The organism is Bradyrhizobium sp. P3_C3, from assembly GCF_056402655.1.
In genome coordinates, this window is record NZ_JBFUGY010000007.1 from 165,814 (window position 1) to 223,484 (window position 57,671).

A 57,671-nucleotide genomic window follows, 5' to 3' on the forward strand; every position below is an offset into this window, starting at 1 on the left:
TTGCCGACGCGCACCACAGCCTCGAGGACGATGGTGAGCACGGCGGCCTTGAGCCCAAAGAACAGCGCCTCGACGAAGCTGACATTGCCGAAAGCCGCGTAGATGTAGCTGAGGCCCATGATCGCGATGATGCCGGGCAGGACGAAGAGCCCGCCCGCCATCAGCCCGCCGGCGGTGCGATGCATCAGCCAGCCGACATAGGTGGCCAGCTGCTGCGCCTCCGGTCCCGGCAAGAGCATGCAGTAGTTCAGCGCATGCAGGAATCGGCCTTCGGAGATCCAGTTCTTCTCCTCGACCAGGATGCGATGCATCACCGCGATCTGGCCCGCGGGGCCGCCGAAGCTCAGGCAGGCGACGCGGAGCCAGACACGGAAGGCTTCGCCGAAGCTGATGCCGTGACCGGCATCAGCTTCCGTTGGATTGGCGCGGGTGTCCATCACGCCTTCACCTTGTTGGTCGGCCAGTTGTGGGTCTCGGCCGTAGCGTCGCGGCACCAGCGGTAGAAGGCGTCGTAGAGCGTCATGCCGGCTTCGAGCTGCTCGAGATCGTCGTCGTACATCCGCGACAGCCCGAGCGAGGCCGCGAGCAGGCCGGGGGCTTCCGGCGCGAGGTCGGGCCGCGCGGTGTCTGCGCCACGGACCAGCGTGGCAAGCCGCAGCAGGGGCGGTGTTGCAATCCCGAACTCCTCGATCATCACGTCGAAGGTGCAGAGCTCGCCGCGGTGACTCCAGAACACGTTCTCGATGTCGAACGGCGCCGCGTTGAAACGCTCGCCCACGGCGACCACTTCAGAGGGCGCGACGAACAGGAACACCGCGTTGGGATCGACAAAGCGGCGGATCAGCCAGGGGCAGGCGATGCGATCGACCTTCGGCCGGGCCCGCGTCACCCAGACGGTGCGTCCCTTCGCGTCGCGTGGCGGCAGCTTGCGGGTGTCGAGCAGCGGCAGCTTTGCCGCCTTCCAGCCCTCGAACCCCCCCTCCAGCGTCTCGGCCGCCACGCCGAGCTGGCGAAGCCAGGCCGCCGTGCCCTGCGCGAGCTTTTCGCCCCGGAAGCACGAGACGATCGCGGAACGGCCCGCGAAGTCGCCGCCCCAGTCCGGAACATTCTCGTGGCTGAGCTTGATCGAACCGGGAATCAGCCGCCGGTCGGCGGCGAAATCCTCGTCCGTGCGCACGTCGATCAGGGCAGGGGCGTTCGCCGTGCCGATCAGCCGTGCCAATTTGTCAGCAGATATCGTTGTGTAGGAAGACATGATGCGCCCTCGTAAAGACAAACGGGACGCGATACTTGGGCTTGTCGCCTCGTGGGGAGATCGCTCAATCCCCATGAGCGTCATTACAACGAAACCGCGCCGGGCTGTCAATCGGCTCGTTGACTTGATTTTGCCCGGACATTCCGCAGGTCTATATTGCGGGTCAACGGACCGGACCTTTCGGAGACTTTTCGATGCATTCCCATTCGACCGAGCAATGGACCCATGACCACGCCTTTCTGGGCGAGAAGCACGACGAGAACGAGCGGCGCACCTGGCTCGTGGTCGTCCTGACCCTGGTCATGATGGTCGGCGAGATCGTTGCCGGCTCGCTGTTCGGCTCGATGGCGCTTTTGGCCGACGGCTGGCACATGGGCACGCATGCGGCCGCGCTTGGCATTGCCGCTTTCGCCTACCGTTTCGCGCGCCGGCACCTGGGGAATGCGCATTTCACCTTCGGCACGGGCAAGTTCGGCGATCTCGCCGCCTTCTCCAGCGCGATCATCCTGGGTCTGATCGCGGTCGAGATCGCCTATGAGAGCGTGCTGCGGCTGTTCACGCCGGTGCCGATCGTCTATGGCGAGGCCATCGCGGTCGCCGCCCTCGGCCTCTGCGTCAACCTCGCCAGCGCGTGGTTGCTGCGCGACAGCCATGATCATCATCATCACGGCCATGACCACGGCCATGACTACGGCCTTGGGCATGCGCATGATGATCACGACGACCACGGTCATCACCGCCATCATCACGACAACAATCTTCGCGCGGCCTATGTCCACGTCATGGCGGATGCGGCGACCTCGGTGCTGGCGATCGCAGCGCTGGTGGTCGCGATGTATTCGGGATGGGTCTGGGCCGATCCGGCCGTCGGCCTGATCGGCAGCGCCGTGATCGCGAGCTGGGCGTTCGGCCTGGTCAAGTCATCAGGCGCGGTGCTGCTCGACGTGCGCGCCGACGAGAAGCTCGAACGCACCATCCGCGCGCGGATGGAAGTCGGCGAGGACCGCGTCACCGACTTGCATCTCTGGCAGGTCGGCCCCGGCCATTGCGCCGTGCTGGTCTCGGTGGTGTCGGACAAGCCGAAGCAGCCGGCCGTCTATAAGAAGCGGCTCGCCGGGCTGAAGGGCCTGAGCCACGTCACGGTCGAGGTCGAGACCTGCCCGCATTGATGTGATCTGCCGAAACGGAATTCGGCGGCGCGGCCGGGGTTGATCCTCGGTCGCAGCCATACACGGCTCTGCAAGAGGGACCAAGGATGATGCCCAGGATCAAGTTTGCTCTCGCCGTTGCCGCGCTGGCTCTGTCCGGCCACGCGGCCGTTGCGCAGTCCGAGAAATCGGGCGTCGAAAAGCTCTACGTCCTCAATTGCGGGGAGGGCACCGCCGGGGACATCTCGCGCTGGACGCCCGGCCTGAACGAGGGCAAGTCGATGGACTTCGTCGACAGCTGCTATCTCATCAAGCACAGCAGCAAGGGCTGGTTCCTGTGGGACACCGGCATCGCCGATGCCGTCGCCGCCATGCCGAATGGCCTTGTCCCCACCGATCCCAAGGCCGTGACCTGGCGTCGGCCGAAGACGTTGGCCGCCCAGCTCGAACAGCTCGGCCTCAAGCCGGATGACGTCAAGGCGATGGCGGTGTCGCACACGCATCCTGATCATACCGGCAATGTCGAGCTGTTCCCGCAGGCCACGCTCTACGTGCAGAAGGCCGAATATGACTGGCCCGGCGCCAACAACGAACCGCGCTTCAAGCCCTCGCATCCGGTCGAGTTGCTCGCGGGTGACAAGGACGTGTTCGGCGACGGCAGCCTGACCATCCTGTCGACGCCCGGCCACACGCCGGGACACCAGTCGCTGCTGGTGAAACTGCCGAAAACCGGTGCGGTGGTGCTGTCGGGCGACGCCGTCCACTTCAAGGACAATTGGGACAACCGCCGCGTCCCCAGCATGAACGCCAACAAGGACCAGAGCGCGGCGTCGATGCAGAAGATCGCCGATACGCTCGACAAGGAGAAGGCGCAGCTCTGGATCAACCACGACAAGGCCCAGCGCGACGGCCAGAAGATGGCGCCTGAGTTTTACGACTAGCGTTTGCGCCGAGGTTGCTGCCATGACGCTGGCAGCAGCAGCGTGCTACGGCCCGGGCAAGCTCCGCGACAGGAGATGATCGTGGGAGAGTGGGCCGGGGTTGCGATCGCGCTGGCGTCGAGCAGCCTCGGCGGCACGGCCGCGGCGATCACCCGCTATCTCGTCGGTGGCGCCGATCCGGTTCTGCTGGCGATCCTGCGCTGGGGGATCGGCTTTCTCTGCCTGTTGCCTTGCGCGCTGCTGCTTGGCGTGCGCTGGCCGCAGCGGCCCGACTGGCCGGCGGTGGCCCTGCTCGGCATCTGCTTCTTCGGCCTGTTCTTCATCCTCTACAATATCGCGGTGTCCTACACGACCGCTGCGCGCGCCAGYCTCGCGCTGGCGACGCTGCCGCTCCACACCATGGTGGTCGGTGCGATCCTCGGCGTCGAGCGGTTGACGGCGCGCAAGGTCATTGGCGTTGGCATCGCCGTGCTCGGTGTGACAGCCGCGCTGGCAGCGGGGCTCGCCCAGAGCCCGCCCGGCGCCTGGCTCGGCGAACTGATCATGACCGGTGCCGTGTTCTGCATGGCGTTCTACAACGTGCTGTCGCGCCCGCTGATGCAGCGCTCAAGCGCATTGGGTTTTCTCACCGTCGGCATGGGCGCGGGCGCCGCCGTGCTGGTGCTGGCGGGGTTCGTGAAGGGCAGCTTTGCGGCGCTCGGTCACTTCACGACGGGGCAGTGGATCGCCGGCATCTATCTCGGCATCGGCGGCGGCGCGCTCGCCTTCATCCTCTGGGTGATGGCGCTGGCGCGGGCGACGCCGACCCGCGTTGCCAATACCATGACGGTCAATCCGATTGCCGCGACCTTGCTGGCGGCGCTGCTCGTGGGCGAGCCGATCACGGCAAACCTTCTGATCGGGCTGGTTGCTGTGTTCGCCGGCATCTGGATCGCGACCAGCCAGGCGAAGCCGGCCTAGTTGCGCGGTGCCGTGACCGGGGGCGGGCTGGAGTCCGGTGTCTTCTTCGGCTTGAGCGTGCCGGCGTAGAACGAGAGCAGCCAGACCAGGATGATGGCGAGGAGATAGACGCCCCAGGCCTGCGGCGGCGTGGTTGCCCAGCGCAGCAGGCCTTTGAAGGTGCGGGGCGGGCTGTTGTCTTCGCTCATGGCCCGCTTGTGCGCGAAAGGGGCTGCGCGGTCAATCCGGCCGCCGTTCGGCGCGGATCAGGAACAGCGCCGCCAGCGCCGAGAGGCTGAGCGCGGAGGAGACGATCAGCACCTTGGCGCCCATCACGTCGATGAGCAGGCCGAAGGCCAGCGGCGCCACCGCCTGCGCCATCCGTGCCGGCGCGCCGATGATGCCGAGACGGTAGCCGAAATCTTTCGGCCCGAAGATCGACAGCGGCAGCGTGCCGCGCGCGATCGTGAGAATGCCGTTGCCCGAGCCGTGGAGCAGTGCAAACGCGCTTGCGGCGGGGGCGCCGAAGATGGCGAGGATTGCGGCGCCGAGCGGGTGGGTGACGCAGGCAAGGCGCGTCGACCACAGCGGATGGAAGCGGCTCAGAAAGCCCGCTTCGAGAATGCGCGCGGCCACCTGTGCGGGACCGATCAGCGCGCCGGCGGCGATGGCCTCGACATGCGTCGCGCCCGTGGCTTCCAGCAGGCGCGGGAAATGGACGGCCATTGCGCCGGTGACGGTCCAGACCGCCGCGAAGACGAAGGCGAGCAGCACCATGGTGCGGTCGAGCGGCAGATGCGGCTTCTCGGTCGTCGCCGCAGCCTGCCTGGCGCCCTTGATGGCCGGCAGCATGAAGAAGTTCAGGGGCAGGCCGATCAGGAGATTGGCGGCCGCCCAGGCGAAACAGGTCTCGCGCCAGCCGATATGGGACAGGCCCCAGGCGGTGAGGGGCCAGCCGACGGTGGAGGCGAAGCCTGCCATCAGCGTGATGCCGGTGATGGGCCTGCGCGCCTCGGTGCCGTAGATGCGGCTCAGCGCGGCGAAGGCGGCGTCATAGAGCCCCATCGCCATGCCGATGCCGAGCACGAGCCAGGCGAACGCCATCACCGCCAATGATTGCGAGAGGCCGAGCAGAACGAGACCGGCCGCCATCGTCAGGTTCGAGACCGACAGCACCTGCCGGCCCCCGAACAGATCGATCTGCCGCCCGATGCGAGGGCCGAGCATAGCCGAGATCACGAGCGAGGCCGAGAACGCGCCAAAGATCCAGTTGGAGGAGACGCCGAGGTCGCGCGCCATGGGATCGGCGAGCAGCGCCGGCAGGTAGTAGCTGGAAGCCCAGGCCAGGGTCTGCGTGGTGCCGAGCGCCAGGATGATTGGAAGCTGGCGCTGGCTCATCTCGGTGCGATTCTGGTCTCGGTTTGCGGCGGTGCCATCGGCTGCATTTGCGGCCCGCGGCGAGAGCGCGTCAACAGCGTCCGCGGCATATTCGATCTGCTGCGGACGGGAGCCTTGGTTGCGCACGGTTCGCGCGTGGCCTTTCGCTCGTCACGAATGCACGCCATAATGGCGCATGCAATTGACCTCGCGCCTCGCGCTGATGAACTGGCTGACGGGCCAAGGGCTGACGGGCTTGCCCGAAAACGAGCTGCTCCGCGGCTTCTGCGAGCGCTGCCGCGCCGAAGGGCTGGAACTCTCGCGCGGGCTCGTCGTGATCGACACGCTGCATCCGATCTATGAGGGCCGCGGCTTCCGGTGGAGCGACCGGCAGAGCAACGAGAGTGATGTGTTCGAATATGGTTCGACCGCCGAAGGCGATGCCGCCAAGAGCTGGCGCCGCTCGGTGTTCTTCCACATGCTCGAGCACGGCGAGGACGAGAGGGTGATCGACCTTGCCGACGCGCCGTCGATGGATTTCTCACAGATCGGCGAGCTCGCGGAAAAAGGCCACAAGCACTATCTCGCCTTCGTGCATCGCTTCGGCGAGAACGGCGCGCTCGGCCTGATGGATTGCCTCTATTCCTGCTGGACCACGCGCCGCGACAGCGGCTTCTCCGAACCCGAGCTCGAAGCTCTGCGCGATCTCGTGCCGGTGCTGGGGCTCGCGATCAAGTCGGCGCAGCAGGTCGACATCGCGCGAACCCTCGGCCGCGTCTATCTCGGCCGCGATGCCTCCGCGCAGGTGCTGGGCGGGCGCATCACACGCGGCGTCACCGAGCGCATCAATGCCGTGCTGTGGTATTCGGATTTGCGCGGCTCGACCGGGATCAGCGAGAGCATCGGCCCCGACGAGATCATCCCGTTCCTCAACGACTATGCCCAGGCCGTGATCGACGCGATCCACGATGCCGGCGGCGACGTCCTGAAGCTGATCGGCGATGGCGTGCTCGCGATGTTCTGGGGGGAGGACATGTCGGACGCGCGGCGCGCTGCGCTACGCGCCGAGCATCTGTTCCGCAAGAACGTCGCTGCGCTGAACAAGCGGCGGGAGGCCGATGGCCGTCCCACGACGTCGGCCTATATCGGCCTGCATGTCGGCGAGGTCTTTTACGGCAATATCGGCAGCGCGGACCGGCTCGACTTCACCGTCGTCGGCCCCACCGTCAACGAGGTCAGTCGCATCGCCTCGATGAGCCGCTCGGTCGACCGCGAGCTGCTGGCCTCGGCCGAGTTCTACAAGGGCCTGGACGCCACCGGCCGTCGCTACCTCGTCTCCACCGGACGCTACGCGCTGCGCGGCATCGGCCGCGCGCAGGACCTCTACACGCTCGATCCTGAGGTCGATACGAGCGAGCCGGTGACCGGGAGCTACGAGCGGTATCTGGCGAATTAGCGGCGGATCGCAGGGGCCGAGACATTGGGCGTTTTCGTTCGATCCTTGGCGGGCCATTGTTCGGAAAGCGGCGGCATCGAAGTCTCCTTGCCGGTCATGCGCTCAATGGCGACGGCGTAGACGGTGATGATGTCGAGCCGCGGGAAGAACCCCTTCGGTCGCGTCGTATCCGGCTTGCCGTATTTGGCCATCAACGTTTCGCAGAACCGCTGCTTGATGCCCGTGTCGCCCACGACCCTGATACGGCCGAACAGGCATATGCTTCGATAGGCGAGACCAGAATCGCATTCGAACCGACCATAGTCGAAGACACCTTCGTGCTCATCGATCTCGATGCAGACGCGGGGATCTCGCTCGATGTTTGCGCGCAGATGTCCCCGGGCGGCTGTCGTGTGCAGATACACCTCACCGTCGAGCCAGAGATAGAGGAGCGGGATACAGTAGGGAAAGCCGTCCTCGCTGACTGTCGCAAGATGGCCAGCATATCCGCGTGCCAGCATCTCCAGGATCCGCTCCTGCGACATGGCGCGGTCCTCGCGACGGATTTGCGGTGAACTCATGGTGCAAGACGCTCCGCGCCGCCATCCGAATGAGCGGACATTTCAGGTTTCCTTGTTATCCGAAACAGGATAGAAAAATAGTGGTCTTGAGCAAAGGTCCACTTGGTCCCATTGCGGCATACCACTTCTCGACGTGCGACTCACCCTGTCGGACGAGGACCCGTGAAGAGCAGGCAGAGCTGGGCAGAACTCTATTCCTTCAGCGTCGACCGTACGGCGGAGGCGCCGGTATTTCGCCAAATCTACCTCGAACTACGATCGGCAATTCTGTCCGGAGCGCTTCGTCCGGCGGCCAAGTTGCCCTCGACGCGCGACCTTGCGGCGCAGCTCGGCGTCTCGCGTACCGCAGTTGTTTCGGCTTTCGAGCAGCTGCTGGCCGAAGGTTATGCCTTCGGCAGGAAGGGGGCGGGGACTTACGTTGCGTCCGATCTGCCTGAACCGTTTGCCGCGCCTCATGGCCGCAAGACGCGGGCGGCACCGGCCGCGGCAGGCGCGGCCTCCTTTCACGGCCTCGGCGATTTTGTCGATGTGACGACGCAGAATGACGAGCGTCCCTTCAACCTGGGTCGCACGCTGTTGGATGCACGTAGCGCCGAATTGTGGCGCAAACTCACGGCGCGCACGCTGCGATCGTTTGAGCGACATCATCTCGGTTATGGCGATCCGCGTGGCTTGCTGGAGCTGCGCAAGTCGGTTTGCGACTATCTTCGGGCCGCACGCGGCGTGCGCTGCGAGGTCGATCAGGTCGTGATCACCGCCGGCACGCAGCAAGCCGTGGACATCGTCGCACGTGTCATGCCCGGGCCGGACAAGGAGGTCTGGATCGAAGACCCCGGCTATACCCTGACCCGTCTTACGCTCGCTGCGTCAGGCGCGAAGGTTTGCGCCATCCCGGTTGACCAGCACGGCGTCAACGTCACGGAAGGGATCCGCCGCGCCCCGAAGGCGCGCGCAGTTTTCATAACGGCCTCGCACCAGTTTCCGACAGGCGTTCCCCTGTCGATGGCGCGCCGCCTCGAACTTCTCGCCTGGGCCCGCGAGTCCGGCGCCTGGATCATCGAGGACGATTACGCCAGCGAATTCCGCTACGGCGGTCGTCCCCTCGCTTCGCTTCAGGGCCTGGATGAGGCCGGCCGTGTCATTTACGTCGGAACTCTCAACAAGGCGCTCTTCCCCGGACTGCGGCTTGGCTACGCCGTGCTACCCCACCCGCTGGTGCGGAATTTCGTTGCCGCGCGCTATCTGATCGACCGTCAACCGTCGAGCCTCTGCCAGTCCGTTGCTGCGGCCTTCATGGAAGAGGGGCATTTCGCAGCCCACATCCGCAGAATGCGGGAAGTGTACCGCCGCCAGCGCGATACCCTCGTTGCCGCACTGAGGCGGCGCCTGGGCGACCATTTGTCGGTCGAGCCGCCGGACCAGGGCATGCACCTGGTTGCCTACACGCGACGGGGACTTTCCGACGTGAAGATCGAGCGGGCCGCTCGCGACCACGGCGTCACCGTTCGCGCGATGAGCCGCCACTATATCGAGGCGCCGGCGCAGTCGGCGCTGATGCTGGGCTTTAGCGGCTACCCGCAGCAGACCATTGCGCCGGCGGTTGCCCGATTGGCGCGGGCCATCGCCGCTGGTTGCGTACCGGACTAGCACCGCGCCGGCACTTCGTCCCCCACCATGGCCGGCTGCCGATCCAGCGCCACGGCGGGAGAGAGCCAGATCACCAGCGCCTGAACGCCGAACACGGCGGCGGCGAGATACAGGCAGGCCTCTGCGCTCCACAAGCCGCCGACGATCGCGCCCAGCGCCGAGCCGAGCGGGCGGGCGCCGTAGCTCATGATGTTGATGGCGGAGACGCGTCCGAGCAGGCGCGGCGGCGTCACGGATTGGCGCAGGGTCGTGGTCGAAATCACCCACAGGATCGGCCCGACGCCGAGCAGGAAGAAGCTCAAGGCCGCGAGCCAGGGCGAGGGGACCAGCACCGTCAGCGCCATCACCACCGCAGCGACGAAACCCGTGACCGGGCCAAGGCCGACCACCGTCCCGAAAGCGATGCGCTTCATCACGCGCGTGGCGAACAGCGCGCCGATCACCATGCCGACGCCGTACATCGTCAGCACGGTGCCGACGCCTGCGGCCGTCAGGCCGAGATGGCGCACCGCATAGGGCACGAACACGGCGATCTGGAGGAACCAGCCGGTATTGAAGATGAATTGGGTGATGAACACCGGCCGCAGCAGCGGATGGTGGAACACGAAGGCCGCGCCCTCGCGGATGTCCTGGAACGGATGGCGCCGCGGCGAGGGCGTCCGGGTGGGCTCGTAGATGCCGGAGAGCAGCACGACGGCGATGGCCGAGAGCGCCGCGGCAAAGCCGAAGGCCGGGCTCGCACCCCACCAGCCGACCAGCGCGCCGCCGAGCGCAGGCCCGCTTGCAAAGGCGATGGTGCGGGCGAGCTCGATGCGGGCATTTGCCGACGGCAACAGCTCCGCGCTCACCAGCGAGGGCACCAGGGCCGGCGCCGCCACGCTGTAGACGACCGTGCCGCATACGGCGGCAAAGCCGAGCAGAGCCAGCAGCGGCAAATTGAGCGCGCCAAGTGTGAGCAGCAGCACGATGGCCGCCAGCGCGACCGCGCGCAGCGCTTCGGCACCCGCCATCAGCGAGCGGCGGGAGATGCGGTCGGCGAGCAGGCCGGCCGGAATGGCGAACAGGACGAAGGGCAGGGTGAGGGCGGTCTGGAGCAGGCCGGTCTGGCCTTCCGCAACACCCAGCGTGAGCACGGCGACGATCGGGGCCGCGGCCAGCGCGATCTGCTCGGCCGATTGCGCCGCCAGGTTGGACCAGGCGAGGCGGTTGAAGGTGTCGGGGAGGCGAAGCGGGTTTGACATGGCGCATTTCCTGCAAAGTCGTGTTGGCGCCAGTATCCGCCCCCGAGGACGGCCAAACCCACCCGCTTCCCGACAGGGCGGCGAATAACCGCCCGGCCGGGAACTCATGTGGCTAGATGCAGTTGCAAATGAGTTGCAATAAGCTTCGACTTCGGTATTCTGCTGCTATGGATGCCCGCTCACCCGATTTGACCCAAGATGCCGCCGGCTGGCGCACTGATGCGCCTGCTACCAAGAGCCTCGCCGAGGTGAACGCCACGATTGCCATCCCCACGGCGGGGGTGTGGTGGCGGCGATTCCTCGCCTTTGTCGGCCCCGGCTATCTGGTCTCGGTCGGCTACATGGACCCCGGCAACTGGGCGACCGACCTCGCCGGGGGGTCGAAGTTCGGCTACACGCTGCTTTCGGTCATCCTGCTCTCGAATTTGATGGCGATCCTGCTCCAGTCGCTGGCGGCGCGGCTCGGCATCGTCACCGACCGCGACCTCGCGCAGGCCTGCCGCGCGACCTACTCACCGGCAGTGAACTTCCTGCTCTGGCTCGCCTGCGAGGCGGCGATTATCGCCTGCGATCTCGCCGAGGTCATCGGCACAGCGATTGCGCTCAAACTGCTGTTCGGCATTCCCCTGATCGGCGGCGCGCTGCTTGCCGCGCTCGATGCGTTCCTGCTGCTGCTCCTGATGAACCGCGGCTTTCGCTTTCTCGAAGCGTTCGTCATCGCGATGCTTGTCGTGATCGCGGTCTGCTTCCTGGTCCAGATCGTGGCCGCCGCGCCGCCGGTGGCGGAAGTTCTGCGCGGCTTTATTCCGAAGACCGAGATCTTCACCAATCCGGAAATGCTCTACATCGCGATCGGCATCATCGGCGCGACCGTGATGCCGCATAATCTCTATCTGCACTCCTCGATCGTGCAGACGCGCGCCTATGAGCGCAACGACACCGGCCGGCGCGAAGCGATCAAATGGGCGACGACGGATTCGACGATCGCCCTGATGCTGGCACTGTTTATCAATGCGGCGATCCTCGTCGTGGCGGCGGCGACCTTCCACAAGAGCGGCCATTCCGACGTCGCCGAAATCGGCCAGGCCTTCGAGTTGTTGTCGCCGCTGCTTGGCCTCGGTATCGCCTCGACGCTGTTTGCGATTGCGCTGCTCGCCTCGGGCCTGAACTCGACGGTGACAGCGACGCTCGCCGGCCAGATCGTGATGGAAGGGTTTCTCGACCTGCGCCTGCCGAGCTGGGCGCGGCGATTGCTGACGCGCGGCATCGCCATCGTTCCGGTGATCGTCGTCACCGCGATCTATGGCGAGCGCGGCACGGCCGATCTGCTGGTGTTCAGCCAGGTCGTGCTGTCGATGCAGCTGCCCTTCGCCGTCATCCCGCTGGTCCGCTTCGTCTCGGATCGGCGCAAGATGGGGAAGTTCGCGATTCCCACGTGGGTCGCTGCGATCGCGTGGATCGTTGCGGGCATCATCGTGATTTTGAACGTGAAGTTGCTGGTGGATACGCTGTTCGGGTGAGTGTTCGCCCAACACACCGCCGTCGTCGCCCGGCTTGACCGGGCGACCCAGTATTCCAGAGACGGTTGTGATTGAGCCGAGAAGCCGCGGCGTACTGGATGGATGCCCCGGTCAAGCCGGGGCATGACAGCGAGCTAATCCTGCGGCTCTGACGTCGCGTCACCTTGCGCGTCGATGCGCAGCCAGCCTGAGGGTGCGAGGCGCTGCTGCGGCAGGAAGCGGGCCTTGTAGTCCATCTTCTTCGAGCCTTCGATCCAGTAGCCGAGATAGACGTAAGGCAGCCCCTGGCGGCGGGCGCGGGCGATGTGGTCGAGGATCATGAAGGTGCCCATCGACCGGCTGACCTGGCTCGGCTCGAAGAACGAATAGACCATCGACAGGCCGTCGCTGAGTACGTCGGTCAGCGCCACCGCGATCAGCTCCTCACCGCGGCCCGTGATGCCGCTGTCGGGGCCGCGCTTGCGGTACTCGATGATGCGGGTCTCGACATGGCTGTCCTCGACCATCATGGCGTAGTCGAGCACGGTCATGTCGGCCATCCCGCCATGGCGGTGGCGGGAGTCGAGATAGGCGCGGAACACCGAATATTGCTCGGAGGTCGGCACCGCACTGCGCTGCTCGCCGATGATGTCGGCGTTGCGCGCGATGACTTTCCGGAAGTTGCGGGAGGGGCGGAACTCGTTGGCGACCACCCGGACCGAGACGCAGGCGCGGCACTGGTCACAGGCCGGCCGGTAGGCGATCGACTGGCTGCGGCGGAACCCGCCATGGGTCAGGAGGTCGTTGAGGTCACCTGCGCGCTCCCCCACGAGGTGCGTAAACACCTTGCGCTCATGCCGGCCCGGCAGATACGGGCAGGGAGAGGGCGCCGTGAGGTAAAATTGGGGGGTGTCGCGCGAGTGCTGGGTCAAGGGACGTCGTGGGCCTCCAAAGTGGGCATTAACATCGCGCTACGAAGGCCCCCGGTCAATCGGTCTACTCGGCAGATCAGATCAGTCAGTTTAGTCGGTCCTGGTTGATAGGTTCTTGATCATCAGGCTCTCAGTAGGTCCTTGCGGCCTGCGGCACGGGCGCGCGGACGGAATTGTTGATCACGACCGTTCCCAGCACGACATCATGCAGCAGGCGCCGGCGGCCGTTGAATAGCCCAACCAGCACCACGAAAGGTGTCAGGAACGAGACCGTCACCCAGAACAGCACGGCATGGGTGGCGCCGAGCACGAAATAGCCGGGCGCGCCGTACCAGGTGCGCAACTCCAGATCCATCAAGCGCATGCCGATCGTCGCGGACGACGGACCGCMGATGCAGGCACCATAATAGACGATGGCCCAAACAACGGAGGCCGGCCAGGCCAGCCAGAACAGCGCCCAGCCGATGCCGAGCGTGACGATGCCAAACAGCGCGATGAAGATGTAGCCGAGGATCACGGGAACGGAGATCACGACCATGTCGATCAGGAACGCGAACGCCCGCCGCGTCGCCACGCCGCGGAACAATTCCGGGTGCAGATAGGGATCGTAGGCGTGCGGTTGCATGGCGCCGTCATTGCGCCAGGCATTGCCCGAATCCGAATACGACATGGTCCATTCTCCCAAGGGAAACTCCCGTGGCAGGACATGGGAACAAGTCATCCCCGTGCCAAGGGCGCGCGGGCGTCAACAAGCCGAAATATTCCGGCAATTCGGGGGCGGGGCTGTCGTTCAGGGAAGACGTCGTAGGGTGGGCAAAGGCGCGTTGGCGCCGTGCCCACCATCGTTCCGCGATCGCTAGCTGGCATGGTGGGCACGCTTCCGCCTTCACTCTTCTAGCTACGGCGGACAAGCCGCTTGGCCCACCCTGCGATGCCTTACGTTTGGCTCCGCAGCTTCTCCGCCACCTTCGGCGCAAAATAGCTGAGCACGCCGTCGGCGCCGGCGCGCTTGAACGCCAACAGGCTCTCCATCATCGCGCGCTCGCCGTCGAGCCAGCCATTGTTGGCGGCTGCTGCGATCATCGCGTATTCGCCGGAGACCTGGTAGGCGAAGGTCGGCATCGCAAAGGTGTCCTTCACGCGCCGGACCACGTCGAGATAGGGCATGCCGGGCTTCACCATCACCATGTCGGCACCCTCGGAGATGTCGAGGTCGACCTCGCGCAGCGCCTCGTCGGTGTTGGCGCTGTCCATCTGGTAGGTGCGCTTGTCGCCGGTGAGCGTCTTGGCCGAACCGATGGCGTCGCGGAACGGGCCGTAGAAGGCGGAGGCGTACTTTGCCGCATAGGCCATGATCTGCACGTCGAGCAGGCCAGAGCGGTCCAGCCCCTCGCGGATCGCGGCGACGCGGCCGTCCATCATGTCGGAGGGCGCGATGATGTCGCAGCCGGCTTCGGCCTGGACCAGCGCCTGACGCACCAGCACCGCGACCGTCTCGTCGTTCAAAATCTTGCCGTCGGAGATCAGGCCGTCATGGCCGTGGCTCGTGAAGGGATCGAGCGCGACGTCGCAGAGGATGCCGATGTCGGGAAACTCCTTCTTGATCGCGCGCACCGCCTGGCAGACCAGGTTGTTCGGATTGGTCGCCTCGGAGCCTTCCTCGTCGCGCAGGGACGGGTCGGTGTAGGGAAACAGCGCGAGGCAGGGGATGGTGAGCTTCATGGCGCGCTCGGCCTCGCGCACGGCCWGGTCGACGCTGAGGCGGTCGACGCCCGGCATTGAGGCGATCTGCTCGCGCTTGTTGTTGCCGTCGATCAGGAACAGCGGCCAGATCAGATCGTCGGTGGTCAGCACGTTCTCGCGCACCATGCGCCGGGCCCATTCGGCCTTGCGGTTGCGGCGCGGGCGGACGGCCAGATCGAGGGCAGGGGAGGCACTGGCGCCATCCCGGCGCGAAACCTCGCGCAATTCGATCGGACGTCCGTATTTGATCGCCATCATTCTTCCTCCGGCTGGAATTATTCTTATACCAGCTCGCATGGTTCCCGTCACCGCGGCTTGACCTGCCGCAAGGCAAAATTGAAGTCACTCGGGCAGCCGATTGATTTTGCGGGGCGAAGCAGCCAGAAGGGGACCATGTCCGAAATCTCCACCCGCGATGCGGCCCGCGACGGCGCCAGTGCCAGGGACGCCGCCAGAGACAACGCCAGAGACAACGCGATGTCGGTGGCGGCGATCTCGTCGGAGCGCCCCGAGTCCGACGACAATGTCTGGACGCGCCGCCTCGTGCTGTTCCTGCGCGTGATGGCGCTGCTGTCGATTCTGAAGGGCCTCTATCACTGGGCCCAGGTCACCGGCTTCGTCGGGGGCGAGGACGAGGCGTTCGAGAACCAGTCGATGGCCTGGCAGGCCGCCACGGTCTATTTCGCCGTGATCGAGCTCGTTGCCGCGGTCGGCCTCTGGCTCGCGACGCCCTGGGGCGCGGTGGTGTGGCTGACGACCGTGGTGTCGATGGCGGTGATCGAACTGATGTTCCCGGGCATCTACGGCGGCAGCCTGATCGTCGTCGGTGTCGAAGCCTTCATGCTCGCCGCCTATCTCGCGCTCGCCTGGATGGCCGCGCGCGAGCGGCCGCCGTAGCGCGCTTACGATTTCAACCCACACTCACACTCTCTCGTGCCCCGGACGCAGCGCAGCACGCAGTGTTGCGCTGCTGAGCCGGGGCCCAGCTCTCCACGATCTCGGTTGCGGCTTCTGGGTCCCGGCTCTGCGATCCGCTTCGCTGCGCTTGTCCGGGACACGAGAGCGGCATTTCCGAAGTCGTGGCTTGGTTGACCGTTCGTTGCCTAAAATTCGAGGTAACTTTTCATTGACTCCGTGCGTTCCGCCACAGCTCTTACGCGCCCGTTTCGAAACGGGGCGGCCCTGTACTGGAATGCGACAGAGGTGGCGGACGGAGGGTGAACAGGACCTTGCGAGGGTCAACAGACGGTTGCGAAAAGCCCTTGTGACACAGGCTTAATCCGCAATTCACTGTCTTAAATTCATGATCTCTTTATTCTCTTATTTAAGCCGATCTTCAAACGCCCCCCTTAAGTTGCACCTATCAGACGGAGCACAAGTTTCGTCGAATGAGTGTCGATAAAAACGACAACAGGGGAAGTGTCATGATGAAAGCCGTCGCAACTGCGGCAGATACCGCAGAGCGCGTCTCCGGCCAGCAGGGTTCGGTGCAGTCGCTCTATCTGGAAGCTTTGACTCTGGTGGAGCGGCTGCATCGCCGGCTCCTCGACGTCATCAAGGATGAATTCGATCGCCGCGGCCGTGCGGACATCAACTCGGTCCAGGCGCTCCTGCTCTACAACATCGGCGACAAGGAGCTGACCGCGGGCGAGCTGCGCACGCGCGGTTACTATCTCGGCTCCAACGTCTCCTACAATCTGAAGAAGCTCGTCGAGCTCGGCTTCCTCGATCATCAGCGCTCGCGCGTTGATCGCCGCTCGGTGCGCATCCGCCTGACCCCGCAGGGCCAGGAAGTCCGCCGCATCGTCGACTCCCTCTACCAGAAGCACGTCAAGACGGTGGAGCAGGTCGGCGGCATCTCGGGCGAGGAGTTCTCGACCCTCAACAAGTCGCTGCACCGCCTCGAGCGGTTCTGGACCGACCAGATCCTGTATCGTCTCTGAGTTCTTTGCGACGGCACTTGGCCAAGCCGGCCCATAACAAGACCGGCAAGCCTCCCGAACGTGCCTGACCTCCCCAAGCGCGCCGGCCCGGCTCTGCCCCGGACCGGTGCGTTTTGTCGTTTCGCGACTGCGAAATAATTGCCGGCCAGGCGGAACCAGTTCCCCGCACCGCAGTTGTTACTGCGGATCGGAGGATGCGATGCTGGTCGAGCGCGGGCTTCAGGCAATGAACGTCGAACTCGTGAGCGACGCCTATGCCATCGCAGCGAATTACCTCCGCCGCTCCGGCGCGATTCCCGACACGCTGGTCACCAACGAAAGCCTGCTCGAGATCATCATCAAGCTGCTCCAGCACGGCGAATTGAACAAGATCAGGCTCGCCAACAAGGCCATTGGCCGGTTCGAGGCCCAGTCCGGGGCCCGCGCGGTTGCCTGATCAAAACTCCCAAAATTCGACAGAACCAGAGGATGCCATGGAAGCTGCCATCGACCGCATCATGCAGACCTATGACCTGCTCGCGAACCGCACGTCCGCGGCGAGCGCGGAGGCACGGGCCAAGGTCACGAACTACCTCAATACGTTGATGGAAGCCGGCGAGAAGGACACCCACAGGTTGACGGTGTGCGGACTGACCTATCTGCGCCAGCTCGACGGCAGCGTCGATCCCGTGAAGGCGGGGTATACCGGGCTGTAGGGGCAGGTCCGGCCCGCATCGGCACGGATTTTAAGGTCCAAATCGGACCCTTCAGGACTGACCGGGGCGGACGGTTCAAGCAGCCGTCCTCTCGCCCGGATCCTTCAATCCCCACCATATCTGGCATAATTCTCGCTCTCGACCCGCAAATACTTGGCCGGGGGCGGGTGATGTGGTAGATCGCGCTCGCCGCTTCCGATCGCCACACCAGACCGCCCGTAGCCCGCCAAAAGGCTGCGGCGGTGGAGATATTCGCAAGATGACCTCAGCCAGAACCGCCTCCGCGCCCGACTCGTTTTTCACCGCCTCGCTCGACCAGGCCGACCCGGAAATCGCCGCCGCCATCAAGGGCGAGCTCGGCCGGCAGCGCCATGAGGTCGAGCTGATCGCCTCCGAGAACATCGTCAGCCGTGCCGTGCTGGAAGCGCAGGGTTCGGTGATGACCAACAAGTACGCAGAGGGTTATCCGGGCGCGCGCTACTATGGCGGTTGTGAGTGGGTCGACGTCGCCGAGAACCTCGCGATTGATCGCGCCAAGAAGCTGTTCGGCGCCAACTTCGCCAATGTGCAGCCGAACTCCGGCAGCCAGATGAACCAGGCGGTGTTTCTGGCGCTGCTGCAGCCCGGCGATACCTTCATGGGCCTCGACCTCGCGGCCGGTGGCCATCTCACACACGGCTCGCCCGTCAACATGAGCGGCAAGTGGTTCAAAGCGGCGCACTACACCGTGCGCCGCGAGGACCAGATCATCGACATGGACGCGGTCGCCAAGCAGGCCGAAGAGGTCAAGCCCAAGCTGATCGTCGCCGGCGGCTCGGCCTATTCGCGCGCCTGGGACTTCAAGCGTTTTCGCGAGATCGCGGACAGCGTCGGCGCGTACCTCCTGGTCGACATGGCGCACTTCGCCGGTCTCGTCGCCGGCGGCGTGCATGCCTCGCCCGTGCCGTATGCCCACGTCACCACCACCACCACGCACAAGTCGCTGCGCGGTCCGCGCGGCGGCCTGATCCTCTCGAACGACGAGGCGCTCGCCAAGAAGCTCAACTCGGCGATCTTCCCGGGCCTGCAGGGTGGCCCCCTGATGCATGTGATCGCGGCGAAGGCGGTCGCCTTCGGCGAGGCGCTGCGTCCGGACTTCAAGATCTATGCGAAGAACGTCGTCGAGAACGCCAAGGCGCTGGCCGAGGCGATGAAGAGCCACGGGTTCGATATTGTCTCCGGCGGCACCGATAACCATCTGATGCTGGTCGACCTCAGGCCGAAGGGCCTGAAGGGCAACGTCTCGGAGAAGGCGCTGGTCCGCGCCGCCATCACCTGCAACAAGAACGGCATTCCGTTCGACCCCGAAAAGCCCTTCGTCACCTCGGGCCTGCGTCTCGGCACCCCGGCGGCGACGACCCGTGGTTTYGGCGTCGCCGAGTTCCAGCAGGTCGGCGGCATGATCGCCGAGGTCCTCAACGCGATCGCGCAGTCCGACGACGGCAAGGCGCCGCTGGTCGAAGCCGCGATCAAGGAACGGGTCAAGGCGCTCACCGATCGGTTCCCGATCTATCAGTAAGGTCTAGGGTAAACGGATGCGCTGCCCGAACTGCAACAGTCTCGATACGCAGGTAAAGGACTCGCGTCCGACCGAGGATTCTTCCGTGATCCGCAGGCGGCGCGTGTGTGTCGCCTGCAATTTCCGCTTCACCACCTTCGAGCGCGTGCAGTTGCGCGAGCTCACGGTGATCAAGCGCAACGGCCGCCGCGTGCCGTTCGACCGCGACAAGCTGATGCGCTCGGTGTCGATCTCCTTGCGCAAGCGGCAGGTCGAGCCGGAGCGGGTCGAGAAGATGGTCTCCACCATCGTCCGCGAGCTCGAGACCGGCGGCGAGGCCGAGATCTCCTCCGAGGTGATCGGTGAGACCGTGATGGAGCATCTGCGCACGCTCGACGACGTCGCCTATGTGCGCTTTGCCTCGGTCTATCGCAATTTCCGCGAGGCCAAGGATTTCGCCGACGTGCTCGGCGAGCTCTCCGGTGAGGAGGAAGCGCGGCTCGCCGCGATCCGCAAATGATCTTCCGGATCCTGGAGGATCAGTTCGCGCAGAAGGCCCGCGAGTCCAAGGACGCTGATCGCCGCTTCATGCAGCTGGCGCTGGCGCTCGGCAAGCGCGGGCAGGGGCGCACCTGGCCCAATCCTGCCGTGGGCGCTGTCATCGTGAAAGACGGGGTCATCATCGGCCGCGGCTGGACGCAGCCAGGCGGGCGACCGCATGGCGAGCCCGAAGCGCTGCGGCGGGCCGGCGAGGCCGCGCGAGGCGCCACCCTCTATGTCACGCTGGAGCCGTGCTCGCATTTCGGCAAGTCGCCGCCTTGCGCAGACGCGGTGATCGCCGCCGGCATCACGCGGGTGGTCGCGGCGATCGAGGATCCCAATCCGGAAGTCGCGGGCCAGGGTCATGCGCGCTTGCGCGCGGCCGGCATCGCGGTGGAGGTGGGTCTGTGCGCGGCAGAGGCCGCGTTCGACCACGCCGGGCATTTTCGCCGAATCCGTGACAAGCGCCCGCATGTGATCCTGAAGCTCGCGGTCTCGCCTGACGGCAAGATCGGTGCGGCTGGCGGCAAGCCGCTTGCGATCACGGGCGAGGCCGTGCGCAATCGCGTGCATCTGCTCCGCGCACAGAGCGACGCCATCCTGGTCGGCATCGGCACGGTGCTGGCGGATGATCCGCAGCTCAACTGTCGCCTGCCGGGCATGGAAGCGCGTTCTCCCATACGCGTCGTGCTCGACCAGAATCTGCGCATTTCGGCCGCGAGCCAGCTTGGTCGTTCCGCGCGGGAGACGCCGCTCTGGGTGATCGGCTCCGAGCTTGCGGAAGCCGCCGCCGCCACGCGGCTCGGAGCGGCCGGCGCTCAGATCATCCGCGTACCACCAGGAAACGCTTCCGGGCTTGATCTTTCGGCCGTGCTGCATGTGCTGGCGGAGAAAGGCATCACGCGGCTGATGGTCGAGGGCGGCAGCCGTGTCGCGGCGTCCTTCGTCGCGGCCGACCTCGCCGACGAGATCTGGCTGTTCCGCGGAGCGGAAGGGGTCGGCCCGGGCGGCGTCGATGCGCTCGATGCATTGCCCCTGTCGAAAATCACGCAGTCGCAGGCCTATAAGGTTCATGCTAGCGAGACATTCGGCAAGGATACTCTCACCATCTACGAGCGCGCGTAATGTTCACTGGCATTGTCACCGATATCGGCGAGATCGTCGGCTTTACGCCGACAGCGCAGGGCCAGTTGCACAGGCTGCGCATCGCTTGCCGCTACGATCAGACCACCATCGCCGACGGCGCCTCGATCGCCTGCAACGGCGTCTGCCTGACGGTGGTTGCTTCCGGCGTCGAAGGCGGCAGAACCTGGTTCGACGTCGATGCCGCCGCCGAGACGCTGGCGCTGACGACTGCAAGGCACTGGAAGGTCGGCACGAGGCTCAATCTCGAGCGCGCGCTCAAGATAGGCGACGAGCTCGGCGGCCATATCGTCGCCGGCCACGCCGACGGTGTCGCCACCCTCGTCAGTCGCGAGGACCTGCCTGATATGGCGCGGTTCGAGCTCTCGACCACGCGGGAGCTCGCGCGCTTCATCGCCACCAAGGGCTCGATCACGCTCGACGGCGTGTCCCTGACGGTCAATACGGTGAGAGACGTGACCTTTTCGGTGCTGATCATCCCGCATACGCTGACGGTCACGACGATCGGCGGCTGGAAAGCGGGCGCCGAGGTCAATATCGAGGTCGACCTGATGGCCCGCTATGCCGCGCGGCTGACGGAAATGAAGTGACGGCTGAGCCGTCATTCCGGGATGGTCCGAAGGACCAGACCACAGGTGCGCAATTGCGCGCCGGGGAATCTCGAGATTCCGGGCTTGATGCTTCGCATCGCCCCCGGAATGACAGTGTCTTTTGAACTTGGCTTACATGCGTCCGGCGACTACATAGCGCCGACCTCTGTAGAACGGATTTAGACGATGGCAGACGCGCGACGCGCACCCCTGAAGGACCAGACCGACATTTCCGGCGCACGCGCGCTGATTGTCGAGGCGCGGTTCTATGACGATCTCCAGGATGCGCTTCTGGACGGCGCGGTGACCGAGCTGAAGGCGGCCGGTCTGACGCATGACGTCATCACGGTTCCCGGCGCGCTGGAAATCCCGGCGGCGGTCGCCATCGCGATCGATGCCGCGGCGGCGAACGGCAAGCCCTATGACGCGGTGATCGCGCTCGGCTGCGTGATCCGTGGCGACACCATCCATTTCGAGATCGTCTCGCAGGAATCCTCGCGCGCGCTGATGGATCTTGCGGTTTTGCGAAAGCTGCCGCTGGGCAACGGCATCCTTACCGTTAACACCGAGGCGCAGGCCTGGGCGCGGGCGCGCGCCAGCGAGCTCAACAAGGGCGGCGATGCCGCGCGCGCCGCGCTTGCGATGCTGCGCATCAAGCGCCGGCTGGCGCGGGCTTGATCATGGCCGATCACAGCAAAAAGCCGCCGGCCGGCACCGAGAAGAAAGCGAACCGGCGCGGTGCGGCGCGGCTCGCGGCCGTCCAGGCCCTGTATCAGATGGACATCGCCGGCGCCGGCATCAACGACATCTTTGCGGAGTTCGAGAGCCACTGGCTCGGCAACGAGGTCGAGGGCGATACTTACCTGCCGGCCGAAGCGGCCTTCTTTCGCGACGTGGTCTCCGGCGTCGTGCGCGACCAGAAGATGCTCGATCCCCTGATCGACGAGGCGCTGTCGAAGGGCTGGCCGCTGAAGCGGATCGAGGCCATCCTGCGCGCGGTGCTGCGGGCAGGGGCCTATGAGCTCCAGCATCGCAAGGACGTGCCGGGCCGCGTCGTCGTGTCAGAATATGTCGACGTTGCGAATGCATTCGTCGACCGCGAGGAGACCGGCATGGTCAACGCCGTGCTCGACCAGATCGGCCGCCAGTTCCGCGGCGACGAGTTCGGGCGGGGGTAGTTATCCACGAGGGCGGTGAAGAGATGCGATGCGGCTGCCCCATACTCCGCTGCCATCACCCGCGAAGGCGGGTGATCCAGTACGCCGCGGCCTATCGATTTGACACGACCGTCTCTGGAATACTGGATCGCCCGGTGTCTTCTTTGAAGACACGCTTCGCGCTTTTGCCGGGCGATGACAGCATTGGGTGTGGCTAAGGCCGATGGCAGACTCTCAAAACCCCTCCGCCGAAGACTCCCTCATCGCGCGCTATTTCAAGCCGCTGGCGACTGACCCCGGCGCGTTCGGGCTGGTCGATGATGCCGCGGTGCTGTCCTCGTCCGGCGACGACATCGTCGTCACCACCGACGCCGTCGTCGAAGGCGTGCATTATCTCGCCACCGATCCGCCCGACACCATCGCGCGCAAGGCGCTGCGGGTGAACCTGTCGGATCTCGCCGCCAAGGGCGCGGCGCCCGCCGGCTTCGTGCTGACGCTGGCGCTGCGCAGCAAGGAGGATGCCTGGCTCAGGCCGTTCGCCGATGCGCTCGGCGAGGACAGCAGGGCTTTCGCGTGCCCGCTGCTTGGCGGCGACACGGTGTCGACGCCGGGGCCGCAGATGATCTCGATCACCGCCTTTGGCCGCGTGCCGAAGGGACGGATGGTCGGCCGTACCGGCGCGCGGCCGGGCGACCGCATCCTGGTAACGGGAACGATCGGCGACGCCGCGCTCGGCCTCGACGTGCTCACAGGCGGCGCCGCGGCCGGGGCGCTCGCGTCCGAACCGCAAGCGAAGGAGGTGCTGGTCTCACGCTATCGCGTGCCGCAGCCGCGCAATGTGCTGGCGCAGGCCGTGCGTGACCACGCGACGGCCGCGATGGATGTCTCCGACGGGCTCGCCGGCGATCTGGCGAAACTCTGTGCAGCGTCGGGCGTCTCGGCCACGGTTGACGTCGCGAACGTGCCGCTCTCGGCTGCTGCGGCCGGCCTGATCGCGCGCAACGCTATTTGCGTTGAGACGCTGCTTGCCGGCGGCGACGATTACGAGGTGCTGTGCACGGTACCACCAGCCGAGAGCGATGCGCTGATCTCCGCGGGGCGGGCGGCAGGCGTGGCCGTCACAGCAATCGGCACGATCGTCGCGGGCCGCGAGCAGCCGCGCTTCCTGGACGGGCAGGGTCAGGAACTGACCTTGAAGCGCCTGTCCTACAGCCACTTCTGAATTCGACTCGCCTCAAGCCCGATCTGTCCGGATTTGCCGGTCGCCGCTTGCCGCAACCCCGACGAAAGCAAGTAGATGTATCCGAACCGTTGGTGCGAATGCAGCCAATGGATTTGATTCGATGACGGCGGCCGTTGCGGGTTTGAACGAGGCGCAGATTGTTCCCGGGAGGGAGTGCGGAAGCTGCACGCTCTGTTGCAAGGTCTACAACGTGGTCGAGCTCGGCAAGGCCGCTGGCAAATGGTGCTCGCATTGCAAGCCCGGCCGGGGTTGCACGATCCACGACAATCTGCCGGACGAGTGCGCCGCGTTCAATTGTCTCTGGAAAACCATGCCGTCGATGTCCATGCAATGGAAGCCGGATCAGTCGAAGATGGTGCTCACCTTGCATCCCGGGACTAACAACATCCATGTCGTGGTCGATCCCGGCCTGCCATCGGCCTGGACCCGGGAGCCTTATCACGGCCAGTTGCGCGGGTTGTCGAAGGCCAACATGGCGAAAGGCCATCTTGTCGTGGTGTTGGTCAATGAGCAGGCGACGCTCATCCTGCCCGACCAGGATGTGCCGCTCGGCGTCCTCAAGCCCGAGCAGGCCGTTTCGGTGACGCTGGAGGCTGGCCCCAATGGCAGCGTCTACGACGTCAAGATCTTCAACCGACGCACGACAGCCGACGGGCAGACCTTGGAACTGGCGGCAGCGTCTCGCCATCCCGTGAGGTCGGCCGCATAGGCGTGGCCGCGGCCAAGCCTCGCCGGTTTCGGAGAGGCGCCTCGCGGAGTTGCGTCAAGCCGTCGGTCAAACGCACCAGAATTGGCCTAAATACTTGCCGAGATCGGCTTTTTCGACCTCATCCGGCGTTGCACCCTCAATTTGATTTTGGCAAGCTTGTGACCGACCAGGGCCACACCTTCGTGCAAGGGGCGGCCCTGTTCAACATAAGGGCGCCCACCGCATGACGGAAAAACAAAAGGCGCCGGGGGTACGTACATCAAGGATCTGAGGCAAAAATCACATGACAGCATTATGGTTGATAGTGCTCTGCGGAGTGCTTTCCATCGTCTACGCGATCTGGGCGACGTCTTCGGTGTTGAGTGCGGATGCGGGGTCACCGCGCATGCAGGAAATTGCAGGCGCAGTCGCTGAAGGCGCACAGGCGTATCTGCGGCGCCAGTATACGACGATCGGTATTGTCGGCGTCGTCATCTTCGTCCTGCTTGTCTATTTCCTTGGTCTCTACGTCGGCATCGGCTTCTYGATCGGCGCCGTCCTGTCGGGGGCGGCCGGCTTCATCGGCATGAACGTCTCGGTTCGCGCCAATGTGCGCACCGCCCAGGCAGCGACCACGTCGCTTGCCGGCGGCCTCGAGCTCGCCTTCAAGGCAGGCGCCATCACGGGCATGCTGGTGGCGGGTCTCGCGCTGCTCGGCGTGACCCTCTATTTCGGCTTCCTGGTGCACTCGCTGAAACTGGCGCCTGATAGCCGTCTCGTGGTCGACGCCCTGGTGGCGCTCGGCTTCGGTGCCTCGCTGATCTCGATCTTCGCCCGTCTCGGCGGCGGCATCTTCACCAAGGGTGCGGACGTCGGCGGCGACCTCGTCGGCAAGGTCGAGGCCGGCATCCCCGAGGACGATCCGCGCAACCCGGCCACCATCGCCGACAACGTCGGTGACAACGTCGGCGACTGCGCCGGCATGGCCGCCGACCTGTTCGAGACCTATGCGGTGACTGCGGTCGCCACCATGGTGCTCGCGGCGATTTTCTTCGCCAAGACGCCGATCCTCATGAACATGATGACGCTGCCGCTCGCCATCGGCGGCATCTGCATCATCACCTCGATCATCGGCACCTTCTTCGTGAAGCTCGGGCCGAGCCAGTCGATCATGGGCGCCCTCTACAAGGGCCTGATCGCAACCGGCATCCTGTCGCTGATCGGAATCGCTGGCGTGATCTACTATCTGATCGGCTTCGGCAAGCTCGACGGCGTCGACTACACCGGCATGTCGCTGTTCCAATGCGGCATCGTCGGCCTCGTCGTCACCGCGCTGATCATCTGGATCACCGAATACTACACCGGCACCGACTATCGGCCGGTGAAGTCGATCGCCCAGGCGTCGGTGACCGGTCACGGCACCAACGTGATCCAGGGTCTCGCCGTCTCGATGGAAGCGACCGCGCTGCCCGCGATCGTCATCATCGCCGGCATCCTGGTCACCTACAGCCTGGCGGGCCTGTTCGGCATCGCGATCGCGACGGCCACCATGCTGGCGCTGGCCGGCATGGTCGTCGCCCTCGACGCCTTCGGCCCGGTCACCGACAACGCCGGCGGCATCGCCGAGATGGCGGGCCTGCCGAAGGAGGTGCGCAAGTCGACCGACGCGCTCGATGCGGTCGGCAACACCACCAAGGCGGTGACGAAGGGCTACGCGATCGGTTCCGCCGGTCTCGGTGCCCTCGTGCTGTTCGCGGCCTACAACCAGGACCTCAAGTTCTTCGTTGCGGACTCCGCGCACCATCCGTACTTCGCCGGCGTCAATCCGGACTTCTCGCTCAACAACCCCTACGTGGTTGTCGGCCTGCTGTTCGGCGGCCTCTTGCCGTATCTGTTCGGCGCGATGGGCATGACTGCGGTCGGTCGCGCGGCAAGCGCGATCGTCGAGGAGGTGCGCCGGCAGTTCCGCGAAAAGCCGGGCATCATGCAGGGCACCGACAAGCCGGATTACGGCAAGGCGGTCGACCTGCTGACCAAAGCGGCGATCAAGGAGATGATCATCCCCTCGCTGCTGCCGGTGCTGTCGCCGATCTTCGTCTACTTCGTGATCTATGCGATCGCGGGTGGCGGCCCGGCCGGCAAGTCGGCTGCGTTCTCCGCGGTGGGCGCGATGTTGCTCGGCGTGATCGTGACGGGCCTGTTCGTCGCGATCTCCATGACCTCGGGCGGCGGCGCCTGGGACAACGCCAAGAAGTACATCGAGGACGGTCACTTCGGCGGCAAGGGCAGTGATGCCCACAAGTCGGCGGTGACCGGCGACACCGTCGGCGATCCCTACAAGGACACGGCGGGACCGGCCGTGAACCCGATGATCAAGATCACCAACATCGTGGCCTTGCTGCTGCTGGCGATCCTCGCGCACTGAACGGCGCAAGCGACACACGACAAAACCCCGCGGCGCGAGCCGCGGGGTTTTTGTTTGATGGGCTGGAGGCTCTCACCACGTCATTGCGAGCGTAGCGAAGCAATCCAGAATCTTCCCGCGGCGAAAGTCTGGATTGCTTCGCTGCGCTCGCAATGACGGATGTGGTGCCTACTGCACGTCCATCTGCAGGCCTTCCTTCTGGATGATGCCGGCGAACTTCTTCGTCTCGGCGTCCACGAAGTCGGCGAACTGCTGCGGCGTGCCGTAGTCGGCGCGGGCGCCCATGGCGGCGATGTTCTTCTTGATGTCGTCGCGCTCCAGCATCGCCTTGACTTGAAGATTGAGCGCTTCCAGCACGGCGGGCTGCACACCCTTCGGCAGGAACACCGAGAACCACGACGACACGTCGAAATTGGCCAGCTCCGGCGCGCTCTCGCGCATGGTCGGCAGGTTCGGCGCGAGGTCGCTACGGTCGGTCGTGGTGACGCAGAGGCCGGTGAGGGTGCCGTTCTGCACCTGCGGCAGGCTCGGATAGAGATTGTCGAACAGGATCTGGATGTCGCCGGCCAGCGCGGCCTGGAGCGCGGGGCCCGCGCCGCGGAACGGGATGTGCGTCATCTTCAGTCCGGTGAGCTGGAGAAACCAGGCGCCGGTGAGGTGAGGGCTCTGGCCGACGCCGGACGAGGCGTAGCTGAGCTTGTCCGGGTTGGTCTTCAGATATGCGATCAGCTCGGCGACCGACTTGATGCCGGTCTTCGGATGCGCTGAGACGATGTTCGGGATCCGGATCATGTTGGAGACCGGCTGGAGCTGGTCCGGCTTGTAGGTGAGGTTCTTGAAGATGCTGTAGGCGATCGCGTTCGGCCCGGGGTTGCCGATCAGGATGGTGTGGCCGTCAGGCTTGGCGCGGACGGCCTCGGCCGTGCCGATCGTACCGCCGCCGCCGGAGCGGTTCTCCACGACCGCCGACTGGCCCCAGGCGGTCTGCAGATGCGCGGCCAGCAGCCGGCCCATGACGTCGGTCGAGCCGCCGGCCGCGGCCGGCACGATGATGCGGACGTTTTCAGTGGGCTTCCAGTCCGCCAGGCTCGATCGCGGCAGGATCGCTGCGGCCGAGAGGCCGGCAGCACCGGCGAGCACGCGACGGCGGGACAACAAAGTCTTGGGCACGAATCCACTCCCTGCTTCTTGTTTTGCAGGGAGCGTATGGAACCGGGCGCGCAACGGCAAGCCGCACGCGACGGCAAGTGCCGCGCGGAGGGCGGCACGACGCCGCAGGCTGAAGACTCAGTTAAAGCTGAGCAGCTTGAACAGCGGCGTGAGGTAGTTCATCTCCTGACCCGACGTCGCCGTGGTCCGGCTGATGAAGTCGAAGATCTTGCCGTCCTGAAGGCCGTAATTCGCCAGCCGGCGCACGCGCCGATTCTTGTCGAAATAGACCGCGATGACGCGCTGGTCGACCACCTTCTGGTTCATGAAGGCGACCATCCGCTCCGAGCGCTGCGAGATGTAGTAAAACACCTCGCCGTCGAGGGTTGCGACCGTGGAGGGGGTGCCCATCACGATCAGCACCTGGTCCTGGCTCGCGCCGATCGGAATCTGCTCCAGCGCGCCGGGCGGCAGGATGTAACCCTTCTGGAACTGCTCGCCGGTGCAGCCGGCAAGGGCGGCGCCGACCAGGGCGACGGCCGCGAGCATGCGCAAACCGCGCCAGCGTGCATGAAGGCCGCGCGGCTTGTTGGCGCGCAGGCTGGTCTGGTTCGTTATCGTCATCGTGGAACTGATTCCGTCCCCTTGCGTCGCGCGAGGCGCTGAAGTACCGGGCGGAGACTGCAATTGCAACACGCGCACGCCCGCTTGCGGAACCCACAATGGTTTGGCCGTTCAATCACTTCAGGAAACCCCGGCAAGCCCCGCGCGGCACCATTGAAGCCATCTATGGCATGATCGTGACGCAGGCGCGAGAACCCATATTTTACCGCGACTTGGGCGTGCCCGATACGGTTAACGGGCGTTTCGATCTGTTGCTGCTGCATCTCTGGCTGCTGCTGCGACGCCTGCGCACGGTCCAGAGCGTCAACCAAGGCGCCAACCAGGGCCAAGGCGCCACGGAGCTGTCGCAGGCGCTGTTCGACCGTTTCTGCGAGGATATGGACGACAATCTGCGCGAGATGGGGATAGGCGACCAGACCGTGCCGAAGCGGATGCGGGCCTTCGGCGAGGCGTTTTACGGCCGCGTCCAGGCCTATGACCAGGCCATCGAAGGCGGCGGCGAGGCGCTGGCAGCCGCCATCTGCAAGAATATCCTGAATGGGACCGGCATGGACCAGGCGCGGCGGCTCGCGGCCTACGCCCGGGCCACCGAGGCCGATCTCGGCCGGACCGACGAGGCCACGCTGCTGTGCGCATCCTTCAAGTATCCCCCAGCGCTCACTGAGGACATCACCCGATGAGCCGACCGAACGCCGAATCCAGACCCGATCCCTGGCGGTCCCCCGTCATCGTCGCGCAGATCCCCGACACCGGCCTGCACCGCAAGCTCGAGGCTTCAGTCGCCGAACTGCAGGCCATCGCCGAGGTCGGCGGCTTGCGGGAGGTGCTCTCCGCCCAGGCTGCTTTCGAGGTCGTCCCCAAGAGCGGCGGCCGGATCCAGGTTACGGGGCACGTCCGCGCCCGGATCGGCCAGACCTGCGTCGTCACCCTCGATCCGATCGAGAGCGAGATCGAGGAAGACGTCGACCTGGTGTTTGCCCCGGAAGCCGAGGTTCGGAAGATGGCCGACCTGATCGAGGAGGGGCAGGACGACGCGGAGCCGCCGGAGGTGATCGATCCGCCGGAGGCAATCGTGAACGGCATCATCGATCTCGGCCGGATTGCCACCGATGCCCTGTTCCTGGCGGTCGATCCCTATCCGCGCAAGCCGGGCGTCAAGTTCGAGGCCGAGGTCACCGCGCTGGACCCCGAGGACCATCCGTTCGCGGCGCTGAAGGCGCTCCAGGACAAGAAGAAAGGCAAATAGCTGGGCATTCCCGGTGGGGATCGCTTTGCGGGGGGCGTGAGATGCCTGTCCGGATGCTTTGAAAGGAGCTTATATCTGTTTGATTTCAATGCGCTTATTGTGAATTTTCGCCGCCGCCCGCGGGTCGCCCCGAATGCAAAAGGCTGGGGGCAAGAGGTTGTTTCGGGATAACAAAACGCTATTGTCGCGCCCCGGTCCGGGCGCCGCGTGGCGCCTGACCGGTCGCCATGTCCATGGCGGACCCATTTTGCGGCACCGCTCGTTCAAGACCGCACCAGACCAGGTTTCCAGGACTTTTATGCCAAGCAAGGTTCGCATCGCGCTTGACGCCATGGGGGGCGACGTCGGCGCCGCCGTGGTCATTCCAGGCGCCGCCATCTCGCTTCACAGGCATCGCGAGATCGAATTCCTGCTGGTCGGGGACCGCGCCAAGATCGAGCCCGAGCTCGAGAAGCATCYCGCCCTCAAGGCCGCTTCGAAGATCATCCATACCGACGTCGCCGTCGCCATGCATGATAAGCCGAGCCAGGCACTGCGGCGCGGCCGCAAGACATCCTCGATGTGGCTCGCCATCGACGCGGTGAAGAAGGGCGAGGCGGATGTCGTGATCTCCGCCGGGAATACCGGCGCGCTGATGGCGATGTCGCGCTTCCACCTGCGCACGCTGCCGGGCATCGACCGCCCGGCGATTGCCGGGGTATGGCCGACCAAGCGCGGCGAATCGGTCGTGCTCGACCTCGGTGCCGCCATCGGTGGCGACGCACACCATCTGGTGTCGCTCGCCGTCATGGGCGCCGCGATGGCGAGCGTCCTGTTCGACAAGCCCCGGCCCACGGTCGGCCTGCTCAATATCGGGACCGAGGAGATCAAGGGGCACGAGGAGATCCGCGAGGCCGGGGACAGGCTGCGTGCGGTGAACCTGCCGGAGCTCGATTATCTCGGCTTCGTCGAGGGGGATGGTATCGGCAAAGGGCTGGCCGACGTCATCGTCACCGAAGGCTTCAGCGGCAATATCGCGCTCAAGGCCGCCGAGGGAACCGCACGGCAGATGGCGGAATTACTCCGCAACGAGATGCAGCGGAGCTGGCTGTCCAAGCTCGGCTACCTCTTGGCGCGCAGCGCCTTCAAGGCCCTGCGGGACAAGATGGACCCGAACAAGTCCAACGGCGGCGTGTTCCTTGGATTGAACGGGATCGTGGTCAAGAGCCATGGTGGAATCAGCTCCGAAGGCTTTGCCTATGCGATCGATGTTGGCTATGAGATGGCTCACTACGATCTCCTGAACAAGATCAATCAGATGCTCAACCGCGAGGGTGGTGCACTTAGTTCCGTGCAGACCGCGCAGGAGGCTGTTTCGTGACTCAAATTCGTTCGGTCGTGCTGGGCTGCGGCTCTTATTTGCCGGAGCAGGTGGTGACCAACGCCCAGCTGGCGGCGCGCATCGACACGTCCGACGAATGGATCGTGCAGCGCACCGGCATTCGCGAGCGGCATATCGCGGCCGAGGGCGAGTTCACCTCGCATCTGGCGATCAAGGCGGCGCAGGCTGCGCTCAGCGACGCCGGCGTGGACGCGCAGTCGATCGAGCTGATCGTGCTTGCGACCTCGACGCCTGACAACACCTTCCCCGCAACCGCGGTCGCGGTGCAACACGCGCTCGGCATCAACCATGGCGCGGCGTTCGATCTCCAGGCGGTGTGCTCGGGCTTCGTGTTCGCGCTCGCCACCGCCGACAATTTCCTGCGCACCGGCGCCTTCAAGCGCGCGCTGGTGATCGGCGCCGAGACCTTCTCGCGCATCCTCGACTGGAATGATCGCGGCACCTGCGTGCTGTTCGGCGACGGTGCCGGCGCGGTGGTGCTGGAGGCACAGGAGCAGCCGGGCAATGCCGCGACCGACCGCGGCGTCGTGACCACTCACCTGCGCTCCGACGGCCGCCACAAGGCAAAGCTGTTCGTCGACGGCGGTCCGTCCTCGACCCAGACCGTCGGCCATCTGCGCATGGAGGGCCGCGAGGTCTTCAAGCACGCGGTCGGCATGATCACCGACGTGATCGTCGACGCCTTCCAGACCACCGGGCTCAATGCCGACAGCATCGACTGGTTTGTGCCGCACCAGGCCAACAAGCGAATCATCGACGCCTCCGCCCACAAGCTCCACATCGCGCCGGAGAAGGTGGTGCTGACGGTGGACCGCCACGGCAACACCTCGGCGGCCTCGATCCCGCTGGCGCTGTCGGTGGCGCGCAAGGACGGCCGCATCAAGCGCGGCGACATGGTTCTGCTGGAGGCGATGGGCGGCGGCTTCACCTGGGGCTCCGCGCTGGTGCGCTGGTAGCGCCACATTCGATAAAATTTTGCCGGAATTAGCCGCGATTATCGATGCGCCTGCATTGATGAGCGCTGTTGACCGGCGTATCGTAACCTCATAATTTCAGACAACAATTGTTCGCCGTGATGTGGGGCAGGGCGATGACCGACCAAAGCAAAACCGTAACGCGTGTTGATCTCTGCGAGGCCGTCTACCAGAAGGTGGGCCTGTCGCGCACGGAATCGTCTGCGTTCGTGGAACTCGTCCTGAAGGAGATCACCGACTGCCTGGAGAAGGGCGAGACGGTGAAATTGTCCTCTTTCGGCTCCTTCATGGTCCGCAAGAAGGGTCAGCGTATCGGCCGCAATCCGAAGACCGGCACCGAGGTGCCGATCTCGCCGCGCCGCGTCATGGTGTTCAAGCCGTCGGCTATCCTGAAGCAGCGGATCAACACCCAGCATCGCGGCAATGGCGACGCCAGCAAGGCTCAACCCGAGGCTTAACCGCCTGCGCGAAGGATTTGGCATTTGGACAAGGCGCCGGATGCGTTCCGAACCATCAGCGAAGTAGCGCAGGAACTCGACATTCCGCAGCACGTGCTGCGGTTCTGGGAGACCCGATTCTCCCAGATCAAGCCGATGAAGCGCAGCGGCGGCCGCCGCTACTACCGCCCCGACGACGTCGATCTGCTCAAGGGCATCCGCCGCCTGCTCTACGGGGAGGGCTACACCATCCGCGGGGTGCAGCGGATCCTCAAGGAGCACGGCGTCAAGTCGGTGCAGGGCCTCGCCGACGGCGCGGCCGCGGTCTCGTTCGGGGCCATCGAGGACGCCATCGGCGCCAGCCTGATGGAGCCCGACGATGACGACGAGGCGCCCATCAAGGGCGTCACGGATGCCGACGAAGACGACTACCAGGGCGACGAGGAGGAAGGCATCGACTTCCGCTTCACGGAGGTCGACGATGAGGACATCCTCACCACCTTCCGCAAGGGCGGCACTCCCGCCGCACCTGCCGGGCCCAGCGCCATCGACCGGGAGCGGCTCGGACGGGTGCTCGCTGACCTCGTCGCGTGCCGGGAGATGCTGGATCAGGCGCTGAAGGACGGCTAGGGGACTTTTTGCGAGCTTTGCCGGCAGTTCCGGGGGCTGTGGGCGCGGACGCCAAAATGCTGCGACCTCGCCTTGCGCAAAGCGGCGATCCTAGCTAATGGAACGACGTTCGGAGCGTGGCGCAGCCCGGTTAGCGCACTAGTCTGGGAGACTAGGGGTCGGAGGTTCAAATCCTCTCGCTCCGACCAATAAAATCAATGACTTGACGGAAACCTGCTTCCGGAGTTTTTGGTTCCGGAAGCACATCGGAAGCATCGCATTAGGTTAAACCGCCTGGCGATGGTCGAACGGATATGTGCATGGCCACAGAGCTGCCGCCCGTTGCTGTTTGCACTAAGTGCGGTGATATAACTTTCAGCGCTGAGCGGATAAATTCGCAATGCGGTCGCCAGCCTGACGGGAAACGCTGCAAGGGCGTTTATGGTAGCGCACTAGGCAATGACGATTGGGCGAAATGCGGGGCCTGTGACGGCCTTGGCAGAGCCGGCAACAACGGAAGCTGCCCCATTTGTCAGGGTACGGGCTGGAGCTATGTCCGTGGCCGTCGCCGTCGATAGTTCAAGATCGGAGACTACCGACAACTGGCATAGACGCAGAGAGGTGCGGTTGCCTACCACCCCCCAGGGAGGGGGTACATTGGACAGGCCCGCCCCGGAGAGGACACCGGCTCCTCCCGCCTGAAAATATGTAGGTCAGAGAAAGTCGATGTAACCTTCGTGTAACTTTGATCGCGGAGCAGAATTTTCCGCTGCCCCGCTTTCGAACCAGTCGATCAAACCATCACACCTTAAGAGGCTGGCGACGCGACTAGCGGTCGCGGCCACGCAGGGTATGGGCTTTGGGCTATGAATAGCGCAGCTCGCTGATGCCGACCAACCGATCAAATCATAACACCATAGAACGATGAGCGCGCGAACCAGCGCCTCACTCACAAGATAACCGGCACTGTGAAATAGTGTCATGGTCTCAAAAGGGCTACATGGTTGCGGCCGTCGGCGAGCTACAATTGCGTCTCACGAATCCCGCGGAAGCTAACGCGATGGACCCCACCTAGGGGGCTGGACCGGCTTCCATTGCTCTGCGCGGCGGGTTCGAATTCCGGGCCCCGACCTACACTTGTAGCCAGGGCCCTACTTCGGAGGCCGCGCTCATACTTTAGACGTATCCGCTCTGTGGAAGCGAGGACCTTTCCAGCCAATCTGTGTGCACGCGAAAGTGGCGGCTGGACAGTCCCTCGCGCCTCCGTCAAAAAGGCGAAAAGCTTCCAAACCAGGGTGGGGCGCCAATCGTGAATGTCTTCGAGCTCGATGAAACCCTGCTGAGGGACTACGAGAGATTTGCCCGCTCATTCACGCAGATTCGTGCGCCGGACATCCTTGCGCAGGTCGAAGAAATTTATACCAGCGACCGATTTTGGCCCGAGCCGCTTGTAAGTATTAATCCCCGGTTTGAGCGTGGAGTGTCCATCGATCAACTTGCCAAGTCCGGCACATTGCACGATGCGACCGCGCGGATATTCAGCGCCGATGACAAGCCGCTGTCACTCTATCGCCACCAGTCGCAGGCCGTTGCCAAAGCAGTGGCAGGCCAGAGTTTTGTTGTTACGACCGGCACCGGGTCGGGAAAATCACTTTGCTTCTTTATCCCCATCATCGACGCAGCTATCCGCGCACGTGCTGCCGGCGAACCTGCCCGCACTCGCGCAATCATAATCTACCCGATGAATGCATTGGCAAACAGCCAGCGTGAGGAAATCGAAAAATTCATCAAACAAGCAGATTTACCGGAGCATTTGCGGCCGACCTTCGCCCGCTACACAGGACAAGAGAGCCCTGAAGAACGTGAGCGCATTCGCGAAGCGAAGCCGGATATTCTGCTCACCAATTTCATGATGCTTGAACTGTTGATGACGCGGCAGAATCAGCTCGACCGTGCGGTCATCGCAAATGCGCATGGGCTGGATTTTCTCGTTCTCGACGAGCTTCATACTTACCGCGGTCGGCAAGGCGCAGACGTGGCCATGCTGGTACGTCGTGTGCGTGATCGCCTTTGTCCGAATCATCAGCCGATCTGCATCGGGACGTCTGCAACCATGGCCACGGAGGGAGATGATGCTCAACGGGCCGCGGTAATTGCCAGGGTTTCTTCCCGATTGTTTGGGGCGTCGATCTCTAGCGACGCTGTTGTTGGAGAAAGTCTTGAACGTGCGACCGATTCAGATCTCAAGTCGACAACACTAGGTTCGGCCCTCAAGGGTACGGTCGAAAGAGAATTGCCTGCAGATCTGGATGATGAAGCTTTGAGCCGTCATCCGCTCGCTGTGTGGTGCGAAATGGAGATTGGCCTCTCGGACGGCCAGCGACTTTCGCGACGGCAACCTATAACGCTTGCAGAAGCTGCAAAGCGCCTCGCGGAACAAACAGGATGTGACGAAAGTCGTTGTCGGTCACAGTTGCAGGCATTTCTGATGCTGGCGAGCCGCCCTGCGAACGAGCGGGGCGGCGTTGGCGATCGAGCATTTTTGGCATTTAAGCTCCACAGATTCATTTCTGGTGCAGGCCATGTGTACGCGACCTTGCGAGGTGCTGGACAGCGGCGTGTGACACTCGACGGTCAACGCTTCGATCCAGAGGATCGAGCCTCAAGGCTGTATGCGACCTTCTTTTGCCGAAACTGCGGTCAAGAACATCACCCGGTAGTTTTAACGACGGAGGATGACGCTCCATGCATTCTGCCTAGAGACATCGATGAGACGCCTCTCGATGATCCCGATAGCGTCGAACGGCCTGGTTATTTGATGCCTGAGCCGGAAAATGATTCCGACTTCACATTCAAGGGCGATCTTGAGGATTTCCCCGACGATTGGCTCGATCTTGATCGCGGAGGCGCTCCGCGTTTGCGTCGAGAGCGCAGGGCATACGCGCCTCAACCACTCACTGTTGCCGCTGATGGAAAAATCAGCTCCACAGGCCGGCAGATGTGGTTCATCCCCGGAAAATTCCGGTTCTGTCCCGCGTGCAAGCACCAGCCGGCGGGTCAGGCGCGAGAAATCAACAAGCTGGCCGGATTGTCTGCCGAAGGGCGTAGCTCCGCCACGACGCTCCTTGTTTCGAGTGCCGTCCGTTGGATGAATGCTCACGCGCATTCTTTGCCCTCGCATAGTCGAAAGCTTCTAGGATTTACAGACAATCGCCAAGATGCTGCCCTGCAGGCTGGTCATTTCAACGATTTCCTCTTCGTCGCACTTCTGCGTGCAGCAATCCTGGCGGCCGTTCGCCGCGCGGGACCGGACGGGTTAAGCGATGACGAATTTGGCAGGCGCGTTCAGGCAGCACTTGGCTTCACCGCGGCCAACCGTGGCCGTCGGCAAGAATGGATGCTGGATCCCGAGAGCAAGGGCGCAGCCCAATTAAATGCAGAGCAAAGTCTATCTCGGGTCCTTGCATACCGCGTCTGGGTTGACCAACGACGTGGTTGGCGCTTCACCAACCCGAATCTTGAAGAGCTTGGGCTTGTCCATGCTGAGTACGTCTCGCTTGATGACCTAGCTGCCGACGACGGCGCCTTCGCAGCCGCGCCTCCGGAACTTAGGCTCGCCACGCCAGAAAAGCGCAAGACCGCGCTTGCTATGCTGCTAACTCACTTGCGTCACGGCTTGGCGATCACTGCGGACTCTCTCGACCCGGGTACCGTTGAGTCGGCCGCGAATGCAGCGCGGCAGAACCTGCGTGATCCATGGGCAATTTCAGCGCAGGAAGAGCCGCGGGTCGCAGCAGCGCTTCTTGTCGATGCACCTCGTCGCGCAGAAGTGGGTCTGCGGGGTGAGCCGCTTATTGTGCGCGGTGGCCCAAGGGGCAGGCTCGCTCGGCAGCTTGGACATCCGCGCATTTGGGGCAAGCGCCTCGACTCCAAAACGTATCTGGAAGTCATAGCCGCACTTCTCGGTGCCGCCGCCCAGTACGATCTCGTCCGTCAGGTGCCGACAAATTTCGACGTGGACGGCTGGCGGCTCTCCGCAAATGCGGTTCGCCTTGTTGCTGGAGAAGGTCGGGCCGATGTCAAACTCGCGAACTCCTATTTCGTTGAACTTTACACCACACTCGCTGACGCGATCGAAAGCGGGGGCGGAGCACTCTTCGGGATCGAAGGCCGTGAACACACGGCCCAGGTGGAGCAGGATCGCCGCGAATGGCGAGAATGGCGTTTCCGCTGGGGTGAGGAAGATCGGGCCAAACTGGCTGAAGAAAAGGAGGAGCTCCGTCGGGCCGGGGAGCCGAACGTGTTCCTGCCCGTCCTGTTTTGCTCACCCACGATGGAGCTCGGCATCGACATTTCTGCGCTGAATGCTGTCTACTTGCGTAACATGCCGCCTACGCCTGCCAACTACGCCCAGCGATCCGGACGAGCCGGCCGCTCTGGGCAGGCCGCATTGGTCCTTACCTACTGCGCAGCGCAAAGTCCGCACGACCAGTACTATTTCGGCAAACGTGAAGCGATGGTGAGTGGAATTGTTAGGCCACCTGCAATTGATCTTGCAAACCGCGACCTCATAGAGGCCCACCTGCATGCCGTCTGGCTCGCCGAGTCTGCGCAGGAACTACAGGCGGACATCCCCCACGTCCTCGACCTGAGAGATTCCACTCTACCGGTACAGTCAGATATCACTGCGACATTTTCCGATTCGGGCCTTACCGCGCGTGCAGCCAATTCAATGCGACGCATTCTTGACGGAGTGAAAGCGGAGCTTCCAGCTGAGGTGGCTCCGTGGGCTGCAGATCGCGTCGAATTCGCGAACGTAACCGCGGCGGGAGCCCCGCGAAAATTTTCCGAAGCTTTCGAGCGATGGCGACAGCTCTATCAGAGCGCGCATGCACAGCTAACCGAGGCCAATCGACGATCGGAAATGCACGGTTTGGGGCCAAAGGAACGCAAGGAAGCCAAGATCCAGCAGGCTCAGGCAAACGAGCAGCTGGCATTGCTCGAAAGGGGCGCGGCCACTGGCGGGGCGGATTTCTACACCTATCGCTATCTTGCGACCGAGGGATTCCTCCCCGGTTATAATTTCCCGCGTCTGCCGCTTTACGCCTTTGTGCCCGCCACGGCCGCCGGCTCGAAGGCTGCCTACCTGCAACGCGCTCGTTTTATCGCTATTTCCGAATTTGGCCCCCGCAGTTTGATCTACCACGAGGGTCGTGCCTACCGAGTCTACAAGGCCCGATTGCCGCCGGGCATCCGAACTGAGGAAGGCGGGCGCCTTGCAACTATGACGGTTCAAATTTGCGAGGAGTGCGGTGCCTCTCATAGCAATCACGAACCCGAAAGATGTCACGCCTGCAATGCGCCGATTAGCGGCGTTCATCCGGTTCGGAACGTCCTTCGCATCGACAACGTGGAGACAAAGCCCGCTGAGCGGATCACGGCGAACGATGAAGATCGTCAGCGCCAGGGCTTCGAGATCCAAACTGTATTCGCCTGGTCGCAGCGCGACGGCGGTCTCGATGTGGTCGACGCCGCCGCAAGTGACGCAGATGGCAGCATATTGTCACTTAGCTACGCTCCTGGTGCCACAATCAGTCGACTTAACAAAGGCCTCCGACGTCGCAAGGAAAAGAGCATCTTTGGCTTCGGCATCGATCCTGCCTCTGGCCGATGGACCGGCAGTCCGGTCGAAGGGGAGGATGAGGAGCAGGAGCCGGATGGGCCTATCAAGCAGCGCGTTGTGCCAATAGTTCAGGATCACAAGAACACTCTGTTGTTGCGTGTTCCGGGCGAACCCCTTCCGCTGGAGGTCATGGCGACCTTTCAGCAAGCGCTTGCGCGCGGTCTTGAGATCGTTTTCCAGCTCGAAGAAGGTGAAATTCAGACCGAGCCCGTTCCATCGCGCGACAACCGGCGAGGCATTCTGGCGTTCGAGGCGACTGAAGGAGGGGCGGGCGTGCTGGGTCGTCTCACAAGTGATCCAGCCGCACTGGCAGGCGTGGCACGAGCTGCACTCGAACTCATGCACTACAGTAACCTGACCGCAGCGATTACATTTGCCGATAAGGCGCTGCTCCGAGAAGACGAAGGCGCCAATTGTGTTAAAGGCTGCTATCGCTGCCTGCTATCTTATTACAACCAGCCGGACCACGAACAAATCGATCGAACAAATGACCTCGTTCGAACCCTGCTACTGAGGTTGGCGCGGAGCAGGGTTGCTACCGCAGTGCCGAAAAGCACGGCAACGGTGCCGAGTGATTGGAGCGCTGCTATTGCTCGTTGGGGCCTCCCTGCGCCAGATCGTGAGCCCCTAAGTGTGAATGGAATGGCTCTCCCGATTGTATGGCGAGCGCATCTGGCGGCAGCGGCAATAGGAGAAGTTGCGGCCGAGACCCACAGCAGGGCCGAGATACTGGGTTTTACGATCGTGTCGCTTCCGGAAAGTCCTGGCGAACGGCCTCCATCTGCTTTAGTCGAATTGCTCGGGGCAGGTAAATGAGCAGCCTCTTTACGCCGGGTGATCTGGTCTACGCGCGTGGACGCGAATGGGTCGCGCTACCTTCCCCAGAAGATGAAACCCTTCACCTCCGGCCTCTTTCAGGGGTAGAAGCGGACGTGCAAGTGATTCACCCGGCGCTCGAACGCGAGCCGGTACGCCCCGCGCGCTTTGCATTGCCGAAAGAGAATGAGATTGCGACTCAGGATGGCGCTCGCCTGTTATCGGAAGCGCTCCGGCTTTCGCTGAGGCGAGGAGCAGGACCATTCCGTTCGGCAGCCCGGCTTGCTTTCGAGCCACGTGCATACCAACTCGTGCCACTACTGATGGCCCTGCGTCTTCCTGTAGTGCGGCTGTTGATCGCGGACGACGTAGGTATAGGTAAGACTATCGAGGCCGGCATCATTCTTCGCGAGCTCATCGACAGAGGTGAGGCGGATCGATTCTCAGTCCTCTGCCCGCCCCATCTCGTCGAACAATGGACCGATGAGCTTAGGGTGAAGTTTGATCTTGATGCGGTCGCCGTTACTGCAGCCTCCGCGTCGAGCCTTGAGCGCGGCTTGCCAGCCTCACAAACCTTGTTCGACGCTCACCCTTTTACGGTGGTCAGCCTCGACTACATCAAGGCTGAACGCCGACGCGATAGTTTTGCGCGGTCGTGCCCGGGCCTGGTTGTGGTGGACGAGGCTCACGCCTGTGTTGGAACGCACCAGAGTAGGCAACAGCGGTTTGAATTGCTCAAGCGACTTGCAGGCGACAAAGATCGCAACTTGATACTCCTGACTGCTACCCCGCACAGTGGTGATGAGGCCGCATTTGACAGGCTTCTCAGCTTGGTCGATTCCAGTTTTGCCGAAGGGGCGCTTGAGAGTGAGCAAAATCGAGCACGGCTTGCTCGCCATTTCGTGCAACGGCGACGGATCGACATCACGGGACGCGACTGGGGCGAAGAACGTGTTTTTCCTCGGCACGAAACTGCCGAACGTCCCTACAAACTGACAGATGCCCACAGCTCGTTCCACGATGCGGTGCTTGATTATTGCCTCGGCGTAGTCGAGGGCGCTGGCCCTGACCAACGCCAGCGACGCCTAGCCTTCTGGGGCACCTTGGCACTCATGAGATGCGTCGGCTCATCACCCGCAGCGGCAGTGAGTGCGCTGCGCAATCGGCTTGCCGCCGACCCTGACAGGCTCGAAGGGCAGATTTTTGATGAAGATTCAGACGAAGGCGACGCAGTTGATGTCGAGCCGACTTCGGGCCTGGAACAGGGGGGGCCGCTTGCGGCACTCGTCGCTCAAGCCGAACGCCTGACGAAGGAGTTCGATTCAAAGCTGGATGCGGTCGTTAAGTTGCTTAAACCGCTTGTGTCGGAAGGTGCGAATCCGGTCGTGTTCTGCCGTTTTATCGCAACTGCCGTGCATGTAGCGGATGCCCTTCGTAAAGTATTCCCGAAACTGAGAGTTGAGGCGGTGACCGGTGAATTGACGTCGGACGAGCGACGCGCTCGTGTCGAAGCGATGGGCGATGCCGAGCAGCGCATATTGGTTGCAACCGACTGCCTGTCCGAAGGCATCAATCTTCAAGGCCTCTTCGACACCGTCATCCACTACGACCTTTCATGGAATCCAACGCGTCATCAGCAACGGGAGGGGAGGGTCGATCGCTTTGGTCAGCCGGCCAAGCTCGTGCGCTCAGTCCTCCTCTATTCACCAGATAGTTCGATCGATGGAGCTGTGCTCGAAGTGATTTTGCGAAAGGCGGAACAAATTCGAAAGGCAACGGGTGTCACCGTCCCATTGCCTGACGAGCGAGGAGCAGTTACCGGTGCGCTTATGAATGCCGTGCTGCTTCGTAAAGGACGCAGCCCGCAACTCAGCCTCGACTTCGGCCTTGCCGCCGACACGAAAGCAATGGAGACAATCTGGCGGGATGCGGAGGAGGGTGAGCGTCGCTCTCGGGCGCGGTTTGCCCAAAACACAATCAGACCCGAAGAAGTCGTTTCGGAGTGGCAGCGCTGGCGCGACCTACTCGGTGGTCCCGACGAGGTCCGTCGTTTTGTCGAGCGCGCAATGAGCCGGCTCGATGCGGCGCTAGAACCGGGTAAGAATGGCGCAATGCGAGCGCATCTTTCCGCGTTGCCCGCCGCGGTATCGGAACGCCTAGCGGCGCGCGACCTGGAAGGCACAATACGAATTGCCTTCGAAGAGCCCCCGCCGGCTGGTGCGGAGATCGTGACGCGAAGTCATCCGCTGGCTGGGACGCTTGCCGAAGTCCTACTTGAAGGGGCTCTCGATGCAGGTTCAAACTCAGCGCCTTCGCTCGGACGCGCGGGCGCATGGCTCACGCCAGCAGTCAGCGTGGTCACTACAGTCGCGCTACTACGGTTGCGGTACAAATTGATTGTCCATGGGCGCCGTGAACGCATGCTGCTTGCCGAGGAAGCTGCAATGCTCGGTTGGGATGCTGGCCAGGCTGCCGTCATGCTGACTTCCGAATCAGCCGGAGCATTACTTGAAAAGGCAGCAAGCTCCGATCTGGCTCAGATCGCGCGACAGCGGGTGGTGGCCAAGGCGATTGAGCAAATGCCAAAAGTGCTCGACGGACCGATCGGCATCTACGCACGAGACCGGGCACTGGCGCTTGCTGAGGATCATGCCCGGGTTCGTGCTGCTGCGGCCGGAAGTGCGCGGGTCACGGTCGAGCCAGTTCTGCCTCCAGACGTGATTGGTCTTTACGTGCTCGTACCGGCGGGACAATAGCAATGTCACGATCTCGCACCGGCCGCACGTCCGGGCTCACTTTCAATGCCATTGTGGTGGAAGGGGCGCTGATTGCGCCGGCGATGCTGGCCCGCGTCGCCCAGCATCAGGCGGATGCCCAAAAGGATGCCGATTACAATATTCCCAAGGGCTTGACGCTGCGAGACGAGATTGCTCGGTACTTCCGTATCGGCCAAGCCATGTTCCAAGAACTGACGGTGACAGAAACGCCGTCGGCGACAGCAACCGTGAATTTTGTTGATAAGCTTCTTCGCGAGGTGTTCGGGTTTGCCGAGATTGACCGTATTGGTGCGCGCGTCATTGGCGACCGGCAATTTGCGATCACACTGGAGTGCATTGGTGGGCGCGTTCCGGTCGTAGTGGTCCCGACAGTTGACCAGCTCGATCGCCCAAGTACGCAGCTGATGGTGGATGGACGACGTCGTTCGGCTGCCTCTGCCTTGCAGGACTGGCTCAATGCAACAGACGGCGCGCTCTGGGGCATATGCGCGAATGGCTATCACCTACGCCTGGTCCGTGACAACGCGAGCTTCACCCGACCGGCTTACATAGAGGCCGACTTTCGTCAGATCTTCGAAGGCGACGCTTTTGCGGATTTCGCCGCACTGTGGCTACTTGTTCATTCCAGTCGGTTCGGAACTACTGGAACTCTCCCGTCGGATTGTGCTCTGGAACGTTGGCGAACAGCCGCCCAGAATGAAGGTGTCTCCGCAAGGGATAAGCTGCGTGACGGGGTTGAAGCTGCGCTGCTTTGTTTTGGAAACGGGTTCCTATCGCACCCCGGCAACGCAGTGCTTCGAGAGCAATTGCGCACAGGCGCTTTGCCGCTCTCAGAATTCTTCAGTGAACTTTTACGTCTGGTCTATCGGCTGATATTTTTGCTTGCCGCTGAAGACCGAAATTTGCTGCATTCGCCGGATGTTCCGGCAGAGCCGCGTAAGCTTTATGCCGAGGGCTATTCGGTCGCCGCATTGCGGGACCGGGCAGTGCGCCGCGCCGCTTGGGACCGACACCATGATCGCTGGGAAGGCCTGCTGATCACTTTCGCGGCGCTCACGGGCGGTGAAAAGCGACTTGGCTTGCCGGCGCTCGGGGGCCTGTTTGCTCCGGGTGCAATTTCCCATCTCGATGCAGCTCGGCTCGCAAACCGGGGCCTCATGGAAGCGATTTTCCGTCTCGCCTGGCTGCGCGAAAAGTCGGGGCTCGTCCCGGTCAATTGGCGCGACATGGAGACCGAGGAACTGGGTTCGGTTTACGAGAGTTTGCTCGAACTCACCCCCCGCCTAACTAACGACGGTCGTGGATTTGTTTTTGCTGAAGGGGAAGAGGCCAAGGGCCATGCGCGAAAGACCACGGGCAGTTATTACACGCCCGATAGCCTAGTGCACATACTGCTCGACTCCGCCCTCGACCCGGTTCTTGATCGCGTCGAAGCTGAGGCAGACGATCAAGTCACAGCACTTCTGTCGGTTACGGTGCTCGATCCAGCATGCGGTTCTGGGCATTTCTTGCTCGCGGCAGCGCGACGGATCGCGACGCGGCTCGCCAGGGTTCGCACGGGCGGCGTCGCCGCACCTGCGGACTACCGGCATGCGCTGCGTGATGTAGCCCGCGCCTGTATCCATGGAGTTGATCGCAACCCGATGGCGGTTGAACTGACTAAAGTCGCGCTTTGGATCGAAACAGTGGAGCCCGGAAAGCCGCTGGGGTTCCTTGATGCCAACATCCGCTGCGGTGATGCATTGTTCGGCCTATTTGACCTCAAAGCACTAGAAAAAGGGGTTCCTGACGACGCTTACAAACCGCTGTCGGGCGACGACAAGGAGACCGCAAAGCATTTTCTTATTCGCAACAAGGCCGAACGAACCGGTCAGGGCAGCCTTGATTTCGGCGGCGGCGGAGGCGGGCTGCCCGCCGCAGCACCGATGGCGGGAGAAGCGGCAGCCCTGCGCGCCATGCCGGAGGATAGCCCAGAAGAAATAATTGCCAAGCGTAATCGTTTCGAAGCCGTGCGCGCGGAATCCCGTCGTTGGCAAGCGCGTATTGCTGCTGATCTTTATGTCGCAGCATTTCTCGCGCCGAAAGTAGGCGGCGTACCGATGAAACGCGATACCGTGACTATCCCGACTACCGCCCAGATTTGGAGCGCGCTTGCCGGACGCACGGTTTACGGCCCGCTCGTTGATCGTGCGCAGAACCTCGCTGGGGAAGCGCAGGCGTTTCATTGGCCATTGGAATTTCCTGATGTGATGGCCGCTGGCGGATTTGACGTAGTGCTTGGCAATCCGCCTTGGGAGCGCATAAAGCTCCAGGAGCAGGAGTTTTTTGCGTCGCGAGATTCTGAGATCGCGCAGGCGCCGAATGCGGCGGCGCGCGGAAGATTGATTGCGAAACTGAGGGACGCGCCGCCTGATAGTCGCCAACGCGCGCTTTACGAAGAGTTCGAGGCGGCAAAACGTTCGGCGGAAGCATCATCAACGTTCGCCCGTATCGATGGAGATGATGGAGGACGCTTTGCGCTTTCCGGACGTGGCGACGTGAACACCTATGCATTGTTCGCCGAGCTATTCGCAAATCTTCCTTCGCCGCGTGGTCGCGCGGGCGTTATTGTGCCGACGGGTATCGCAACCGACGCGACAACCGCTCCATTCTTTGCATCACTAATGCTAAACCTACGGCTATTCAGCCTTCACGACTTTCAAACTGGTTTGGGGTATTTCGACCGTATCGGGCACGCGCGGTTCAAGTTTTGCTTGCTCACAATTGGTCGGGCCGGAGCTGCGGCGGATGCTGTGGACTTCAGCTTTTTCTCTCGCACGTTAGATGAATTTCTCGACAGGCGGCGCCATTTCCGACTGGGAAGAGAAAGCATTGCCAGGATCAATCCGAATACGCTTACAGCACCGATCTTTCGCACGAGTTTCGACGCCGAACTAACCGCAAAAATGTACGGCAACGCCGAAATACTAATTCGCGACGATTCGAAACTATCGCGAAGCGAGTGGAGTCCAAACTACATTCGACTCATACATTTCGGCGATCACAAGGATGAACTTGTGACAGCCGCACAAGCGTCTGATCAAGGCTTTAGTCGCGACGGTGCCTATTGGATTAAAGAGAGTGAAAAGCTGCTTCCCGTATGGGAGAGTAAGCTGACGAACGCCTATGATCTTCGTTACGCATCGTTCAATGAAGGCGGTGAYGACGTCCGCTCGCTCAGCCAAAGCGAAAAATCATCAGATGAACAGAATTTTCGTTACTGGGTTTCCGAGCGGTCGTTTGACTCGATTATCGAGAAGTATAATTTCTATAAGCCGTGGCTTCTTGCATATCGCGACGTGGCGCGATCAACTGATGAGCGATCTGTTATCGCTCTCGCGATTCCGCGAGAACCTGCTTCGATCAAGTTACCGATACTTGGATGGAATCAAGCTGCGCCGGGCCATTTACTGCTCGCAAATTTCAATTCGCTACCGTTCGATTTTATTGCACGGCAGAAGCTCGGTGGAATCTCTCTCAGCTTTTTCATACTGAAGCAGTTGCCGGTAATACCGCTCAGAAACTATAGCCCGTCGGCTATCTCGTTTCTCTCGCGTCGCGTTCTCGAACTCACCTACACCAACCAAACAATGGCAGCATTCGCGCGAGACCTTGGTTACGACGGACAACCATTCGAGTGGGAGGAGGATCGGCGAGCGGTGCTCCGAGCCGAAATCGACGCTTGGTACGCGCGCGCCTACGGTCTCACCCGCGATGAGCTACGCTACATCCTTGATCCTGCCGACGTGATGGGCGCGGACTACCCGTCCGAAACGTTCCGCGGCCTTAAGACCAACGAAATCCGACGTTTTGGTGAATACCGAACCGCGAGACTTGTACTTCAAGCTTGGGATCAGTTGGAGCGCGAAGGCCTTCCCGACGTGGTTCCACCTGTTATTCCCGCCAATCCGTCGGAGGTCCCTCGTATCCTGCCTGTCGATCCGACACATTTGCCCGATGCGGCTTGGATGAGACCTGCAGGGCTCGGGATGGATGCCGCGACTATTCAGCTAGCCGCGCTGCTACGGACGCTTCAAGGACCCACCCCAATTTCCCGTGTCCGTCTTGCGGTACTTTACGCGCTAGAACCGCGATACTTGACGCGGCGCCTTTCCGGCGCGGATCGCGCGACCTGGCGTCGCCTTGTCGGGCCATCCGCCGAACTTCTCACAGGTGTCACGGTCATCGCGGTGGCGCCAAGAATCAACGCGGCATGGGGGAGCGCCGTTACCCAGCTCCGTGGCATGCATGCACTCGTTGAAGATGTCTCTGCGCAGACCTGGGCGCCTGGCCCGAGGATCAGCGAGTTCGAAATTAATCCCGAAGAGTGGCCCTACGGTCGAGCTTCGTTCGTGCTCAAGGCAATGGAGGCCATAGCGCTCGACGAGGCGTTCACCGAATTGGCGCCTGAGGATCAGCTCTGGGCGAGGACGCATGCAGCATGACCTCTTCCCACGTGCTTCCTTCTCGATCACGCCAGCACCAGGGCGTAACGGTCCTCGCCTTTGGGTTCGCCGCTTGGTCATCTGGCAAGAACCAGGCTCAATCATCCGGAGCGTCGATCTCAAGCCTGGCCTGAACATCGTTTGGTCGCCTGATCCCGGAAGTGCTCAGGCCGGTCCGATCGGCCATGGTGCTGGTAAGACAATGTTTTGCCGCTTGTTGCGCTATTGCCTGGGCGAGGAAAGCTTTTCCCCGGAGGGGCAGCGCCATCGCATCTCTGACAAACTTCCGAACGGTCGCGTCGGTGCGGAAGTGTTGATTGATGGGAAGCTCTGGGTCGTCGTGCGTGCCCTGGGTCCCCGCCGACATGATGTCGTGGTTGAGGGCGGCTCGCTCGATGAGGCCAGTCAGGAAGGTGCGTTGGCGACCGGTATTGCTCCGCTTCGAGATTTGATAGTAGGCGCGGTCCTTCAGGGGGCGGGCAAGCTATTCCCTCCAACGATTGGTGAACCCGCTAGATGGGAGGCCACGTTGGCATGGCTAACGCGCGACCAGGAATGTCGTTTCGGAGGTCATCTTGAGTGGCGCGATCCACATAGTGATTCTCGTTCACCTGTACGTGGTCGTTCCATAGAGGAACGGCTCGCCGTCGTTCGCGCGTTGATCGGGGCACTGACAGACACCGAGATCGCAGCGCAGCGGAAAGAGGAAGATGAGGATAGGGCGGAGAAGAGACTCCGTTCTGAAGTTGATCGGCTTGATTGGCAGATTGGCAGGTCGCGCGGAAGTCTTGCAAGTCTGCTCGGCTCGCCGACCGAAGCCGCAATCGGCTTGGAATTGGACGCTGCCTACTTCAAGACGGGCGCGGCTGCGCGCTACGCAGAAGCTCTGAAGTTGCCAATCGGAACCGCGATAACGAGCCTGGAAGGAGCACGCGGAGATCGCGACCGTGCTGCGGGCGAGTTGCGCCAAAAAGAAGCATTGTTGTCTAACGTGTCGACGCGGATCGAAGAGAAGACCAAGACGTTGGTCATGCTCCGGTCGGAGTTGCCGGAATCCCGAGCACGATGGATAGCGGAGAACAATCCGGTCTGTCCTATCTGCGCGGTCCCAATCGATAAGGCCGTCGCTGAAGGTTGCAGTATTTCCACAGTGACATGCGACCTACACGCGCTTCAGCATCACATTGCGAACCTCAATGGAAATGTGGACCGGGAAGCTCAGGATGTTGAGGCCTTGGAAGGCCAAAGGTCCAGTTTGCAATATGATCTTGGCGTCGCCCGTCAGCGTTTGACACCTCTTGAACAGGCCGTCGCCGCCTTTGAGCGAGGCCTGGTCGATCAGTCGAACACGGTCCGCGCGGCACAAAGGCTCGCCGATGACGCAGACCGGTATGAGAAACTTCTGATCGATCGCGCAAATCTGGTGGCAACGCTCGAGCGAGCTACCGCCCAATTGGGCTCTCGCCGTGATGAACTCTCGGCTCACCGTCAATCGGCTCGCGAATCCATCGCTCGTTTGTCGCTTGCCTTCGATGCGGTCCTGAAGGAACTAGTGTCTAGTAACATTGAGGGCGAAGCAAAGTTGGACGGCAATGGTCTCGGCCTGACCGCGAAACTAGACGGCGAAAGGTCGACTGCGGCCATCGATTCCCTTAAGGTCGTAGCGTTCGATCTTGCCGCTCTGGTCTTGACGATGGAGGGCCACAGTCGCCTACCTGGTTTCCTCCTCCACGATAGCCCTCGAGAAGCGGATCTCGGTCGTTCGATCTATGATCGTCTTTTCGAGTTTGCAAGAAAGCTCGAAGGCTTCGGTCCTTCTCCGTTATTTCAATACATCATAACGACCACGACGGAGCCGCCTGGCGAATTCCGTTCGGAGCCATGGCTTCGTCTTATGCTCCACGGGACACCTGCTGCTGAAAGATTGCTGAAGATCGACCTCTGACCTCACAAAGTGCCATGATAGCTATGATTGTCGAAAATCCTCCCAGCTTCATCGTGCGCACCGAGGCACAGAAGGCCGCATGGGACAACGGCTATCGGTTGGAACGGGGTATCGACGGTGGGTGGCTCCGCTACGACTCGACGACAGCGCCGGGCTCAATTTGGATAGCCGGCGTCTCTGAGGCGGGGCCATGGTTATTTTCTCTCGATCATTCCGGCGTTGCAGCAGAAGTCGGCGTGTTGCCGGTTTCGCCGGCGTCGGGGCCGGGACGAGCCACATTTCTGCTCAACGGTCTGACCGAGCTGCATGTCGCTCTCGATCGCGTTTACAAGCTTGCCGTAAGCCTGCCGGAGGCGCCGCTCGATCGCTTTAGGGCCAAGACTGCCAGCCTTCCGCGAACAACTGAGGCCGAACGGATCGTAATCCAGCGTATTGGCCAGGACATATTCCGGGACGCCCTGTTGGACTACTGGAGTGGGCGCTGTCCCATGACTGGCATTACCGAGCGAGCGCTCCTCCGGGCATCTCACATCAAGCCATGGAGCGATTGTACAGACGCAGAGCGCCTCGATGTCCATAATGGTCTGCTGCTTTCAGCTCTTTGGGATGCGGCGTTCGACCGCGGCCTCGTGAGCTTCGCTGACGATGGCTCTGTTCTCGCAAGCCCCGGGCTGGGGGAAAAGGAGCGCGAAGCCCTCGGGCTTGCCCGTACGGTACCGCTTAAGGGATTGTGCGGCGCCCATCGAGCAAACCTGACACTCCACCGGGCCATGCACGGATTTTGACGCGGTTGGCGGGTCAAAGCGTCCTACCGCTCTACGAGCATGGACGGGCTGTCAAAATTGAGTTTTACTACCTGTGGGTTAGGGGGCGAGGGCAGTGTTTCAAATTTCGAAACCGTCAGAGGCCGTTAGGCTTCTTCACTGGACGAAGGAACTACCAAAAGCGAGCGACGCAGATCCCCTAGGGCTTGAACTGCGCCTTTCCGCGCGTCTTTCTAATGAGCTTCTCTATTGCATCACCTCGATCACGCCACGGGCGCGCTACTACTCGTTCTTTCCATGGGCCCTTCAGGACTACAATGAGCGCGAGCGACTCACGAAGGGAGACCGCGGACGCGTTAAAGGAGTTCTTTTTCGCGAGCGCGCTATGGTGCTTGGTGCCGTTGTGCATCATGACAGTGCCGCCTGCCTAGATGGCGCTCTGGGCGGTTCGGGCGAAGCAATAAAGCTCGTTCGGCAGAATCTGCGTTCTTATGATTTGGCCTCCTTTCGTCACCTCCTGAACACGGAAGGTCAATTCGGCGCTGCGTATAAAGGATCTTTGATTAACTTAGGAGTTTTCAAGGCCGATGACGTTGTCGTTAATGACGAGGTGTCCCTTGAAACCAGCGAACTGTCCGAAGAGACACAGGCGATTGATGTGCGAGAATTGAGTCCGGTCGGAAAGCGCCTCGCGGATGCGTTTCAAAGATCCGTCCGGACTACCGAGTATGTTGCGGAGGGATTGACCCTCAAGGATAAGGTAACCTCAAAAGCATTGGCGCAATTCGGTAGCCGGGCGGGCCTGTGCGAGATTGCTTCTAAGGGAGCCAAAGACCGCGCTGTTCTGCGCGACGTATTTTTCGCAATAGACCCCGACGTGACGGGGGACAGTCACAAGCGGCGGCGAATGACCCTGCTACTTCTACTCCAATGCACTGGGCAGGCGAGGTCGGCCGGAACGTATCTCAGCGACCGTAGCCTTAGCGACATCTGCTATTTTTCGGCATTGGTTCCTGATGACGATGCTGGGAAGGCCATCCCGGTCAAAATGCCGGATGTACTCGTCGACATCCAAGAGCGTTGGAGGATCTTCTTTACCCAAAGCTACCTCGCGGTTGCGCTGCAATCAATGCTTGTGGCGTGTGTTCGCGTGATCCGCGGTAACTCAGGCGGAATGCGACACGAGCAATTGATGAATTCGTTGAATGCGCCTGGGCTGAGCTCCCGCTTCAACGAATGCACGGGGTTGGAGCTCCAAGGGGACGTCTTTCAAATGTCTGCTCGTGAGTTGCTCGCTTTGTCCGGAAGCAGGGAGCGGAGCAATACCATCGAGTTGGGATCAATCAAGGCGCCTCTTTCCGAAAGACAGTTGGAAATCTTACTCGTGGAGGGAGAGGCGAACGAGGCGGCTGGCATTGTCTTTGCGGCCTTGCTTTTCTATCAGGTTGCCCTCCGGCACAAGCAACGCGTTCCCGCGCAATATGGCAATTGGTACGAGCAGCAGATTCACAATGATTATTCCGACGTCGCTCTACCCGGCATTTTAAGGTTTCTGCAGGCGGAATTCGGAGAGAATTGGCTAGACCGGCCCAATGGAGAGATTCTTGGCCGCATCATCTGGCGTTTCGTCATTCGACAGCATCAGACAATGAGTTACGAGCGAGGGTTCGGTGGCGGCGCTCCATTGTTCCACGTGGATGGGACAACCGTGGTCGGCACGGAAGTCGATTTCATCAATCCTGAAGCACGTAACCCGCGCCTTCGGAGCGCATTACAGATTCTATCCGATTTGGGTCTTCTCAACTACGACGAAGAGAACGGTTACGAGAGAACACCGGAAGGGGAGACATGGCTTTTGTCGGGACTCGAAGCTTCGAGGACGCCGTGAAGCCGCTTGATCTTCTTGAGCAATTCGATAAGGGGCCGGGGAGCTTTGGCTTTATCGCGACCTACGAATTCGAGCCCAATTTCTTCGAACGGCGCGTGCTCTCCAAAAGGATGTTCGGGCCTGCCGAGCGCCTCGTGATATTCATGGATAGGGGACGGTATCAAGAGTTGATCAACGAGGGTCTGAGCGTCTCGGGCTTCAACCGGCGCTATTTGGTTGTGCCAATCAGTCGTGCCCCGGAGGTCTTTCACCCGAAGCTCTACTTGTCGTTAGGCGAGAAAAGAGCGGATGCAGTGATTGGAAGCAGCAACTGTACGAACGCGGGCATAGGTTACAACGTCGAAATTTGCTCCACATTCTCGGTCGTCGAGGGCGCCAAGGCGCTCGATGTGGAGGCTCGAGCCGTGTTGCGTCAGGTATTTGAGGCGATGAAGTTATTCTCTGCCGAAGCCGGTCCACTCAAGGACGTTATTACAGCCAAATATTTGAAACCGGTAGAGGATCGTTTTCCCTGGCTTCATCCGAAGGTGACGATTCCGACAGGCAGCATCGAGCTGATACTTTCTCACAAAGAAGCCCTGTGGGAGCAACTGATCGCGCGGCTGAAAGGGCGGTTGGTTCGAAAGATTACGGTTATCGCGCCGTTCTATGACAAGAATCTCGAATTTATAGAGCGTCTGCGGAGGCAATGGCCGGCGGCGGCGTTGACCGTAGTGGCGCAGCCAGACTACGCCACGCTTGCAGGCGATCGCTTGGCAAAACTCTTCGGAGATAAAAAGCATCAACTCTTCGCGGCATATCCGCAGCCGGGAAGGCGGCTTCACGCGAAGGCCTTCGCCTTTGAAACCGACGGAGGTGTGTTCTGGTTAAGCGGAAGCCCAAATGCAAGCCTTGCGGCGTTTGATGGTCGAAACACCGAATCTGCAATTTGGGTACATACCAAGGAAAAGCCCAGCGAAGTGCTAAGGGGCAGCGGAATCAAGTTCAAGCAGATTAAGCCAGCCGAGTTCTCTGCGGGAGATGGAGGCGAACCGCAGAATCTACGGAAGAACGAAAGCGGGATTGTTCTTCGTTCCGCCGTGTTGGAGGAAAGCGGCCGGCTTGAACTCGAAGTCGACTTACCAAGTGATCTAAAGGGGGGCACCCTGCGGATTAGGAATATCAATGAGGCGTTGCCTATTTTTTCCATCCCGATGCGACAAGCTTCGGGGAAGACGGCCATCCTTGATCTCGACGACAATCAGATTTCGCAAATCCGCTCGGCGGCAGTTTGCGAGGTTAAGGGCGTTCAGAGGGGTGAGGAGATCGTGAGTAACTCAGCCGCTCTAGTCCAGCTCTACCAGCTGTTGCGGGAAAGAACGGGCAGTACCGGTGGACGCGATGCATTGCGAACGATCGAAGAAACCGGAGAAAATCTCATCACCTTTGTGGATAGCCTAGGCAGTGTTCGCGAGGCCGTCGAATTTTTTAACAATTGCAGTATCCGTTTTTTCGATGGCGAGAGTCCTAGACAAGGAGCACGGCGCGAATTATGGCGCCCGCGCGATCCATTCAAACCTGACACTCCACCCAGCTGGAACAACACTCCAGTAGGTACTTCCGCTGCTGAGCTCCAGGAAGCGATTCGTGATTTCGTCGAACGTCACCAACGGGAGAAACTTTCTCGACATGTTCGGCGAGGCAATTTGAACGGGCTTCCGAACTTCTTGGATATTTTCCGAACATTGAATGGCCTACTCTTTACCTATCATTTCCGGTCGGTGGCTGAAGGCGGTTCAGTTATCCCGTTTGGCTACATAACTTCGCTGGTTATGAAGAATCTCGAACTCCTCATTGGTCCGTTCGAATCTGGCCCCGAGGTAGACGGAAATGGGTTTGTCTCGTCGATCTATTCGAATTTTTTGGGTGAGAAGCCATTGGTACGAGAGCGCCTTCGAGCGGAACGGGTACCGGAAATGCTGCGCGCTGCGGTAGAAGCGATGGTGGACGTCAGGGCCAAGGCGCTCAAAATGAGCGCGGGGGATCGTTGGGCGAACCTTCGCCTGAGGTGGGTGTCTGACTGGATTCAGTCTCAAGGGCTCATTCAACCGAGCCCCGAGGATGTTCAGGTCGCCGGTGCAGAATACCTGCCGGAAAAGAAAGCGGCATGAAGATAAACCGCCTTGGCGGTCGTGCGGTTCAGAAACTTCACGGGGCACCCCGAGTCCAAGCGCAAGACGGCGAAATCACGGTCGATATCACAGAGCGAACCGTTGTGCGGAGAACGTCGTCTTGGATGGACGGTGAGAGGCGGAATAACTGGAACCTCCATTCCTGCCAGCCGCCGCGACATAGACCGGGAAACGTGGCAAAAACTCGTTCGAGTCGATCGGGTCGTCGTGCTCGACGGCGACGGCAGCATGAACTGATTGGATTCGTTGCAACGCGTAGATTCACATACTGCAGGACGCAGTTGGGCCGCGATTGGACCATCGGACCAAAAAGTTACTTCAGAAGGTAACGCAGCATGAAAATGTTATGGTTCAATGGTGCGAGATTTTGATTTCGTGGACACTTCCATCCGCCCAATGGGCGGCCAAGTATATTGTTCGGTGAAGAGCGAGAGGGCGCGCTTACAAGTTGCCCTGGGCTACAATAACCTTTGCTGTAATGTCGACTGAACTACTCAGGGCAGCTCCCTGATCAAAGCGCATGTATCTTTTCCCGGTAGCTTCTAGGTGTCGGTAAGCCGCATCATGGTGAATGATGTAGGCACCGATAACGGTGTAGTCGCTCTCGAACGCGACGTGGGCACAATGATCAAAATAACCCCTTTTCTTGGCAGAGAGTTCAATTCTTAACTCGTTCCTTTGATCGAAGGGCTTTCTCCGGGAACGGACTTCAATGCGCTTGAGGGTAGGATGTTCTAGATCAAAGCCTCGATTTACTCCGTTAGTAACGACGTGCGCGCCGAGAGCTTCCGCAACAAGCCGCGCTGCATACGCGCCTTGATCCCTAATGCCGTGTTGGAGCCATAGCTGCTGCTCGGCGTTGTGCATCTCCTGAAAGAAGGTCAACATTTTTGGTTTCATAGGGCAATTCGAATCGATCATCTGTTTGAGTGTCGTACACAGTCTATATGTGCAAGGTTAGGGGGGCTAGCTTCGCACCTGCCGGTCCGAGCATACCTTCGGACTCTTGCGGCGCGTCCACGACTGATGACGTGCCGCGACCGTACGGGTGTCTAACCCAAATCAACCATCAAGCGCCGCAATCGCTTTGCCGCTTCCGGCGTTCGCTGTACCGAGGAAATGTCTAGCCTGTCAAAGATTGCTTCCTTGCGCTGTGTTCGGCGCGGTCCATCCCGCCTGGCCACGGATATCCCGCAAGGGATGGGTCCTTGGCTCCGATCGTTTGATGGTCTGATGGTATAGGATCAATGAGCGAACAGGCCGGAAGCCTCGGAAGACCAAGCCTGAAGCTCCGCGAAAACGCACTAGAAGCAGTCCGCGTAGCTGCCGCCAAAAGATTTTGGAGTGGTGTCGCAGTGTAGGGGTGTGCGGGGAGCTGGTGCGTTGTGCGATCGAGCTCGGACCGCTGCCACAGCCGCAGAGCGCGCTGCATCACTCTCCGCTCGAGTATTGACGCCGCATTTAGCTTCTTGGTGGGATAATATTGGGATCAGCATCCACATCAGCTGTTCGGGATAGTCCTTGTTAGCTCTGTAGGTGTTCGCCTTCATTTCCTCAAGACGCTTGCACGTCTCAGCCGACCAGTGTTCTCCGGCCTGGGCCGAACCGACCACGAAACCATAACAGCCTAGAATAAGTGCCAACCACTTCATTGCATCACTCCCCGGTTACTCCAAAGGCGCGGGGAAGGATATGAGCGAGCGACGGTGTTATGGTTTTATGGTGTTAGGCCTAATTGACCTCGCTAATGGTCGAAGCGACGGTCTTCTAATAGGGCAACCGGATTCTCGTCCGGCATTTAACCCAGCTCACTTCTTCCAAAGATCCTTGACGATCAAGTCAAGCTGTTCGTTCGACAGGTGCCACCGATGTTGGCGTTGCCATTTCCTTTGGCGCAGCTCCGGCGCAAGATCGATGATGTTGGTGGGAGAAGTTTCCTTAGCTTTCGCTAGGTTATGGTGCATGTCCAGCAAATCGATTGCGGACTCGGCAAGAGAGTGAAGAGAGCCTTCCTGGTCGAAGTGGAAGAACGAGCCCATAGCGCGAACAATTTGGACGGGGCGCCGACCGTCTACCTCTAGCACGACCTCAGCGTTCTTCTGTCTGGTTCCAGCGAATTGGGGCATTCGCTCGCGGCCGCTGATCAGCGCTTCCAATCGCTTCTTCGGGAGACGTTGCGGAGCGTCGTCAGGGAAAATGTAATACCGAAAAGCTAGTGCCATTAATTGTTCTCGCAGCTACGGGGGCGCGCTCCCAGAGAATGATAGACTAGCTGTGCCATCGGGCTACTGCCAATCAGTTTGCGCTCGCAGGATGCTTCCTATGGGCCTACCTCTAGCGGTCTGCCATCCGCGCATAACCGCGTACTCGGGATGCTCGACCACGGCTAGTGACTGCACGGGCGCGCACGGGTGTCCAGCCTAACTCAGCCATCAAACCACGCAATCGTTTAGCGGCTGCGGGCGTTCGTTGTAGTCGCGGGATGTCGAGATGTTCAAAAACTGCCTCAGTCGAAACGCGCTCGACACCATCATAGAGACCCATCTGACCTCTGACCTTCCGGAGCACGCCGATCCAAGGGTCTGATGGTTTGATGGGGCGACTGGCGCGAAGCCGTTCAACGAAGGATAGGCTGGGCGGATAGATTGTCATTTTGTCCAAGATCAGGTCTGCTGGTTGAACCATGTTATCATGTTGGGTGCGTACAACAATGTCATGGACAGGAAGGGACGCTGCTTTGCTTACTGCTTTCGCCATTGGAGAGGAAAAATAGAATTAGAGCGTCCTCCAATTCGGCATCATCAATAGGGAATCTCTTACCGATCATGGTGACAAGCAGCTCCATTTCGCCGTCATACAGGTAGTCCATTATATCGTGAATGCCGGGTGAGCCCCGCAGTGTCGCTACGCGAACGAGCTTGACAAAGATTTCCCGCTTCTCTTCGACCGATGGGACCGCCATCGCATGTCTGGCGAACCATTCTCCAGGAGGGTAGTCGTCTAAAGTTCTCATATTTATGGGCCTTTCTCCAACTAGTTGGGCTCTCTCCCTCGCGCGAGGCCTGACTGGGCAAACCAGTGCAATTATGGACAGCGTGCAGTGATGCTTGGGATATGCAGCCTGTTTTCCCACCGGGGGCCCATCGCTTGTCGTATCCGTTCGCTTATGTTTTTTAGCTGCGCGAGCCAAATTAGGCTGCAGATCCCTGTCATACCTGCATGCTCTTCGCGCTCCCGATGGACCAGAGTGTCTTTCGTGCCTTGTGCTTTCGGACGACAAGCCCCTCAATCACGCGTCCATTGTTTGTGCGAAGCCACTTTGCGAGCCGCTCCTTGTCAACGCTGCCACGAAGTCCGGCAGCGTCGAGCAGAGCATCCCGGAACTGTTGGTTGGCATATTGGCCCCCTGCCGCTGCGCTGGCAGCAGCAGCCGCGGGATTGGGATTTGCCCTGGTCTCGCCAGCTTCGATTAGTTGATCAACGGTACGAGCTTGACCGCCAAGTGCAGCCCACGCGCGACAGAATTCAACTCGCGCCTGGTGGTCTGGATCCTCGTCAATGACCCGTTTCATCGTTTCCACTGGATCGGTACGGCCGAGCCACGTTAGCGCTGATCGGATCGTGTCAGACCATGCCTCGAACGACGCGAGCGGAGGCAACCTGTTTGGCTGCCCGGCCTGAATGTACGCCGCTACGACAGTGAGCGCGGCGGCGATGAAGCGTCCCCTATCAGCGAAGACGACGTCGGTCGGCTTGCGCCGGAATTGTCGCAATTCCGGTCGATCGATGCGCGGGTCTAGTATTGCGACCAGGGCACGTCGGGTAACGTCGCCTTTCAAGACCAAGTTGTTGCCGGTTGCGAAGACCGTTGCCCGGTTCTCGATCTCGAAACGGTCCGATTGGCCAAGTCGACGCACGGATGCAAGCGGGCGCTCGACCGTCTGGCAAATCTTGTCGCCGCCGAAGTCCATGGAGATGTTGTCGATGGCAATTATGGACGAGCCGTCTAAGAGCGCGCCATCTA

General features: G+C 61.9%; 47 protein-coding genes and 1 tRNA gene (2 of these 48 only partly in view). 33 read left to right on the forward strand and 15 right to left on the reverse strand.

The genetic code is table 11. The features are described from left to right. Positions 1-437: the beginning of a chromate efflux transporter gene (chrA, locus tag AC1DW2_RS10880; protein ID WP_283016759.1), read on the reverse strand. The gene continues 949 nt to the left of window position 1, outside the view; 437 of the gene's 1,386 nt are visible here — the first part of the coding sequence; its start codon is at positions 435-437; the stop codon falls past the left edge of the window. Beyond that, positions 437-1,255, reverse strand: coding sequence for a chromate resistance protein ChrB domain-containing protein (locus tag AC1DW2_RS10885; protein ID WP_354114342.1), 819 nt, complete (start codon positions 1,253-1,255; stop codon positions 437-439). The genes chrA and AC1DW2_RS10885 overlap by 1 nt, the downstream gene beginning before the upstream one ends. A 194-nt stretch (positions 1,256-1,449) precedes the next feature. Between AC1DW2_RS10885 and dmeF the strand changes: the two genes are divergently transcribed. From dmeF to AC1DW2_RS10900, 3 genes are all read left to right on the forward strand, one after another. After that, complete coding sequence (dmeF, locus tag AC1DW2_RS10890) at positions 1,450-2,424, forward strand: CDF family Co(II)/Ni(II) efflux transporter DmeF (protein WP_354124270.1); 975 nt, start codon at positions 1,450-1,452, stop codon at positions 2,422-2,424. 86 nt (positions 2,425-2,510) lie between these two features. Continuing rightward, positions 2,511-3,344 carry an N-acyl homoserine lactonase family protein gene (locus AC1DW2_RS10895; protein ID WP_354114340.1) on the forward strand — a complete coding sequence of 278 codons (834 nt, stop codon included), beginning with the start codon at positions 2,511-2,513 and terminating at the stop codon, positions 3,342-3,344. An 81-nt stretch (positions 3,345-3,425) separates the two neighbouring features. Then, positions 3,426-4,304, forward strand: coding sequence for a DMT family transporter (locus AC1DW2_RS10900; protein WP_354114339.1), 879 nt, complete (start codon positions 3,426-3,428; stop codon positions 4,302-4,304). On the opposite strand, the gene AC1DW2_RS10905 is transcribed toward AC1DW2_RS10900, so the two are convergent. Together AC1DW2_RS10905 and AC1DW2_RS10910 are read right to left on the reverse strand one after the other, a co-directional pair. Next, the gene (locus tag AC1DW2_RS10905) at positions 4,301-4,492 is read right to left on the reverse strand and encodes a hypothetical protein (RefSeq protein WP_354114338.1); all 192 of its coding nucleotides are present in this window, start codon (positions 4,490-4,492) and stop codon (positions 4,301-4,303) included. The genes AC1DW2_RS10900 and AC1DW2_RS10905 overlap by 4 nt on opposite strands. Before the next feature lie 31 nt (positions 4,493-4,523). Then, a complete protein-coding gene (locus AC1DW2_RS10910) occupies positions 4,524-5,681 on the reverse strand; it encodes an MFS transporter (RefSeq protein ID WP_354114362.1) in 1,158 nt (385 codons plus the stop codon). Positions 5,682-5,856: 175 nt separating this feature from the next. On the opposite strand from AC1DW2_RS10910, the gene AC1DW2_RS10915 reads away from it, so the two are divergent. Further along, positions 5,857-7,116, forward strand: a complete 1,260-nt coding sequence (locus AC1DW2_RS10915; protein WP_071913209.1) for an adenylate/guanylate cyclase domain-containing protein — start codon at positions 5,857-5,859, stop codon at positions 7,114-7,116. Here AC1DW2_RS10915 and AC1DW2_RS10920 read toward each other — a convergent pair. Next, positions 7,113-7,676: a pyridoxamine 5'-phosphate oxidase family protein gene (locus tag AC1DW2_RS10920; RefSeq protein ID WP_063982847.1), complete on the reverse strand. Its 564-nt coding sequence runs from the start codon at positions 7,674-7,676 to the stop codon at positions 7,113-7,115. The genes AC1DW2_RS10915 and AC1DW2_RS10920 overlap by 4 nt on opposite strands. A 162-nt stretch (positions 7,677-7,838) precedes the next feature. Between AC1DW2_RS10920 and pdxR the strand changes: the two genes are divergently transcribed. Beyond that, entirely contained in the window at positions 7,839-9,323 is a 1,485-nt protein-coding gene (pdxR, locus tag AC1DW2_RS10925) for a MocR-like pyridoxine biosynthesis transcription factor PdxR (RefSeq protein WP_354114337.1), read from the forward strand. On the opposite strand, the gene AC1DW2_RS10930 is transcribed toward pdxR, so the two are convergent. Continuing rightward, positions 9,320-10,564: an MFS transporter gene (locus AC1DW2_RS10930; protein ID WP_135215699.1), complete on the reverse strand. Its 1,245-nt coding sequence runs from the start codon at positions 10,562-10,564 to the stop codon at positions 9,320-9,322. The two genes, pdxR and AC1DW2_RS10930, sit on opposite strands and share 4 nt — an antisense overlap. A gap of 167 nt (positions 10,565-10,731) precedes the next feature. On the opposite strand from AC1DW2_RS10930, the gene AC1DW2_RS10935 reads away from it, so the two are divergent. Next, entirely contained in the window at positions 10,732-12,084 is a 1,353-nt protein-coding gene (locus AC1DW2_RS10935) for an Nramp family divalent metal transporter (RefSeq protein ID WP_354114336.1), read from the forward strand. A 134-nt stretch (positions 12,085-12,218) separates the two neighbouring features. On the opposite strand, the gene AC1DW2_RS10940 is transcribed toward AC1DW2_RS10935, so the two are convergent. The 3 genes from AC1DW2_RS10940 to hemB form a co-directional block, all read right to left on the reverse strand. Continuing rightward, entirely contained in the window at positions 12,219-12,995 is a 777-nt protein-coding gene (locus tag AC1DW2_RS10940) for an arginyltransferase (RefSeq protein WP_014494765.1), read from the reverse strand. A 130-nt stretch (positions 12,996-13,125) separates the two neighbouring features. Then, positions 13,126-13,665 (reverse strand): RDD family protein, encoded by a 540-nt coding sequence (locus AC1DW2_RS10945; RefSeq protein WP_477006003.1) that lies wholly within the window; start codon positions 13,663-13,665, stop codon positions 13,126-13,128. Between the two features lie 266 nt (positions 13,666-13,931). Continuing rightward, entirely contained in the window at positions 13,932-14,993 is a 1,062-nt protein-coding gene (hemB, locus tag AC1DW2_RS10950; RefSeq protein ID WP_477006028.1) for a porphobilinogen synthase, read from the reverse strand. Between the two features lie 138 nt (positions 14,994-15,131). Between hemB and AC1DW2_RS10955 the strand changes: the two genes are divergently transcribed. The 13 genes from AC1DW2_RS10955 (at position 15,132) to AC1DW2_RS11015 (ending at position 26,699) form a co-directional block, all read left to right on the forward strand. Further along, positions 15,132-15,635, forward strand: coding sequence for a DUF6163 family protein (locus AC1DW2_RS10955; protein WP_028155097.1), 504 nt, complete (start codon positions 15,132-15,134; stop codon positions 15,633-15,635). 527 nt (positions 15,636-16,162) lie between these two features. Continuing rightward, entirely contained in the window at positions 16,163-16,681 is a 519-nt protein-coding gene (ldtR, locus tag AC1DW2_RS10960; protein ID WP_011087797.1) for a transcriptional regulator LdtR, read from the forward strand. Between the two features lie 199 nt (positions 16,682-16,880). Continuing rightward, positions 16,881-17,117 carry a hypothetical protein gene (locus tag AC1DW2_RS10965; protein WP_028152498.1) on the forward strand — a complete coding sequence of 79 codons (237 nt, stop codon included), beginning with the start codon at positions 16,881-16,883 and terminating at the stop codon, positions 17,115-17,117. A 37-nt stretch (positions 17,118-17,154) separates the two neighbouring features. Next, positions 17,155-17,376 carry a hypothetical protein gene (locus AC1DW2_RS10970; RefSeq protein ID WP_008131709.1) on the forward strand — a complete coding sequence of 74 codons (222 nt, stop codon included), beginning with the start codon at positions 17,155-17,157 and terminating at the stop codon, positions 17,374-17,376. A gap of 259 nt (positions 17,377-17,635) precedes the next feature. Beyond that, a complete protein-coding gene (gene glyA, locus AC1DW2_RS10975) occupies positions 17,636-18,934 on the forward strand; it encodes a serine hydroxymethyltransferase (protein WP_028152497.1) in 1,299 nt (432 codons plus the stop codon). A gap of 16 nt (positions 18,935-18,950) precedes the next feature. Further along, positions 18,951-19,433: a transcriptional regulator NrdR gene (gene nrdR, locus AC1DW2_RS10980; RefSeq protein ID WP_007603426.1), complete on the forward strand. Its 483-nt coding sequence runs from the start codon at positions 18,951-18,953 to the stop codon at positions 19,431-19,433. Further along, positions 19,430-20,578 (forward strand): bifunctional diaminohydroxyphosphoribosylaminopyrimidine deaminase/5-amino-6-(5-phosphoribosylamino)uracil reductase RibD, encoded by a 1,149-nt coding sequence (gene ribD / locus AC1DW2_RS10985; RefSeq protein WP_135215695.1) that lies wholly within the window; start codon positions 19,430-19,432, stop codon positions 20,576-20,578. The genes nrdR and ribD overlap by 4 nt, the downstream gene beginning before the upstream one ends. Next, positions 20,578-21,186: a riboflavin synthase gene (locus AC1DW2_RS10990; RefSeq protein WP_028152495.1), complete on the forward strand. Its 609-nt coding sequence runs from the start codon at positions 20,578-20,580 to the stop codon at positions 21,184-21,186. Before ribD ends, AC1DW2_RS10990 begins: the two co-directional genes overlap by 1 nt. A 186-nt stretch (positions 21,187-21,372) precedes the next feature. Then, entirely contained in the window at positions 21,373-21,864 is a 492-nt protein-coding gene (gene ribH, locus AC1DW2_RS10995) for a 6,7-dimethyl-8-ribityllumazine synthase (RefSeq protein ID WP_063982854.1), read from the forward strand. A gap of 2 nt (positions 21,865-21,866) precedes the next feature. Further along, positions 21,867-22,364, forward strand: a complete 498-nt coding sequence (gene nusB, locus AC1DW2_RS11000; protein WP_063982855.1) for a transcription antitermination factor NusB — start codon at positions 21,867-21,869, stop codon at positions 22,362-22,364. 202 nt (positions 22,365-22,566) lie between these two features. Next, complete coding sequence (gene thiL / locus AC1DW2_RS11005) at positions 22,567-23,565, forward strand: thiamine-phosphate kinase (protein ID WP_354114335.1); 999 nt, start codon at positions 22,567-22,569, stop codon at positions 23,563-23,565. A gap of 121 nt (positions 23,566-23,686) precedes the next feature. After that, complete coding sequence (locus AC1DW2_RS11010) at positions 23,687-24,295, forward strand: hypothetical protein (protein WP_135215692.1); 609 nt, start codon at positions 23,687-23,689, stop codon at positions 24,293-24,295. Positions 24,296-24,578: 283 nt separating this feature from the next. Further along, entirely contained in the window at positions 24,579-26,699 is a 2,121-nt protein-coding gene (locus AC1DW2_RS11015; protein ID WP_477006004.1) for a sodium-translocating pyrophosphatase, read from the forward strand. A 168-nt stretch (positions 26,700-26,867) separates the two neighbouring features. On the opposite strand, the gene AC1DW2_RS11020 is transcribed toward AC1DW2_RS11015, so the two are convergent. Then, the gene (locus AC1DW2_RS11020; RefSeq protein WP_039147814.1) at positions 26,868-27,869 is read right to left on the reverse strand and encodes a Bug family tripartite tricarboxylate transporter substrate binding protein; all 1,002 of its coding nucleotides are present in this window, start codon (positions 27,867-27,869) and stop codon (positions 26,868-26,870) included. A 117-nt stretch (positions 27,870-27,986) separates the two neighbouring features. Then, the gene (locus AC1DW2_RS11025; protein ID WP_028152489.1) at positions 27,987-28,472 is read right to left on the reverse strand and encodes an outer membrane protein assembly factor BamE; all 486 of its coding nucleotides are present in this window, start codon (positions 28,470-28,472) and stop codon (positions 27,987-27,989) included. 98 nt (positions 28,473-28,570) lie between these two features. Between AC1DW2_RS11025 and AC1DW2_RS11030 the strand changes: the two genes are divergently transcribed. The 14 genes from AC1DW2_RS11030 (at position 28,571) to AC1DW2_RS11095 (ending at position 53,626) form a co-directional block, all read left to right on the forward strand. Beyond that, positions 28,571-29,152, forward strand: a complete 582-nt coding sequence (locus tag AC1DW2_RS11030) for a ubiquinol-cytochrome C chaperone family protein (protein ID WP_354124271.1) — start codon at positions 28,571-28,573, stop codon at positions 29,150-29,152. Next, positions 29,149-29,718 (forward strand): YceD family protein, encoded by a 570-nt coding sequence (locus tag AC1DW2_RS11035; RefSeq protein WP_135215689.1) that lies wholly within the window; start codon positions 29,149-29,151, stop codon positions 29,716-29,718. The genes AC1DW2_RS11030 and AC1DW2_RS11035 overlap by 4 nt, the downstream gene beginning before the upstream one ends. A 298-nt stretch (positions 29,719-30,016) precedes the next feature. Continuing rightward, positions 30,017-31,078 (forward strand): phosphate acyltransferase PlsX, encoded by a 1,062-nt coding sequence (gene plsX / locus AC1DW2_RS11040; protein WP_477006005.1) that lies wholly within the window; start codon positions 30,017-30,019, stop codon positions 31,076-31,078. Continuing rightward, the gene (locus AC1DW2_RS11045; RefSeq protein ID WP_038957963.1) at positions 31,075-32,055 is read left to right on the forward strand and encodes a beta-ketoacyl-ACP synthase III; all 981 of its coding nucleotides are present in this window, start codon (positions 31,075-31,077) and stop codon (positions 32,053-32,055) included. Before plsX ends, AC1DW2_RS11045 begins: the two co-directional genes overlap by 4 nt. A 134-nt stretch (positions 32,056-32,189) precedes the next feature. Further along, entirely contained in the window at positions 32,190-32,531 is a 342-nt protein-coding gene (locus AC1DW2_RS11050; protein WP_028152484.1) for an integration host factor subunit alpha, read from the forward strand. 24 nt (positions 32,532-32,555) lie between these two features. Next, positions 32,556-33,140 carry a MerR family transcriptional regulator gene (locus tag AC1DW2_RS11055; protein ID WP_071913245.1) on the forward strand — a complete coding sequence of 195 codons (585 nt, stop codon included), beginning with the start codon at positions 32,556-32,558 and terminating at the stop codon, positions 33,138-33,140. A 110-nt stretch (positions 33,141-33,250) separates the two neighbouring features. After that, positions 33,251-33,328, forward strand: a tRNA-Pro gene (locus AC1DW2_RS11060). A gap of 1,100 nt (positions 33,329-34,428) precedes the next feature. Beyond that, on the forward strand, positions 34,429-39,618 hold the full coding sequence (locus AC1DW2_RS11065) for a DEAD/DEAH box helicase (RefSeq protein WP_477006006.1): 5,190 nt from the start codon (positions 34,429-34,431) through the stop codon (positions 39,616-39,618). Further along, positions 39,615-42,374 carry a helicase-related protein gene (locus AC1DW2_RS11070; RefSeq protein WP_477006007.1) on the forward strand — a complete coding sequence of 920 codons (2,760 nt, stop codon included), beginning with the start codon at positions 39,615-39,617 and terminating at the stop codon, positions 42,372-42,374. Before AC1DW2_RS11065 ends, AC1DW2_RS11070 begins: the two co-directional genes overlap by 4 nt. A gap of 2 nt (positions 42,375-42,376) precedes the next feature. After that, positions 42,377-46,879: an Eco57I restriction-modification methylase domain-containing protein gene (locus tag AC1DW2_RS11075; RefSeq protein ID WP_477006008.1), complete on the forward strand. Its 4,503-nt coding sequence runs from the start codon at positions 42,377-42,379 to the stop codon at positions 46,877-46,879. Beyond that, positions 46,869-48,824 carry a chromosome segregation protein SMC gene (locus AC1DW2_RS11080; RefSeq protein ID WP_477006009.1) on the forward strand — a complete coding sequence of 652 codons (1,956 nt, stop codon included), beginning with the start codon at positions 46,869-46,871 and terminating at the stop codon, positions 48,822-48,824. The genes AC1DW2_RS11075 and AC1DW2_RS11080 overlap by 11 nt, the downstream gene beginning before the upstream one ends. Before the next feature lie 23 nt (positions 48,825-48,847). Then, a complete protein-coding gene (locus tag AC1DW2_RS11085) occupies positions 48,848-49,609 on the forward strand; it encodes an HNH endonuclease (protein ID WP_477006010.1) in 762 nt (253 codons plus the stop codon). A 94-nt stretch (positions 49,610-49,703) separates the two neighbouring features. Next, complete coding sequence (locus tag AC1DW2_RS11090; RefSeq protein ID WP_477006011.1) at positions 49,704-51,476, forward strand: hypothetical protein; 1,773 nt, start codon at positions 49,704-49,706, stop codon at positions 51,474-51,476. After that, the gene (locus tag AC1DW2_RS11095) at positions 51,437-53,626 is read left to right on the forward strand and encodes a hypothetical protein (protein ID WP_477006012.1); all 2,190 of its coding nucleotides are present in this window, start codon (positions 51,437-51,439) and stop codon (positions 53,624-53,626) included. The genes AC1DW2_RS11090 and AC1DW2_RS11095 overlap by 40 nt, the downstream gene beginning before the upstream one ends. Before the next feature lie 462 nt (positions 53,627-54,088). Here the strand turns inward: AC1DW2_RS11095 and AC1DW2_RS11100 are convergent, their stop codons facing one another. The 4 genes from AC1DW2_RS11100 to AC1DW2_RS11115 form a co-directional block, all read right to left on the reverse strand. After that, complete coding sequence (locus AC1DW2_RS11100) at positions 54,089-54,535, reverse strand: hypothetical protein (protein ID WP_477006013.1); 447 nt, start codon at positions 54,533-54,535, stop codon at positions 54,089-54,091. 920 nt (positions 54,536-55,455) lie between these two features. Next, the gene (locus AC1DW2_RS11105) at positions 55,456-55,803 is read right to left on the reverse strand and encodes a hypothetical protein (RefSeq protein WP_477006014.1); all 348 of its coding nucleotides are present in this window, start codon (positions 55,801-55,803) and stop codon (positions 55,456-55,458) included. 557 nt (positions 55,804-56,360) lie between these two features. Further along, on the reverse strand, positions 56,361-56,609 hold the full coding sequence (locus AC1DW2_RS11110) for a hypothetical protein (protein ID WP_477006015.1): 249 nt from the start codon (positions 56,607-56,609) through the stop codon (positions 56,361-56,363). Between the two features lie 247 nt (positions 56,610-56,856). After that, a protein-coding gene (locus tag AC1DW2_RS11115; RefSeq protein ID WP_477006016.1) for a DNA-primase RepB domain-containing protein crosses the window boundary here: on the reverse strand, positions 56,857-57,671 show its 3' portion. Its footprint extends 1,891 nt past the window's final position; 815 of the gene's 2,706 nt are visible here — the last part of the coding sequence; its start codon lies off the right edge, out of view; its stop codon occupies positions 56,857-56,859.

Coding starts and splice junctions, on each gene's coding strand:
- ribH (WP_063982854.1), top strand. CDS start 21,373: ATGGCAGACGCGCGACGCGCACCCCTGAAGGACCAGACCGACATTTCC.
- AC1DW2_RS11025 (WP_028152489.1), bottom strand. CDS start 28,472: ATGACGATAACGAACCAGACCAGCCTGCGCGCCAACAAGCCGCGCGGC.
- AC1DW2_RS11010 (WP_135215692.1), top strand. CDS start 23,687: ATGACGGCGGCCGTTGCGGGTTTGAACGAGGCGCAGATTGTTCCCGGG.
- AC1DW2_RS10935 (WP_354114336.1), top strand. CDS start 10,732: ATGGATGCCCGCTCACCCGATTTGACCCAAGATGCCGCCGGCTGGCGC.
- AC1DW2_RS11085 (WP_477006010.1), top strand. CDS start 48,848: ATGATTGTCGAAAATCCTCCCAGCTTCATCGTGCGCACCGAGGCACAG.
- AC1DW2_RS11050 (WP_028152484.1), top strand. CDS start 32,190: ATGACCGACCAAAGCAAAACCGTAACGCGTGTTGATCTCTGCGAGGCC.
- AC1DW2_RS10920 (WP_063982847.1), bottom strand. CDS start 7,676: ATGAGTTCACCGCAAATCCGTCGCGAGGACCGCGCCATGTCGCAGGAG.
- ldtR (WP_011087797.1), top strand. CDS start 16,163: ATGATGAAAGCCGTCGCAACTGCGGCAGATACCGCAGAGCGCGTCTCC.
- AC1DW2_RS11035 (WP_135215689.1), top strand. CDS start 29,149: ATGAGCCGACCGAACGCCGAATCCAGACCCGATCCCTGGCGGTCCCCC.
- AC1DW2_RS11030 (WP_354124271.1), top strand. CDS start 28,571: ATGGTTTGGCCGTTCAATCACTTCAGGAAACCCCGGCAAGCCCCGCGC.
- AC1DW2_RS10970 (WP_008131709.1), top strand. CDS start 17,155: ATGGAAGCTGCCATCGACCGCATCATGCAGACCTATGACCTGCTCGCG.
- AC1DW2_RS11110 (WP_477006015.1), bottom strand. CDS start 56,609: ATGGCGGTCCCATCGGTCGAAGAGAAGCGGGAAATCTTTGTCAAGCTC.
- AC1DW2_RS10930 (WP_135215699.1), bottom strand. CDS start 10,564: ATGTCAAACCCGCTTCGCCTCCCCGACACCTTCAACCGCCTCGCCTGG.
- AC1DW2_RS11095 (WP_477006012.1), top strand. CDS start 51,437: ATGGCTTTTGTCGGGACTCGAAGCTTCGAGGACGCCGTGAAGCCGCTT.
- AC1DW2_RS10955 (WP_028155097.1), top strand. CDS start 15,132: ATGTCCGAAATCTCCACCCGCGATGCGGCCCGCGACGGCGCCAGTGCC.
- nusB (WP_063982855.1), top strand. CDS start 21,867: ATGGCCGATCACAGCAAAAAGCCGCCGGCCGGCACCGAGAAGAAAGCG.
- AC1DW2_RS10905 (WP_354114338.1), bottom strand. CDS start 4,492: ATGAGCGAAGACAACAGCCCGCCCCGCACCTTCAAAGGCCTGCTGCGC.
- dmeF (WP_354124270.1), top strand. CDS start 1,450: ATGCATTCCCATTCGACCGAGCAATGGACCCATGACCACGCCTTTCTG.
- AC1DW2_RS10990 (WP_028152495.1), top strand. CDS start 20,578: ATGTTCACTGGCATTGTCACCGATATCGGCGAGATCGTCGGCTTTACG.
- AC1DW2_RS10885 (WP_354114342.1), bottom strand. CDS start 1,255: ATGTCTTCCTACACAACGATATCTGCTGACAAATTGGCACGGCTGATC.
- thiL (WP_354114335.1), top strand. CDS start 22,567: ATGGCAGACTCTCAAAACCCCTCCGCCGAAGACTCCCTCATCGCGCGC.
- AC1DW2_RS10910 (WP_354114362.1), bottom strand. CDS start 5,681: ATGAGCCAGCGCCAGCTTCCAATCATCCTGGCGCTCGGCACCACGCAG.
- AC1DW2_RS10895 (WP_354114340.1), top strand. CDS start 2,511: ATGATGCCCAGGATCAAGTTTGCTCTCGCCGTTGCCGCGCTGGCTCTG.
- nrdR (WP_007603426.1), top strand. CDS start 18,951: ATGCGCTGCCCGAACTGCAACAGTCTCGATACGCAGGTAAAGGACTCG.
- AC1DW2_RS10965 (WP_028152498.1), top strand. CDS start 16,881: ATGCTGGTCGAGCGCGGGCTTCAGGCAATGAACGTCGAACTCGTGAGC.
- ribD (WP_135215695.1), top strand. CDS start 19,430: ATGATCTTCCGGATCCTGGAGGATCAGTTCGCGCAGAAGGCCCGCGAG.
- AC1DW2_RS11080 (WP_477006009.1), top strand. CDS start 46,869: ATGCAGCATGACCTCTTCCCACGTGCTTCCTTCTCGATCACGCCAGCA.
- AC1DW2_RS11070 (WP_477006007.1), top strand. CDS start 39,615: ATGAGCAGCCTCTTTACGCCGGGTGATCTGGTCTACGCGCGTGGACGC.
- AC1DW2_RS11100 (WP_477006013.1), bottom strand. CDS start 54,535: ATGTTGACCTTCTTTCAGGAGATGCACAACGCCGAGCAGCAGCTATGG.
- AC1DW2_RS10915 (WP_071913209.1), top strand. CDS start 5,857: ATGCAATTGACCTCGCGCCTCGCGCTGATGAACTGGCTGACGGGCCAA.